Raw genomic sequence first — 57371 nt, forward strand, 5'->3', positions numbered from 1 at the left:
AATGGTACGGCGAGCGTGGATTTGCCCGGAAGGGGGGCGCCAGGGCGAGAATCGAACCCGATAACGCATACAGCATGGACAGAGAGGATGGCCAAGATGACCAAGACGACGGGTAAGGCGCCGGTTGCCACCGCGAAGGCCGCCGCGCCGAAGGCAAAGGTGGCGCCCCCCCCCAAGTCGGCGAAGCCCAAATCAGCGGCCAAGCCCGCCGCCCGCAAGGGCAACGGGGGAAGCCATGTCCCACCGGCCGCCCAGGACGACGCCTATTATCTGAGCGAGGCTGCGATCATGCTCGACCAAGCCCGCAGCGGCAAGAAGCGGGATGCCAAGAAGCTGGCAGCGGCGCTGGAGAACGAACTTGAGGTCTGGACGGCGATTCGGACCGCCGTGCTGCGGTGGAGCGACCAGGAGCGGGAAGTCACCAAGCAGAATGTCTGCCGCTTGTCAGACTTCATTGCCGGAACCATTCTCAGCTCGGGCGTCAACATCTCCGATTCGACTCTGGATACGCTGATCAACATCAACCTTCAGATCGCCGAGGGCCTGCTCGAAGGCCACGTCAACCAGCGTATCCGCGACGAGGCCTACAAGCTGTGGGAAGCCGAGGGTCGGACCGTGGGGCGCGACCAGGAATACTGGTTCCGCGCCGAGGAACTGGTTCGCAACCAGGCCTGACGCAGGTCAGAGGGGCGGGATGTCGCCCCTCGCCTGATCCCTTTCGAAGCCATCGGCGAAAGCGGCCAGCCGCCCTTCGCCGATGGCTTTTCTCATTCCGGCCATCAGGTCCTGGTAGTAGTGCAGGTTGTGCCAGGACAGCAGCGTCAGGCCCAGGATCTCCTTAGCCATGCAAAGATGGTGCAGATAGGCCCGGCTGTAGTTGCGGCAGGCCGGGCAGCCGCAAGCTTCGTCCAACGGCCGCGGATCGTCCTTGTGGCGGGAATTGCGCAGGTTGACCTGGCCCATGCGGGTAAAGGCCTGGCCCGTGCGGCCCGAACGGGTAGGCAGCACACAGTCGAACATGTCGATGCCGCGCCGCACCGCCCCGACCAGGTCGCCCGGCTTGCCCACCCCCATCAGGTAGCGTGGCCGGTCGTCCGGCAGCAGGGCGGCCGTGGAATCCAGGACCTTGAACATGGCCTCCTGCCCCTCGCCCACCGCCAGGCCGCCCAGGGCATAGCCGTCGAAGCCTATGGCCTTCAGCGCCACTGCCGATTCCTCGCGCAGGTCGTCGTGCACGCCACCCTGGTTGATGCCGAACAGGCCGTAGCCCGGCCGTTCGGCGAAGGCCGCCTTCGACCGTTCCGCCCAGCGCATGGACAAGCGCATGGACGCAGCCACCGCCCCCTTGTCGGCCGAAAAGGGCGGGCATTCGTCGAAGGCCATGGCAATGTCGGCATCCAGCATGCGCTGGATCGCGATGGAACTTTCGGCACTCAGCAGGTGGCGGCTACCGTCCAGGTGGGATTGAAAGGCGACGCCTTCTTCGGTGATCTTGCGTAGCGCGGCCAGGGACATCACCTGGAATCCTCCGGAATCGGTGAGGATGGGGCCCGGCCAGTTCATGAAGCGATGCAGGCCGCCCAGGCGTTCCACCCGTTCCGCCCCCGGCCGCAGCATCAGGTGGTAGGTGTTGCCCAGCACGATCTGGGCCCCCGTCTCGGCGACCGCCTCGGGAGTCATGGCCTTGACGGTGGCCGCCGTGCCCACCGGCATGAAGGCCGGGGTATCGAAGGCGCCGTGGGCCGTATGCACGCGCCCCAGGCGCGCCGCACCGTCGGTGGCCAGCAGTTCGTAGCGCAGGGTCACAGGTCCTCCTCTTGCCGCTCCAGCAGGCAGCAATCGCCGTAGGAATAGAAACGATAGCCGGCCCGCTTGGCGTGCTCGTAAGCGGCCTTCATGCGCCGCAGGCCGGCGAAGGCGGAAACCAGCATGAACAGAGTCGAACGCGGCAAATGGAAGTTGGTCAGCAGGACATCGGCAATGCGAAAGCGATAGCCCGGCGTGATGAAGATCGCCGTCTCGGCGGCAAAGGGATGCAGCCGCCCGGCCTCGTCCGCCGCCGATTCCAGCAACCGCAGCGCTGTCGTCCCCACCGCCACCACCCGGCCGCCCGCCGCCTTGGCCGCGTTGACCGCCGCCGCCGCGTCCAAGCCCACCTCGCCCCATTCGGGGTGCATCCGATGGTCGGCCACTTGTTCCGCCTTGACCGGCAGGAAGGTTCCGGCCCCCACGTGCAAGGTCACGGTCGCCCGCCCGATGCCGCGAGCGTCCATCGCGGCCAGCAGGTCCGGCGTGAAGTGCAACCCGGCGGTGGGTGCCGCCACGGCCCCTTCGCGAGCGGCGAACAGGGTCTGGTAGTCGTTCCGGTCCCGCCCGTCCGCCCTGCCGCCCCGGATATAGGGCGGAATGGGCAGGCGGCCGTATGCCTCCAGTGCCGCCACCAGATCGCCGCCTTCCCGGTCGAAGGCGAGCGTCACCTCGCCGGCTTCGCCCTTTTCCGCCACCCTGGCGGAAAAGTCCGGCGCGAACGCGACGGTATCGCCCGGCTTCAGCTTCTTGGCCGGCTTGGCGAAGGCGCGCCAGCGCCCGGGACCGTCTTGACGGTGCAAGGTCAGTTCCACCTTGGCCTCGCCGCGCCGGCCGGACAGGCTGGCGGGGATGACGCGGGTGTCGTTGAGCACCAGAAGATCGCCCGGGCGCAGCAGGCCCGGCAGGTCCCGCACCCCTCGGTCGGCCAAACCCGCCGCCGCCACATGCAACAGCCGCGCGGCATCCCGCGGCTGCGCGGGCCGCTGGGCGATGAATTCGCGGGGCAGATCGAAATCGAAGGCGTCGACTTTCATGACGGCCGGGATGCTACCAGCCCCCGTCGCCCAGCCGAACTGGATTTTCAGATCGCCGGGGAACAACGTCGATACAAGTCCGGCGCGTCGGCGCGCCGCAGCCGTTCCACCTGCCCTTCGCCCATCAGGAAGTGCAGGTGGGCGAGGCTTTCGCCGATGGCGAAAAAAAGCTGATGGTCATCCAGGTCGCGACGGAACAGGCGGCGCAGGATATCGACGGCGGTGCGAGGTTCGGCGCAGGCTTCCAGGGTTTCGGCCAAGCGGGCGTCGTGATGGCGGGCAAGCTGTTCCAGGCGCGTGGACAGGCCGCGGAAAGGCCTGTCGTGGCTGGGCAGCACCAGGGTGTCGCCGGGCAACGTCCGGAAGGATGAAAGGCTGTCCAGGAACAACCGTAGCGGATCGGCTTCCGGCTCCTGCGGCCAGACGCTGATGTTGGGGCTGATGCGCGGCAGTACCTGGTCGCCCGAGATCAGCACTCCCGCCTCCGCGCAGTACAGGGCGGCATGCTCGGGCGAATGGCCGCGGCCGACGATGACCCGCCAAGTCCGGCCGCCGACCGGGACTTCGTCGCCGTCGTTCAGACGACGATAGGCGGCCGGAATGGGATGGACCCGCTCCGGATAGGGGTTGCCGCGCGTCTCCATCACGGCCATGGCCTTGGCATCGAACCCGGCGGCTCCGTAGAAGCGCCGGAAGTCGGGCATGCAGGCGCCATCCGTGTCGAGTGCCAGCATGCGCCCGGTGGCCCATTCGCCCAGGGTCATCCACAATTCCGTCCCGAAGCGCTGGCGCAGCCAGCCGGCGAGGCCCAAATGGTCGGGATGGAAGTGGGTGACGATCATCCGCCGGAGCGGTCGCCCGCCGAACAGGCGCCCGGCAAGTTCCCCCCACGCGGCGCGGCATTCCGACAGGTCGATGCCCGTATCCACGGCGCACCAGCCGTCGCCGTCTTCCAGCAGCCAGAGATTGATGTGATCGAGCTTGAAGGGCAGCGGCTGGCGGTGCCAGAGAATGCCCGGCGCGACCTCGGCGGTTTCGCCCAGCAACGCCGGAGCGGCGGCGATCGTCTCGATATTCAGTGGATATCCTTCCTGACCTTTTCCTGGGTCACGATCCACTTGAGTTCTTCCTTGATGACGTCCAGGTGGCGGCTGGGTTCGGCGCGCAGGACCGCCGAGATGATGGCCAGACGCACCGCCATCGGCATGCGGGTGAAGTTCTCCAGCATCAGGAACTTGATGCTGGGGCGAATGCTTTCCGACAACAACAGCGAGACCACCAGCTTCTTGCGGATTTCGTTGCGCAGATTGCCGGCCTCGGTCAACTCGAAGAACTCGCGCACGAACTGGCGCGGCGCGATGACGCCTTCCATCAGGGCCGTGAGGTTCTGGCGCAGCGCCGTCGAATATTCGGCGCGCGCCGTCATCACCATGCGCGAGGCCTGGCGCCGCACCGCCGAGATGGCGGCGGGGTCGAAGTCGTGTTCGGTAATCAGTTCCACGCACTTGCGCACCGTCGGATGGCGGGTCGCCTCGCCCACCAGGCCGAAGACCCCGCCCAGCAGCTTCTTCCGCCCGCCCAGCGGCCCCATGCGGGCGGCGGCGGCCAGAGCCATGGGCGGTTCCGGGTCGCGAGTCGCCATCACGGCTAGCGGCAAAGGGTCGTCGAACTCCTGCAGGTCCAGGTTGCTGTTGAGCAGAAGTTCCGGGACCAGGATGCGGCTGCGATCGCCGGGCACGCAGATGGGCTCCCCGGTGCGGTATCCTTCCTTGATCTCCAAGGCGAGGCGGATACCGTCCTGGGTGATGCCCAGTTGCGAGACCAGCGAGCTTTCGCTCATGCCACGCCCCGCAGGGTGCCTTCGCGGCCCAGTGCCGTCCGGCGCAGGACCTGGGCGTTGGCCTGCCACCAGGACTGGAACATCTTGACGCCCTGGATGATGGCGGCGGCGGGAAGCTCGGTATTGACCTCTTCCTGCTCCTTGAGGCAGCGCCTCGCTTCCTCAAGGTGTTCGTCCAGCCAAGCGGCGGGACGGCCGGTGGCCTCGTGGGCGCGCTTGAGCTCCTCCAACTCCTCCAGCCAACTCGCCAGCAGCAGAGTCAGGAAGGCCAGGGTCGCCGCCGGCACCCGCGCCCGCCCGGTGCGCCATTTGCTGATGGTCGGCGGCGTGACCCCGATGATGGAGGCCAGCTCCTTGCCCGTCACATGAGACTCTTCGAGTCCATCGAATACCGGAAACGCCATGTCTTTCACCCCCCATGGGATTCGCTCGATTCTTTACTCGTGTTAACCAAACCCGAGTCGCGGGCAAACTGTTTTTTGCGTCGATTCGTCATAGATGCCACAACATATGGGCTAAGTGCTTGAAGAGACTCTTCGATTAACGCGGATATTTCTGCGTCTTGACAAGTCGTTTAAGCCAGGGATTCCGCTGATTAATCTTGTCAACATGAAGAATCGACGGCGAATCGCAGGCCTGTGGTATAAGCCAGGCATGCGGATCGGCATCGACCTGGGTGGCACGAAGATCGAAGGCATCGCGCTGGACGGCGCGGGGCGCGAATTGGCACGCCGACGGATCGCGACCCCCCGGGACGACTACGCGGCCACGGTGGGGGCGGTGTGCGACCTGGTCCTCGGGGTCGAGCGGGAGGCCGGGTGCGTTCCCGGGTCGGCAAGCGTCGGGGTGGGCATTCCCGGTACTGTCTCGCCGGCCACCGGTCTGGTCAAGAACGCCAATTCCACATGGCTGATCGGCAAGCCGCTCGACCGAGACCTCGCGGCGATCCTGGGGCGGCCGGTGCGCTTGGCCAACGATGCCAATTGCTTCGCTGTCTCGGAAGCCGCCGACGGCGCCGGCGCCGGCAAGCCGGTGGTCTTTGGCGTCATCCTGGGCACCGGGGTGGGCGGCGGGGTGGTGGTGGATGGCCGGCCGCTCGTCGGCGCCAACGCCATCGCCGGGGAATGGGGCCACAATCCCCTGCCCTGGCCGCGGGACGAGGAACGGCCCGGCCTGCCCTGCTACTGCGGGCGCAAAGGCTGCATCGAGACATTCCTGTCCGGCCCCGGCCTGGAACGCGACCACGGCGGTGGCCTTTCGGCTGCCGGGATCGCCCGCGCCGGCGACGCGGCGGCAGAGGCGGCACTGGCCCGCTACGAAGACCGCCTGGCCCGCGCGCTGGCGACCGTCATCAACCTCATCGATCCCGACGCCATCGTCCTGGGCGGCGGACTGTCCAACCTGGACCGCCTTTACGAGACGGTGCCCCGGCTCTGGCAGGACTGGGTGTTCTCGGATCGTGCCGACACGCCGCTGCTCAGGAACCTTCACGGGGATTCCAGCGGCGTGCGCGGTGCCGCTTGGCTCTGGCCCGCCTGACCGGAAAAATCTTCACTCCCGACCCGGCAAATTCTTCCCAGGCGGCAAGTTCTTCCTCCTCTCCCTTATGGTTAATATCTTGTTTATCAAGGCTTCCGGCGCTGGCACGGGGGTTGCGCTTGCAATGGGGAGGAAACAGGCCCCCGCTGGGACGAGGGGCCCGGACAGGAAGGACCAATACCGTGAAGCCCGAAACGGAAATCACCCGCTCCCCGCAGTCCGGCGAACCGACCAGCCAGGGCGACCTGGTCGCCAGCGTGACCTTGCTCGCCGAAGGTGCCGCCCGGATGGCCTGGGAGGGCCTCCCCGACGCTCCCCAATTGGCGCAATTGGCCGACCGCGCCTTGGCCTCCGCTGCCGAAGCGGAAGCCCGCTTGGCCGAACAAATGAGCCGCATCGTCGAACTGGAGCGCCTGGCGCTCACGGACGAACTGACCGGCATCTTGAACCGGCGCGGCTTCCAGCGCGAACTCACCCACGCCCTGGCCGCCGCGCGGCGCTACGACGAAAAGGGCGTGCTGGTCTACGTGGACCTGGACGGCTTCAAGCCGATCAACGACACCTACGGCCATGCCGCCGGCGACGAGGTTCTCCGCAGGGTGGCCCGCATCCTGCAAGACAACGTGCGCGACACCGACGCGGTGGGGCGCATGGGCGGCGATGAATTCGCGGTGCTGCTGGCCCGCAGTTCCTGGGAAGACGGGTTGCGGCGAGCCGAGGCCCTCGACCGGGCGCTGAACAATGCCTTCATCGGTTGGGAAGGTCGCATGATCGCCATCCGCGCCAGCCTGGGCATCCAGGTCTACGGCAACCAGGACGAAGACCAGGCGCTCCTCGAGCGCGCCGACGAGGACATGTACAAGTCGAAGCGGCTGCGTTCCGAGATCGGCAACCGGCGGGACGCCGGCCGGGCCCGGAACTGAAGCTGCCCGGGCAGGGGGAGACGCCATGAAGATCGATCGCAACGCCAGCTACCTGGATCTGTTCAGCAGCCACAGCCTGCGGAGCCCGGCAGCCGTCGATCCCTCCCCCGCTCCGCCGCCGGCTCCCCAGCCCGACCTTCCCCCGATCGGCAAATCGCTGGTCAAGCTGGAGGCCGAGGCGGACACCTCGGCCGGCGGGCGTTCGGACCTTCCCGCCGTCACCACCCCACCTCCCCTGCCCATCGCCACCGGAGAGGTGGAAACCGTCCCCAGCCGGGCCGAGGAAGGGCCACTGGCGGATATCCTGCGCGGTGTCAACGTCCGCCGCATGTCGCCCCGCGAGATGGCGAACTTGAGCCAGGATCTTTACGCCGCCGGAGTCTTGAGTTGGGACGAGTATTCCATGCTGGCCTACCAGTCGGAACTGCAACCCGGCTACGACCGCACCGTGGGCGCCCTGACCGGCCAGCCAGCCCAGCCCGACAAGCCGCGCGACTTCATTGCCCTGTGGGAGGACCGCCTAGCCTTCGAGGAACGCCACAACCCGGCCGACAGCCGCCAGATCCAGACCAGCCGCCACATCCTGACGGTGCTCAAGCAGATCGCCTCGCCCACCAACTTCGTGGTCTAAAGTCGATTCGATCCAAACGGCAATTGCTTCAGGCTACCCTGCCGGCTGCATGGTGACCAGCAGGTCCTTGGCGTCGACGGCGTCGCCCGAGGCCACATGAACCCGAACCACCGTCCCGTCGCATTCGGCGCGCACGGCGGTTTCCATCTTCATCGCTTCGACGGCCAGCAGCACGTCGCCGCGCGCCACCGTCTGGCCGACCAGGACGGCCACGCTGACCACCGTTCCGGGCATGGGCGCTCCCACTTCGCAGGGATTGCCCTCGGCCGCCTTGGGGCGGGCATGGCGGGTCGGCGTGCGCGAACGGTCGACGACCCGAACGGAACGCGGCTGGCCGTTCAATTCGAAGAAGACGGTGGCCTCGCCCGCATCGTCGGCCGGGCTTTTGGCCAGGTAGCGGACGATCAGGGTCTTGCCGGCGTCGATATCCAGCATGATCTCCTGTTCCGGCACCATGCCGTGGAAGAAGACCGGGGTCGGCAGGACGCTCACGTCGCCGAAAGACTTCAGGTGCTCGGCGTACTCCAGAAACACCTTGGGATACATCAGCCAGGAGGCGAGATCGTTGTCGTCGATCTGGCGGCCGACCTTGTGTTCCACCTGAGCCTTGACGGCATCCAGATCGACCGGCCTCAGCACCTCGCCGGGCCGCACCGTCAACGGCGTCTCGCCCTTCAAGACCTTCTTCTGCAAGGCCTCGGGGAAGCCGCCCACCGGCTGGCCCATCTCGCCCTTGAAGAACGAGACCACGGATTCCGGGAACGCGATCTCGCGCGCCGGGTCCATGACCATTTCGGGGGTCAGGCTGTTGGTCACCATCATCAGCGCCATGTCGCCCACCACCTTGGATGACGGGGTCACCTTGACGATGTCGCCGAACATCTCGTTGACCTGGGCATAGGCGCGGGCGATGTCGGGCCAGTGCTTTTCCAGACCCAGGGAGCGGGCCTGTTCCTTCAGGTTGGTGAACTGGCCGCCCGGCATCTCGTGCAGGTAGACCTCGGAGGCGCCGGAGTACTGGTGCGCCTCGAAGGCGCCGTAGTTCTTGCGCACTTCCTCCCAGTAGGTGGAGACGGACCGGATGGCTTCCGCCGCCAGGCCGGTATCCCGCGGATGGCCGCGCAGCGCCTCGACGATGGACCCCAGGCAGGGCTGCGAGGTGGTGCCGCTCATGGAATCCATGGCGGCGTCCACCGCGTCGCAGCCCGCTTCCACCGCCGCCAACACGCTGGCGGCGCTAAGGCCGCTGGTGTCATGGGTGTGGAAATGGATGGGGATGCCGATCTCGTCCTTCAGGGCCTTGACCAGCAGGGTGGCGGCATGGGGCTTCAGCAGGCCGGCCATGTCCTTGATGCCCAGGATGTGGGCGCCGGCCTTTTCCAACTCCTTGGCCATGGCGACGTAGTATCCCAGGCTGTACTTGGTGCGCCTGGGGTCCTGGATGTCGCCGGTATAGCAGATGGCGGCCTCGCAAAGCTTGCCGGTCTCGCAGACGGCGTCCATGGCGACACGCATGTTCTCGACCCAGTTGAGCGAGTCGAAGACCCGGAACAGGTCCATGCCGGCTTCCGCCGAACGCTTGACGAAGAACTTCACCACGTTGTCGGGGTAGTTGGTGTAGCCGACGCCGTTGGCCGAACGCAGCAGCATCTGGGTCAGCAGGTTGGGCAGGCGTTCGCGCAGGTTCGCCAAACGCTCCCAGGGGTCCTCCTTGAGGAAGCGCATGGCCACGTCGAAGGTCGCGCCCCCCCAGCATTCCAGGGACAGCAGTTCCGGCAGCAGCCGCGCGTAGGCGGGCGCCACGGCCAGCATGTCGTGGCTGCGCATGCGGGTGGCGAGCAGGGACTGATGGGCGTCGCGCATGGTGGTGTCGGTGACGAAGACCCGCCGCCCGGCTTCTTCCAGCATCCACTTCGAAAAGCCTTGGGCGCCCAGTTCGTCCAGCTTCTGGCGCGTGCCGGCTTCCCAGCCTTCGGCCAGGGGGCCGGGCAGGGTGGGGGCGACGAAGGCGTCGGGGGCCTTGCGGCCCTTCACCTCGGGATTGCCGTTGACCATCACCTCGCCGATGAAATTCAACAGGCGGGTGGCGCGGTCGCGGCGCTTGGGGATGTGGAACAGCTCCGGCGTGTCGTCGATGAAGGTGGTGATGTAGTCGCCTTCGACGAAGCGCGGATGGTTCACCACGTTTTCCAGGAAACGCAGGTTGGTCTTCACCCCGCGCACCCGGAATTCGCGGAGCGCGCGATCCATGCGGAAGACGGCATCCTGGGCGTCCTGAGCCCAGGCGGTCACCTTGACCAACAGGCTGTCGTAGGACCGGGTGATGCGCGCACCCGTGTAGGCGGTGCCGGCGTCCAGGCGGATGCCGAAGCCGGCCGGGCTGCGATAGGCGGTGATCTGGCCGTAGTCGGGGGCGAAGTCGGACTCCGGGTCCTCGGCGGTGACGCGGCACTGCAGGGCATGTCCCATCAAGGGGATGTCCTTTTGCGCCGGCAGGCCGCTGCCGGCCTCGCCGATCTTCTTGCCTTCGGCGACCAGGATCTGGGACCGGATCAGGTCGTAGCCGGTGACGCATTCGGAAACCGTGTGTTCCACCTGGATGCGCGGATTGACTTCGATGAAGTAGAAGGCCCCGGTGTCGGCGTCCTGCAGGAATTCCACCGTACCGGCGTTGCGATAGTCGGCGGCGCGGGCCAGCTTCAGGGCGTAGGCCGTCAACTCGTCGCGCTGGCTCGCAGTCAAATAGGGGGCGGGGGCGCGCTCCACCACCTTCTGATGGCGGCGCTGGACCGTACAGTCGCGCTCGTGGAAATGAACCACGTTGCCATGGGCGTCGCCCAGGATCTGCACTTCCACGTGGCGGGCACGGCGCACCAGCTTTTCCAGGTAGACCTCGTCGTTGCCGAAGGCCGCCTTGGCCTCGCGCCGGGCAGCCGCCACGCTGTCCAGCAGGGAATCCGCGCCTTCGACCACGCGCATGCCCCGCCCGCCACCGCCCCAACTCGCCTTAATCATCACCGGATAGCCGACCTTTCCGGCCACCGCCAATATCTCCTTGCCGTCGGCGGGCAGCGGATCGGTGGCCGGCATGACCGGGATACCGGCCTTGATCGCCATCTCGCGGGCCAGCACCTTGTTGCCAAGCGCCCGCATGGTCTCGGGCGTCGGGCCAACGAAGATCAGCCCGCCGGCCGCGCAGGCCTCGGCGAAGTCGGGGTTCTCGGCCAGGAAGCCGTAGCCGGGATGGATGGCCTGGGCCTTGGCTTCGTGGGCGATGCGGATGATGTCGGGGATGTCCAGATAGGCCTCGACCGGCTTCTTGCCTTTGCCCACCATGTAGCTTTCGTCCGCCTTGTAGCGGTGCAGGGCGAAGCGGTCTTCCTGGGAATAGATGGCGACCGTCTGGATGCCCAGTTCGGTGGCGGCGCGCATGACGCGAATGGCGATCTCACCCCGGTTGGCGACCAGGATCTTCCGGATTCCGCCCTGACGGTGCCTCATGACGACTCCTGCGGCCCTGCGGCCGTCCCACGGGTTGGGGCTTTTGTGCAAGTGCGAAATATGCTTCGAGATGAAGCCTCGCGCAACAGGAATCAGGCGGCCGGCAGAGTAAGGAAGAAGGTACTGCCCTCCCCTTCCCGGCTTTCCACCCAGATGCGGCCCCCGTGGCGGTCGACGATGCGGCGGCAGACCGCCAGGCCGATGCCGGTGCCCGGATAGGCCGACCGGGCATGCAACCGCTGGAAGATTTGGAATATCCGGTCATAGGCGTCGGCGGGAATGCCGATACCGTTGTCGCGAATGGCAACACGCCAGAACCGGCCGTCGCGCACGGCTTCGATCCGCACCACCGGCGGCCGGTCGAGAGCCCGGTACTTCACCGCGTTGCCGATCAGGTTCTGCAGCAAGCGGACAAGCAAGGGCCCGTATCCGATCACCTCGGGCAGGGGATCGTGCACAACCCGGGCCCCCGCCTCTTTGATGGCGACGGTAAGGTTGACCAGGGCTTCTTCCAGGGCTTCCTCCAGAGCGACCGGAACGAAGGTCACCTGGGCGCGGTCGACGCGGGAATATTCCAACAGATCGTTTATCATGGCCTGCAACCGGGTGGCGCCGTCCATCAGGTAGCCCATGAACTCCTTGCCGTCGGCGTCGAGTTGGCCGCCCAGTCGCTTTTCCAACAGGGCGGCGTAGCTGGAGATCATACGCAACGGCTCGCGCAGGTCGTGGGAGGCCACGTAGGCGAAATGCTCCAGTTCCTGGTTGGAGCGACGTAGTTCGGCGGTACGGGCCGCCACGATGGCTTCCTGTTCGGCCTTGGCGGCGGACAGCGCCAGCCAGTGGCGCCGCTGGCGCCACACGAAGAGCGCCGTCCCCAGGGAAGCGAGCAGGAACATGGCAAGATGAAGGACCATGGTTTGTTGCCGTTGGGCCTCCATGGGCTTGAGAATGGAGGCGGCGGGAATGGTGACGCTGATCCCGCCACGCACGTCGCCCACCTTGTAGCCCTGCTTGGCATGGCATTTCAGGCAAGGTTCGCGTACCGGCAAGGCGGCCATGTAGCGAAAGACCGGCGGCTGTTCGGACAGATATTCCAGGACTTCCCGTTCCCCGGCATCGAAGCGCCGCAAAGCCTGGGTTTCCCAGGAATCGGCCTGATTGGCCGGACGGATCGGGTTCAGGCTGGTGATGTGGAAGGTAACGTCCTGGCGCTTCTGCACCAGTTCGGCGATCTGGCGCGTCATGTAGGCCGGGTTCAACAGCGTGAACCGCCGTCCCAACGCCTCGAAGTCGCGATCCGGCACGTCCAGGTAAGGATTGGGCGGCGTCTCGTCGGTCGCCACAGCGTAGACTCCGCCGTGGCGCGCGTTCCACAGGCGCGTCGTTTCGATCATGTCGAACAGCATGCGCGACCGGTTGCCCGCGGTTTCCATGGCCTGCCGCCGCAGGATGCCGAAGTCGTGCAACAAGGAAACGCCGACCACCAAGGCCCAGGCGAGAGACGTCGCCAGGTAGATGAACAGTGGCCTCTGGACCCACCACATGGGACGGTTCACCCAAGAACTCGCCCCCCCGAAAGGGACCATACCTTCACGGGACGACCCAAGCAATGGTTTGTCATTCGAACCAATCGCGATTACAATGCGGCGGGAAGAAGGAGAGAAGGAATCCGCGCGATGTCCTCCTTCGATGGGGTAAGCGCCTTTACGGGCTATGTGTCCGGCACCTATATGACCGTGTCCGAATTCCAACCGGTGCCGAGTTGGGAAGGGCAGGCTGTACCCGTTGCTTCCAAGCGCGTCATCGAGGATACCGTCACCTTGAGCGACAAGGCCCAGTCCTACCTGGAGCAGAAGGCACGTGCCGGAACGGCGGAAGGCAAAGCCACGCCCTTTCGCAATCCCGACCCGGCGAACTTGGTGGGCGCCGATATGTCGGGCAAGGATTTCTCGGGCGTCGATTTGACGCGGGCTTTCCTATATCGGGCGAACCTAGCCAATGCGGATTTCTCCAAGGCGACACTCAAGGACGCCTGGATATCCGAATCCGATGTGGCGGGAGCCAATTTCGAGGGCGCCGACCTGCGGGGAGCGAATCTGGCCAAGACCAAGAACCTGACCCGCGACCAGCTCAAGGATGCCCTGGTCGACCTTTCCACCATCCTGCCCTTCGCCCTGCGCCTGGAACGCTGAAGGCTAATCCTCCCGCGAGGCGCCGGCCCGGCCCAGGCTATGGCGATCGATAGCGACCGCCTTGACCAGGGCATGCACCGCCATGCCTTCCTTCAGGTCCAGGTCGACCAGGGATCTGCGGGTGATGCGGGCGATCAGCGGCGCGCCGATGTCGAGCAGCACGTCCACCTGGGGCGCCTGGCTGTCCTCGATCCGTGCCACGCGGCCGGGAAAGACGTTGAGCACGCTGGTGCGCACCGGCCGCTCCATGGCGATGGTCACGTCACGGGCCCGTATCCGCACCCTGAGGCTCCGTCCCTCTTCCAAATCCAGGCGCGCGACCCGCAGGATGTGCGGGCCGAAAGCCAGCGCGGTGAGGCCGAACTCGGCGTCGTGGGCGACCACCCGGGCGGAGATCACCGCCCCGGCCTCGTGGCGGCCGGTGACCGGATGAAGGTCGAGGCGGCACATCAATTCCTCCACTCCGCCCACCGCCGCCACCCTGCCCTCCGACAGAAGCACCAGGGTATCGGCCAAGCGGATGACCTCCTCGATGGCATGGCTGACATAAAGAATGGGGATGCCCGCCTCGTCTCGCAGGCGCTCGACGAGCGGCAGGATTTCCGCCTTGCGCGGCGCGTCGAGGGAGGCCAGGGGTTCGTCCATCAGCAGGAGGCGCGGATGGGCCAGCACCGCCCGCCCGATGGCCACCCGTTGCGCCTCACCGCCCGACAAACGGTCCGGATGGCGCTCCAACATGGAGCCCAACCCCAGGATATCGACCACCTTGTCGAAGCCGATGCCCGGCGCTGCGGCGCGGCGGCGGGTCCCGTAGGTCAGGTTGGCCCTGACCGTAAGGTGGGGAAACAGACTGGGCTCCTGGAACACGTAGCCCACGGGCCGGCGATGGGGAGGCAGGAAGGTGGTTTCGTCCTGCCAGACATCGCCGTCCACCACCAGACGGCTCCCCGGCAGGCGCACCAAGCCGGCCAGGCAGCGCAGTACCGTGGTCTTGCCGCTTCCCGAGGCGCCGAACAGGGCGGTGACGGCACGCACCGAAGCATCGAAGGCCACGTCGAGGGTAAAGGTTCCAAGGGTACCGGAAAGGTGAACGGAAAGGCGGCTCATGGCTTCCACCGCCGCATCCGCTTCTCGGCCAGCATCATGGAGAGGATGACCAGGAAGGAGAAGACCACCATGCCGCCCGCCAGCACGTGGGCCTGGGCCCATTCCAAGGATTCGACGTGGTCGTAGATGGCGACCGACAGCACCTTGGTCTCGCCGGGGATATTGCCGCCGATCATCAGCACCACGCCGAACTCGCCCACCGTATGGGCGAAACCCAGGATGGCGCCGGTCAGAAATCCCGGCCGGGCCAACGGCAGGGCTACGGTGACGAAGGCGTCAAGGGGCCGGGCGCCCAGGGTGGCGGCCACTTCCAAAGGCCGTTCCCCAAGGGCTTCGAAGGCGTTGCGGATCGGCTGCACCACGAAAGGCAGGGAATAGATCACCGAACCCACCACCAATCCTTCGAAAGTGAAGGGCAGAGACCGGCCACCCAGCGCCTTGATCAGGCCATCGAGGGGTCCGGCCGGTCCCAGCGCGAGCAGCAGGTAGAATCCGAGAACGGTGGGCGGCAGAACCAGCGGCAAGGCTACGACCGCCGCCGCCCCCTCCTTCCACCAGGCGCGCGAACGGGCCAGCCACCAAGCCAGCGGCGTCCCCAGAACCAGCAGGATGACCGTGGTCGCCGCTGCCAGCTTCAGGGTCAGCCAAACCGGTTCCCACAAGGCCTTGTTCCTTCCGCCCGTTCTATTCGGCAGCGTAGCCGAACTTGCTGACGATCGCCAAGGCCTCGGGGGTCTTGAGGAAGGCGAGCAAGGCCTTGGCCGCGGGATTGGCTGCGCCGGGCCTGAGCATGACGGCCTGCTGGACGATGGGGCGGTAAAGGTGGTCCGGGACCGGCCATCGGGACCCCGAACCGTCCAGCACCACCTGGGCCAGGGCGACGAATCCCAGGTCGGCGGCGCCGGTGGCCACGAACTGGTGGGCCTGGGCGATGCTGTCGCCATAGACCAGTTTGGCCTCGATGCCCGGCATCAGACCCAGGTTGCCGAGTACGTCCAACGCTGCCGCCCCGTAGGGCGCGGTCTTCGGGTTGGCGATGGATAGCTTGTTGAATCCGCCGCCGCGCAGCACCTCGCCCCTGCCATCGACCAAGCCGGGCTTGGCGCTCCACAGGACCAATTTGCCCACCGCATAGGTGAAGCGGGTTCCGGCGATGGCCAAGCCCTCCGCCTCCGCCCTGGCCGGATGTTCGGCATCGGCGGCCAGGAAGACCTCGAAGGGCGCCCCGTTCGCCAGTTGGACGTAGAACTTGCCGGTGGACCCGAAGCTGAGGCTCGCCTTGTGCCCGCTGGCACGTTCGAAGGCGATGGCGATCTCCTTCATCGGGGCGGTGAAGTTGGCGGCGACGGCCGCCTTGACCTCGGCGGCGCGGGCGGGCACGACGGCTAGGCCCAAGGCAACCGCGGACAAGAAAAGAATCTTCACGGCGATACCCTCCCGGCTGACTTATGTCCGATGGAACTTAAGTGTATTTGGATATAAGTCAAGACGGGAACGATCAGCCATTCTCTTCGCGCCAGTCGGAGCGCCAGCGGGCCTTGCCATGGACGCGCTCGGCCTCGCCGGACCGGTCTTCCAGGTCCGGAGCGAGAAGGTCGCCCAGAGCCGTCAGTTCGACAGCCACCAGGGCTTCGGTCTTGGCAAGGATCTCCCGATAGACGTCGACTATCCGCTGTCCGGTAGGAGTCAGACGGGCCCCCCCGCCTCTGGCACCGCCGAACTGGGTATCGGCCACCGGCAGGGCGAACGCACGGTTCATCTCGTCGACCAGCATCCAGGCGCGGCGATAGGACATACCGGATCGCTTCGCCGCCTTGGAGATCGATCCCGTTTCCCCAATCCCTTCCAGCAACTCGATCTTCCCCGGCCCCAGGGCGGAGAAAGAACAGAGCTTGATGCGCAACTTCACCGACCGGCCGGGTCCTTTCTTGCGGGTCATCGTTCCTCGCCTATCATCGGGGAATCATACCGTCGCAGGCCGGAGATGCAAGCCGGCAAGGGGTTGTTAACGATCTTCTGGCAGGCTGGCGGGTAACCTGAGGAAAGACCGCCCCATGAAAAGCCAGATCGTCTACAAGGACCACCGCCGCAAGGACATGCGAATCCCGACGCCGGAACTGGCCCTGCTGGTCGACGGGCGGATCTGGCGCACGTTGGACTGGAGTCTCGGCGGCTTCCTGCTGCGCCACTACCGTGGCCACCTGAAGGCCGGCGACCGCTTCGAAGTGCGAGGCATCGGGGGCATCGGCGGCGCTCTGGCCCCCGTCTTCCTGCGCGCCCGGGTCGTGCGGGTGGAACGGGGCGGCCGCTTGGCGGCCCAGTTCCTCGGACTATCCGAGGCTGGGTTCGAGACCTTGGAAAGCCTGATGATCCACCGCGCGACGCTACACCACCAACCCGCCCATCACGCCATTCCATAGGCAGGCCGGGAAAGCGCCGGCTGCGACGGGAATCCGGCGCTGGGGTGCCTTAGGAAGCCGATCCGTGGTTGCAGTCGTTGGCTTTGCGGCAGCCGTCGCAAATGCGGGCCACTTCGTCGATATCGGGTGCCAGAGGACAAGGCAATTTGGTCAAGCGCCAAATCCTGACCTCCGAGTCCTCGGCGATATCCTTGCTTGCATAAGGAACCTTTTCGCCCCCGATATCGCAGGCGCGAAGGTCCTTGGCGAGTTCGTGATAGGCATTGCCCGACATCTGGATGATTCCGGCCTTGGCGGAATCGGACAGGCGGCAGGCCTCCACCACCCCGCGGCCGACGACAATGGGATTTTGCGTATGGTCGAGCCGCCAGTGGGCATCGGCGACGGAAATTCCGACGCCAGCCCCGAAGTCGGCGCGGTCATGATGGAGAAACTCCCGCAGATCCTTCAGCAGGCACTCGACCGCCGCGATCAGGGCGCCGGCGCAGCGGACCGCCACCGTCACCGGGCTCTCCTTCTTGAGTTCCCTGACTTCCTCGTCCAGGAAATGGACGATGATGCCGTCCCCGGTGAACTTGTCGAACACCCCAAGGTTCTGCCGGACGATGGTCGACAGGACCGTCAGCAACACATCCATCCAGCAGGCGAAATGCTTGGGACTGTCGGCTTCCCGCATGGCGAAGGTCGATTTGCGCAGGTCGAGGGTCAGAGTGACGGTGCGGCGGCGCCCGTTCCAGGGCGGCAACAGGCGCCGTATCCCTTCCCGAGCCTTGCCGACATGGAGACTTTCGGAATCCCAATACCTGCGGGAAATCTCCGGCGCGAACCCCCGATAGACGTTGCAGCGCTGGCGCATGGCCTCGATCAGAATCTCGGCGATGGTTACCCATTCCTGATAGTCGGTCTTGCTAAATGCTGCAGCCAAATCCAGTTCAGGAGCGCTCGTCGAAGGCAATTCATCGTATTTTGTGCCTTTCAACATAAACACCACGAATGCCTTGTCAGCGCGGCTACTCTGTGGCCACACGACAACCATCTTGACACCGGAACCGCACGCCGAGCTTGTTATTGCCCGAATTTCATGGACATCCGTCTGCGGTACATTTTGCGAGGCGACTCGAACCGCAGCATCAAATATAGAAACAATTTTGTCCTTATATTTAATGCGAAACGCAGAGCGCAACGATATGAAGCTGTAACTCCACCATGGCAACCAAACTGAGATTCCGTCTACATTGAAGGTTCCTAGGATGCTCCTGATGGCGCGAGACAGATTAATGTCGACATCTGTTGTGTGCCCAATCTGTCCCGTAAGCGTAGACACAATAACAGGTACGGTCTTCAGGCAATTATTTTGGTTAATGCGTGTCATATTTTCACACAAGACACTATGAAATCTATAGAATTGGCAATTCTTGCAACAAAGCTAACGATATTCACGGGTTTATGAAAAATATTGTCGCTTTTTATTTCTTGAACAACCACATCAGGGAGATCTTGAGGATATGCCGTCAGAAAGAAAATTTGATGCGTTGGTCGATCCTTAATTCCCTGCAAGACATTGATGCCAACCGGCTCCATGCCATTTTCTGTCTGACGGAACAGGTCCAGGATGATCAGCGCCGGCGCCCCATCGAGCTTCTCCACCTCCATGGTAAAGTTCTCAGTCTTTTCGAGAATCCGGTAACCGATTCGAATCTTCTGGCCGTAGCGTTCGAGCGTCAGGTCGGCGCTCAGGTCATCATCGGCTTCCCGAAGGGCATCGTCGTCATCCAGCAAGGACGGATCTTCCGCACAGTAATGGTCATAAAGGGCAGCGGGGATCCAGGAGACGACCTCCGGCTCGTCCTCGTAATGCAACACCATGACTTGGATCGGGGAAGGGGAGGTTTCGGTCATAGGTATCTCGGCGCCTTGGGAAGGAAGATGGTGAAGACGGTCAACGCACCGTCGGTTCCGGTACGGCCACGCAGGGTCGACTGGATCTCGATCCGGGCCTGGGAATCGTGGGCTTGCAGGATCTTCCGGGCGACCGCCACCCCCAATCCCGTTCCCGGACGCCGGGCGTCGGGATTGGCGGCATGGAGGCGCCGAAAGGGTTCGAAAATGGCCTCCCGCTGCTCTTCCGGGATGTGATCGCCCACGTTGGACACGGCAATGGCCCAGCCGCCGGCCCGATACGGCTTGACGTCGATCTGTACGATCTGATCCCGATAGGAATACTTGACCGCGTTTTCGATGATGTTGAACAGCAGGATGTAGACGAGATCGCGATCCATCTTGCCGGTTCGCGAAGGCTTGGGCAGCATATGACCATTGACGATGATGTCGAGCCCCCGCCGCTCCGCCTCCGGCCGCAGGCAGAGGGTGACCTCGGCAATCAGGTCGAGGATGTCGCAGTCGATCACCTTCAGCGACTCCGGCGCGATGCGGTCCAGGATGAAGCGGGATTCGTCGACCAGGATGCGCGTCTTCTCGGCGAACAGGCGGGCCCGCGCCAGGCTTTTATGGAACCGGGCACTATCGACCAGGCGCCGGAAAGCCAGCGAGGGGTCCCGGTCCTTGAAATTCCGCCACCTAGTGTTGGCCACGGTCATATGGCCGATCATTCCCTGCAGCCCCGAGCGGACATTGTGGCGAATTTGAATCAGGTCCTCGACCTTGCTTTTCATGTGGTGCTTGTCGGACAGGAAGCGGGCGACTTCCCGGCAGAGGTAGCGGACGATGTCCCGCTTGTACCCCGGCAGCCAGGGGTCCATGATGCCGACCGCCATGACCGCCTTCCGATTGTCGATATCGAAAAGCTTCTGAATCAGAACGGCCTGGCCGTTCGGCAGATTCGCCACCCCGTCGGGCCAATGGACGGTGCGGCGCAGGTCGTCTTCCAGGGTCTGGAACCGAGCGTCGCTCAGCGTGACCTGCCCGTCCGCATCCACGATGGCGCTGAACTGGGTTTCCGGAATGGTTTCCGCCAACAGGTCGAAGGCCACCCTGGGCTCGAAGTTGTCGGAAGTCCCGATTTCCGCCAGTCGCCGCGCAATGCCCTGCAGCGCCCCTTGCAGGGTCGCCACGGGAACGATGTTCGACAAGGCTTCGGCGATCTTCTCCACCATTTTCTGATCGGTCTCGCTGAAGGCCGTGTAGACGCGGCTGAGGGGATTCTTCTTGAACGCCTGAATCAGGCAGATCACGCCCTTTTCCGACTTGTCCGGCTCCAGCCCCACCGCATCCACCAGGACCGGCACACACATCCAGGACAGGCGATGTCCGGGGCGCAGTACACTCTGGAATCCGGAGGGCGTGGGCCCGAACAGGGTCTCCATCTCGGCGACGTCCAACCGATCCCGCACCCGCACCGATTTCCTGTTCTGCCAAACCTGGCGGAGAAACGGGTTGTTTTCGATGGGGGGAACCCGAAGCTTGGGCGGATGTGGCGCCGAATACGCGACAACCCCGGACGCCTGGGAGATGTGGGGATAGGATATCGTGCAAAGCGCAGCCCGCGTATCGCGCCGCACGATGGCGGCCGCCGCTTTCAGCGTCGCATCGATGTCGCCGCGACCGCCTTCCAGGGAGTTCAGTTCCGAAAGCGCGTTCCAGATGCGATGGTTGCGGCTGTTCTCGATCTTGCCGGCGATGGCCGTGACCAGGGCGCGGCAGGCCTCCGGCAGGCTCTCGCTACGGTGGGGCATGACGATCTGGATCACCCCCAGCGGCTTCCCCGCCTTTTCGGGATCGTGGCTTTCCAGCGGCAGGAATTCTTCGGCAAGGGCCGTAACATCGGCGCCCTTCCCCGCCAACCATCCCCCGATAACCGCGTTGCCCCGGAAGGACAACCGGCCATGAAGCTTGTCCATGTCCGCGGCGTCGGCATCTCCTAGGCACAGGTGGCATCCTTCCAGCCCGCGAGCCACGACCCCGATGGACGCGCCGCCCTTGTCCAATTCCTTGGCGTAGACCTGATCCAGGCGGATTTCCGGCCCGGAAGCGCCGCTGTCGAACAGCCACTGGAAAAGAAACACCCGAGGCGTTTCCAGGAGATCGGCCATGAATCTCAGGAGTTCAAGGCGTTCCTCGGTCAACGAGACGCTGGAAAACGGCTGGCTGATCAGTGAAACCAACTTATCGAGGTTAAGCGTCGCACCGCCGCTTTTTCTCGGGGACAATGAAAACATCCCACACCCCATGCCGCATGCCGCACCACTATTGACTATAACAATTTCGCAATAAAATTCCAGAGGTTAGTTCATGTGCGATTTTACGCCCTTTTGGCTTGCATTCGCAGCCAAGGAAAGGAGGCCGGGCGACAGGCCGACGCGCGCGCTTCAGACACGAATAGGGGAGGAGCACCGGCCCCTCCCCTTCGCAAAGCAGGTCCGAAGACCCTATTACTTCTTCAGCCCGGCGTAGTAGGCCTGCAGGACCTTGACCACTTCGGGGCGGCTGAATTCGGGCGGGATGTCCTCGCCCTTGGACAGCATCTCGCGCTGCTTGGTGCCGGAGATGTTGACCTGGTCTTCCTTGCCGTGCGGGCAGGTCTTGGCGGTGGCCATGCCGTAGCACTTCTTGCAATAGAACGTGATGTCGATCTTCAGCGGCTTGGTGTCCATGGCGCCCGGCCACAGGGTGTCGAAGATGTGCTGGGCATCGAACGGGCCATAGTAGTCGCCGACGCCGGCATGGTCGCGCCCGACGATCAGGTGCGAACAGCCGAAGTTCTGGCGGATCACCGCGTGGATCAGGGCCTCGCGCGGGCCGGCGTAGCGCATCTCGATCGGATAGCCGGCCTGGATCACCGTGCCCTTGACGAAGTAGTTGTCGATCATCGTCTGGATGGCGACGGTACGGGTCTCGGCCGGAATATCGCCTTCCTTCAGCTTGCCCAGCACCTGGTGGATGAACACGCCGTCGGTGACTTCGACCGCGATCTTCGCCAGGTGCTCGTGGGAACGGTGCATCGGGTTGCGGGTCTGGAAGGCGGCCACGGTGGACCAGCCCTTTTCCGCGAACATGGCGCGGCTTTCGGCCGGGCGGAAGTAGAGCCCCTTGTACTTGGTGGGATACTCGCCTTCGGACAGCGCCATCACGCGCCCGCCCAGGTTGACGGCCTTCTGACCCATGACCTTCTGCACGCCGGGGTGCGCCATGTCGGCGGTGCGGAAGACGTGCTCGCACTCGAACTTCTTGTCGGCGTCCGAAAGCTCGTACTTCTCGGTCACCGTCATGACGCCCATGATCTCGCCGTTTTCCTCGTCGACCAGGGCGACTTCCTCGCCGTCGCCGATGGAATCGGCCAGGGCCTTGTCCGCCGAAAGCGTGATGGGGATCGGCCAGAACAGGCCACCCGCCATCTTCATGTCGGCGCAAACGCCCTTCCAGTCGGCCTTGCCCATGAAGCCGTCGAGCGGCGTGTAGGCGCCCATGGCGAACATGATGACGTCGGATGTCTCGCGGCTGGTCATCGGAACCTTCTTCAGGTTCTGAGCCCGCTTGATTTCCTCGGCGCGCTGGACTTCCGGATAAATGAGAGGCTTCAACTCACCGCCGCCGTGCGGCGCAACCAGCTTGGACATGATGTCTCCCCTAGCGAATTGGTAGCGTCTGAATTCCCAAACTTGACCCGCCCGCCACCGCGATTCGCGGCCTCCTCCGGCGGTCGGCAGGACGGTTTTACCAGAACCCTCCGCCCCCGACCACCGTTAAATTACCAATTGCTAATAAACAGGAAGACGGTCAGACGCACTTGCGGATATAGGGCTTGTTGATCTCCCAGAGTTCGTCCAGCAGGGCGGCGGCGGCGGTGGTGGAATTGATGACGGGATCGACCAGCAAGGCCTGGAGCGCCAAGTCCTTGTCGGCATGCACGGCGGCCTCGACGGCCAATTGCTGTACGCTGGCCTGCTGCAGGAGCAGCTTGGCGATGGGATCGGGCAAAGGGCCAAGGGAGACCGGATGAACACCGCCCGCGTCGACCACGACCGGCACCTCGACGGCCAAGTCGGCGGGCAGGTTGGGGATGGCGCCCTGGTTGTAGACGATGGCCGATTCGACGACCCGGTGCCGGTTGTTGAGGATACCCTCGATCACGTGGACGCCCCGTTCTCCCGACGAGGTCAGCCAGTCGCCCGGCAGGGGCTCGTCGCGGTCCAGCACGCCATCGAGGGCCTTCTTCAGGCTGGCGCGGTTGCCTTCGTCCCAGGTGAAGTCGTAGCCGTGCTCGCCCCCCTCCCAGCCGAAGGCCACGTACTCGCCCATGTGGTCGTCGCTGCAGGTCGGCCAGTGGCCGAAGGCCTTGAGCAGTCGGCGCGACAGAGGCATGTGCTTGGGATCGTGGGATTTCTCCTTCTCGCGCAGCAGGGGATAGAGATCCTCGCCGGTCGCCTTGTCGCGCAGTTGCAGCACCCACTGGAAATGGTTCAGCCCGGCCGCCCAGACGTCCAGGCTGAAGAAGTCGCGCCCCAGCACGTAGGCGATGTCGCCGGTGGACATGAAGATGCCGTGGCAGAGCCCGATGGTCTTGACCTTGGTGTATTTGTTGAGGGCCAGAACGATGCGGCTTTCCGGGTTGGAGAAGTTGATGAACTGGGCGTCGGGGCAGAGTTCCTCGATGTCGCGGGCGAAGTCGAAGACCAAAGGCAGGGTGCGCAGGGTGAAGAACAGTCCGCCCGGCCCGCCGTTCTCGCCCAGGGTATGGCGGATGCCGTGCTTCTTGGGGATGGCGAAGTCCTGCTTCCACAGCCGGTTGCGGTCGATGGCCACCGAACTCATCACGAACCCGGCCCCGTCCAGGGCGGCGCGGCGGTCGGCGGTCTTTTCGATCTTCATCCCGGTGCCGGAGCGAGCGTTCATGATCTCCGCCAGCCGGGTCATGCGATCCAGGGCTTCCGGATTGCTGTCGACCAGGGTCAACGTGCTGCCGGCCAGGTCCCTGCACAGGAACAGGTCGCGGAACATGCTGAGCCCGAAGGACATGCTGCCGGCGCCGATGAAGACGATCTTGGTGGTGTTGGCCATGGTTCGCCTCGCGGACTGGAAGGGGAAAAGTCCCCTTCCAGTCATCTCCTATTTCGTATCGCCATTTCAAGGGCGAGCTTCGCCGGGGCAGGGCGAACCCGATTACCCTGGACGGGAGATGGGGTTGTCTTTATATTAGAAATCCGGGATATAAAAGGGAATGCGCATCGCCTACGGGAACGGGCGCGGCCGGAGAGGCGGGGAGTCGCGAATGTACAGAAGAGTCAACAACAGCCGCTATGTGGTCTTTGGCATCGGCGGCATCGTCCTGGTGATGAGCGTCTTCACCTGGGTGATGTACGGCATGGCCCAGCGCGTGGTCACCATGACCGAGGTGATGCTGCAAATGGGCAACAACGTGCAGATCATGACCGACGTCCAGAAGCAGATGGCCGCGGACATCAACGGCATGAATGTCTCGATGATCCACATCGACGAGAAGATGGGCCGCATGGACGCCTCGATAAAGCGCATGACCCAGGACGTCACCGTGATGGCGGCGAACACCAGCAACATCACCGCCAACATGGCCCGCATGTCCTGGGACCTGGGGCGGACCACCCATATGTTCTCCTCGCCGATGAACTACATGATGGGCATGGTGCCGTAGTCCGCTACGGCATCAGCATCTCCGTCGCCTCGACATAGTCGCCCATCAGCCCCAGCCCTTCGGCTACCGGGCGACAGGTTAGCTTTCCCCGCGCCACGTTGAGTCCGGCCGCCAGGTGCCGGTCTTCCTTCAGCGCCCGCCGCCAGCCCTTGCCCGCCAAGGCGAGAACGAAGGGCAGGGTGGCGTTGTTGAGCGCGTAGGACGAGGTGTGGGGCACCGCGCCCGGCATGTTGGTCACGCAGTAGTGCACCACGCCTTCTTCCAGGTAGGTCGGATCGGCGTGGGTGGTGGGGCGCGAGGTCTCGGCGCAGCCGCCCTGGTCGATGCTGACGTCGACGAAGGCCGATCCCGGCTTCATGCGCCCCATCAGGGCGCGCGGGATCAGCTTCGGCGCCTCGGCCCCCGGCACCAGCACGGCGCCGATGACCAGATCGGCGTCGACGACGTAGGATTCCACCGTCTCGACGTTGGAATGCACGCACTTGAGCCGGCCCTCGAAGCGTTCCGCCAGATGGCGGAGCCGGTCGGTGTCGCGATCCAGCACCGTGACGTCGGCGCCCATGCCGACGGCGATCAGGGCGGCGTTGGCGCCCACCACGCCGCCACCCAGGATGGACACCTTGGCCGGGGCCACGCCGGGTACGCCGCCGGGAAGGATGCCTCGCCCACCCTGTTCCTTTTCCAGGCAACGGGCGCCGGCCTGGAGCGCCATGCGTCCCGCCACCTCGGACATGGGGGCCAGCAGCGGCAGGCCGCCTTTGGACGATGTCACGGTCTCGTAAGCGATGCAGACGGCGCCGCCGGCCATCAGGTCGCTGGTCTGGGCCGGATCGGGGGCGAGATGCAGGTAGGCGAAGAGGACTTGCCCTTCCCTCAGGCGGCGCCGCTCGTGGGGCTGGGGCTCCTTGACCTTGACGATAAGATCGGCGCGGGCGAAAACCTCCTCGGCCGTGTCGACCACCTCCGCCCCGATGGCCAGGTATTCGGCGTCCGGGTGGCCGATGCCGCCGGCGGCGCCGGCTTCGACGATCACCCGGTGGCCTGCCGCCACCGCCTCGCGCGCGCTGGCCGGCAGCAGGCCGACCCGGTACTCGTGGACCTTGATCTCCTTGGGGACGCCGATCAACATGGGGAACCTCCTGTCCCATGATTGGCCTTGACGGGCCTTCGTTCAAGGCCCTACGGAAAAGACATGAGCAGCAACAGCCTTGCCGAACACTGGATGCCCTACACGGCCAACCGCGACTTCAAGGCCGCGCCGCGCCTGTTCGTCAAGGCGGATGGCGTCTGGTACACCGACCACGCGGGCCGCCGGGTGCTCGACGGCTGTTCGGGCCTGTTCTGCGTTCCGGCCGGCCACGCCCGCCGCGAGATCGCCCAGGCCATCCACGACCAGGTGCTGGAGATCGACTACATCTCCCATTACCAGATCGGCGCGCCGCCCGCCTTCGAACTGGCCCGCCGCCTGGCCGCGCTCACGCCCGGCGATCTGAACCGGCTGTTCTTCACCTCCTCGGGCTCGGACGCGGTGGACACGGCGCTGAAGATCGCACTCGCCTACCACCGGGCGCGGGGCGAAGGGCGGCGGCTCAAGGTGGTGGCGCGCGAGCGGGCCTTTCACGGCGCCACCCTGGCCGGTACCACCCTGGGCGGTCTGGTCAACAACCGGCGCGCCTTCGGCATCGAGATTCCCGGTGTTCTGCACATGCGCCACACCGGCCTGCCCGCCAACGCCTTTTGCCGCGGCCAACCGGAGGAAGGGGGCGACCTCGCCGACGACCTCAAGCGCTTCATCGACCACCATGGCGCGGAAACCATCGCCGCCTGCATCGTCGAGCCCATCGCCGGTTCCACCGGCGCCCTGGTGGCGCCCCGGGGCTACCTGGAACGCCTGCGGAGCCTTTGCGACGAACACGGCATCCTGCTGATCTTCGACGAGGTCATCACCGGCTTCGGCCGAACCGGTTCCGCCTTCGCCGCCCAGGAATTCGGCGTCGTCCCCGACATCGTGACGATGGCCAAGGCGCTGACCAACGGCTGCATGCCCATGGGCGCCGTGGCAGTGCGGGAGGGCATCCACGACGCTATTGTCGATTCCGCACCGGCGGGCGCCATCGAGTTCTTCCACGGCCATACGGCTTCCGGCCACCCGGTGGCCGCCGCCGCCGCCTTGGCGACGTTGGGAATCTATGAAAATGAAGGCCTGTTCGCCCGCGCCGTCCGTCTGTCCCCGATCTTTCTGGACGCGGTTTTCGGGCTGCGGGACCTGCCGGCGGTCAAGGGATTGCGGGGCCAAGGGATGATGGCCGCCTTCGATCTGGCGCCTGGGCGGGGCGTCGGGGCCATGAAGGCCCTGTTCGACGCCGGCCTGCACGTCAAGTTCACCGGCGATACCGGCATTCTCGCCCCGCCCTTCGTCATCGACGAGGACGGCTTGGCGCGGATGGCCCACATCCTGCGGGACGTCCTGGAAAAAACCGAGGCCTGAGCGCCTTCCCCGTGTCCGGCGTCGTCCGGACCCGCCATGTGGTTTCGCCTCCAAAAAAACCAACCGGTCGGGTTCTTTGCGTGACGTCTTGGCTGCATGTATATATCGTGTGAAAATGTTGTATACGCATACAACATATTGATTTCGTGTGCAGGTGCGAGCCTCGTTCGATTCGGTCGGTCGCGGGGGGCATGTTTTCCCTGGGAATTCTTCTGCGGCGGCGGCATTCTGGGGGCATGAGTGAAACATCGGCTCCGCGCCTTGCCCAACTGGGCGCCAGGATCGACCTGCCGGCCTCGCCCGAGGCGGCGGTGCTGGAATGCGTGCCCAATCCCCATCCCGGCGAAACCTATCTGGTGCGCTTCACGGCGCCTGAGTTCACCTCGCTCTGTCCCGTGACCGGACAACCGGATTTCGCCCATCTGGTGCTGGACTACGTACCGGCCGGGAAGCTGGTGGAAAGCAAGTCGCTGAAGCTCTACCTGGGAAGCTTCCGCAACCACGGCGGCTTTCACGAGGACTGCACCCTCGCCATCGCCAAGAAGGTCCGTGTGGCCGCGGGGCCGCTGTGGCTGCGCATCGGCGGCTACTGGTATCCGCGCGGCGGGATTCCCATCGACGTGTTCTGGCAGTCGGGGCCGCCGCCCGCCGGGCTGTGGCTGCCCGACCAGGGCGTGCCGGGCTACCGGGGGCGCGGGTAAGGGCGGGACCATGTGGACCGACGCGGTCGACTTGCGGGACTTCTACGCCACCAGCCTGGGGCGGGTGGCGGGGCGGGTCATCGCCAACCAAGTGCGCCAGATATGGCCCGACGTCAAAGGGATGAACGTCCTGGGCCTGGGCTTCGCCACGCCCTTCCTCAACCCCTTCCGCAACGAGGCGGCGCGGCTGCTGGCGGCCATGCCGGCCCAGCAGGGCGTGCTGCCCTGGCCGACGGAGGGGCGCAACCTGACGACCCTTGTGGACGAAGCCGACCTGCCGTTTCCCGACCTGTCCATGGACCGGGTATTGCTCGTCCACGGCCTGGAATGCGCCGAACCTCTGCGTCCCATGATGCGCGAGATCTGGCGGGTGCTGGCCGGCGGAGGCCGGCTATTGGTGGTGGTGCCCAACCGGCGCGGGCTCTGGGCCCGTTTCGAGCGCAGCCCATTCGGCCACGGCCGGCCCTATTCATCGGGCCAGCTTTCCCGCGCCTTGCGCGATTGCCTGTTCACCCCGGCCCAGTCCTACCCGGCATTGTTCGTCCCGCCCTTGCGCTCGCGCACGGTTCTGAGTACGGCCCGCGCATGGGAAACCCTGGGTCAGCGCTGGTTCCCGGCGTTCGGTGGGGTAGTGATGATCGAGGCCACCAAACAGATCTACGCCGGCCACCTCGCCACCCCCCTGCCCAAACGCGCCAAGGGCTACCTCCCTTTAGCGCAAAGACGCACGACACCGCAGGCGAGGGGGTAGGCGAGGCGATTCGTAATCAGCCGTTGATTGCTGATGACACATATAATATACCATGCGATGGAGTTTAGGGTATGTATGAAAGATAACTAAGAATTATCGAAGATGGAAGGTCACATTTACAGTCCTCAGGACCTACTGGATATGCGGTGGGACCGTTTTGAGACGCTGGTCGTTGATACGATCCGTCAATTATACGGCCAATACCAGATTTCGACCGAGCAAACGTCGCTTAGCCATGATGGCGGCCGGGATGCAGAGTCCCATCATGTGCTGGCGATCGGACTTGGCGAAGACCTTTCTGTGAGCGTAAGAGTATTTCTCGAGGTAAAGAAAAGATCGACCGAAAATGTTGGCAAAGGTGATATTGGATCTCATCTTATAGACGCCTTCGCCAACAAAGTAACGAAGATCATTTTCGTCACTAATAGTGATTTTTCAGAAAATTTACCTTTGTGGATTGGCGCGTTTTGCGCACCGCTTAATATTCAGTTCAGCTTGATTAATGGCGTACGCCTTATTAAACTGTTAAACAACGAGATTGGAAATCCACAGGTTCCAGATAGGACAGTCGATGATCAGATCATCGGCAAGGTAACCTTCTCGCTTTCTCCAACCGATGCGCTTCCGAGCAGCGCCAAATGCATGGTACGGCCTGATCGGCCAGTTTTTGCCATCATTGATGTCGCCATCGGTGAAGACGTGGCGCCGTTCTATGCCAAATTATCCATGAGGCTGATCGATGAGGACGCGGCCTCGATATTCGGCATAAATGACACGCAGTCACAGCCAATTCTCCTGTCTCCGGGCACACGCCGGCGCTGGGTTTTCGCCATTTGGCCTGGCCTGGCCGGACACTGGGACGGCTGTGATTTCAACATCGACCAGGAAGGTTTCCCGAGCCCGTTACGGCTGTCGGTCATCAATTCCTTCCAGGTCTCTGAAATCGGCCTTCAGCCGATGATGGTCGGTGGTCAGAAGACCGCCTACAAGCAGATCCAATCCGCATTGAATACTTGGCGCAACACTGGTGGAAGCGCCCTTCGCATATTGCTTTCCCCCGGCGGTTTAGGCAAATCGTTTCTGATCGGATGCCTTAGGCGGGATATCCAGTCATGGGGTATCAGGACGTTGATGCTTGATGGGGAAGCCATCGAGTCGGATACGGCACTGATAACGGCTAGCTTCACCACCTTGTTTCCGTTTGCACGCAACTCTTTCGAGCCGGGGCTGAAACCAGCCCTGCTCCGCTGGCTGGAATGCTTGGATCTGTCGCCGCAGCTACGCCGGCTCGTTGCCGATGATCTGTGTGATTCCGGCAGGTTACGGGCCGATAATTACAATCCGGCTATTCGGGCTCAATTATTGGCGGCCCTTCTCGCCGAGGCCGGAGCGGCACGGGGCCTGGTATTCATTTTCGAAGACCTTCACAAGGTTCCTCCCTCTGTTTTGTCCCTGCTGGCGGACACGCTGCGCCAACTCCGCTCGACCGGAATGGGCAACATCTTCCTTTTGCTGACATCGCGTCCGTTCTCTGACAGCGGCACCCACGATCTTGCTCGCGACTGGCTGCAGCGGCTTCAGAAAATCTCGGCGCTGGCCGAGGATGCGCTGCTGCATTTGCGCCCCCTTCAAGACGATGAAGCCCGGCAGCTTCTGCGCAGCACGGTGCCCACTCTGTCGGAGGCGCAGACTGAAAGCATTATCCAGCAAGTGGGAACATCGCCGTTCAATCTTCGAGAAGCGGTTCTTTATCTGAAGCTGTTGGGGCTTTTGGGATATGTCGGAACCGGGCAGACCCCGGTTCTTTTACGGCCGGACAAGTTAAACGCGCTGCTTGGTCATGACGGGTTGAAAACCACCACGCAGAAAAGACTGCAGGTGTTCTTTAAGAACCAACCCTCATGGCTGCAAAAGATGGTTGAGGCAGGCGCCTGTTATGGTCGTCAGTTTCCATTCCGGGAGACCGCCGCCGTCGCCCTCATGCCGGACAGCGAAGACGCACTGGACGCTTTGGATGAATGCGCTCGTTGGAGCATCGTCCTTCCGGTGCCTGGCTGCGCTGAGTTGATCGAATTCGACCATGATCTGGTGCGCGCGGCCCTGCTGAGCGGATTGGCTCCGCACAAGCATCAAAGACTGGCCAGTGGATTGCTGGCCGAGCTGGAAGCTGACGCCGACGCTTTGCTGCTGTCGTCGCTTGCTTATCAGGCAGGCCAGGCGGAAAAGGCCTTCACCTTCGCCCGAACGGCTGCCAAGGCTGGCAGCGAACGGGGGCGTCCTGCGGATGCATTGCGCGCCAACTACATTGCATTACTGACACTCGATCCGGCATGGGCGAGCCAGAATGAGGGGGATGACAGCTGGATTGATCTCGCGATTCAGGTCGCAGCTCCGGCTCGCCGCGACTTCGACAATTGGCAGGCACGCGACCGTGAGGCGCTGGCAATCCTGCTGGATAATCTTCAAAGCCTGGGAAGCGTCTCGTCGGGAAGTGGACGATTGAGCGATGCCATCCTCAGCGAAGCGAGAATGGTCGCCGAACGGCTGCAAGACCATGGATGCATTGCCGCTCTCACGGCCATGCAGGGGCGAATGCTGTTCGAGCAAAATGACGTCGCCAAGGCCTTGGCTCACCATGAAGAGGCCGAGCGGATTTTCAACGAACAGGGGCTGATGCGAAATATTGAGCGTGCTGAAAATCTGATCCGATTGGCGATCTGCCTTCGACAGAACGGGCGCACGGAGGATTCCTTGAACGCCCTTGGCCAGGCAATCAGTCATCGGCCGAAAGCCGCCTGGTCACTGCTGAACAAGGTCCGCTCGAACCTGGGAGCCATTTATCTGCGATCAGACTGGACCGTCGTACGCTATCACTGGGAACGGCAGCTCCGCTCTGCCAGGGTCCACGGCCTGCTGTCGCGCCAGGCTCATGCCCTTGCCAGCCTATCCTTTATCAACCTGTTTGACGGGCGTTTAGCCGAAGGCCGCCGGCAGGCAGAGGAAAGTCTTCTGATCGCCCGCCGACACGAGATGGAAAACACCGCGCTGCGGTGTGATCTCAACCTTTCCGTTGCCTGGCTGATGGAGGGCAATGCCGAAGCGGCACTGCAATGCTTGGGCGAAGCGGAAGCCATTGCTTTGCGGCATAATGTCGGCCGCCGTCTCTGGCGGGTATATGCCAATCTCGCCACCACCTGGGAGATACTGGGTGATGACGCCAAGGCGGTCGCGCATGACATCCAGACACTGACCTGCCTGGATGCGACCAATTGGGAAGCGGACAGGATTGCCCGTCATGGGCGCGAGCTTCTGCCATTGATCAATCTTGCGTCACGCACTCTGGCGAATCCAGACACTTATGGGGCTGCATTGGCGCTGATGAATCCCGCATGCCGTGACGGGTTGCTTCTGCTGGCGCAAAACCTGGAAGATGGTCAGGCCACCGTCTTATCCCCCGTCAATCTGAAATATCGTGTCCCGATCTATGGGCGTCACCGTTTCCTCATCACCGAATGACGACTTTGCAGAAAGCCTCTTGGTAGCTGGCGAGCAGTTGCATATCCCATGACCGGATACGCCAATCCCCGCGGGCAAACCGCCATTGAGCGTTGAACAAGGGAAAAATCGCCATCCACAGAGCGCCCAGGAACAGGTCCTCATCGCTTTTCGCCAATTCGGCCAAGCGGCAAAGCATGGCATAGGGGGATGGGGATGACTGGTGGGCATGCTGGTCGTGGAACCAATGCGCAAGATCGTGCGGCCCCGCATAGAAACCGGCATGATCAAGATCGCAAACAGCCGGACTGCCATCAAGACGACGCATAAGATGTTCGCGTTTCATGCTGCCGTGCTGGAGACGCGGCAAGACACGCGACAATGGCCGACAATGGGCAAGAAAGCGCACAAGCCCCTTCGCGCGCAGGGCGAACTCGGGCGGAAACGACCACGCATCTCGCTTCAACGTTTCCTCAAGGCGGAATAATTCCACCTGCGGATGGCATTTGCGCAAGCGCAGCCGCCCCCCTTTTAAGCATTGAGCACTTAACTGTGCGGCTGCCCGGTCGAACTGCTGCACGGCTTCCTGCATATCGCTGGCCACCGACATGCCGTCCAGGGCGGACAGATAAGCCGTTGCCCCATCATCCTTCACCACGAACAGAGTCTGGAACTGCCGGGAAGCGGCCATCATGAGTTCCTCAGCTACAGCCGGCTCGGCTTCATGATCTTCCAGCAGTTTCTCCTGGACCAGCAAACCTGCTTCCTCGTCCGCCGCGACAACACGTGGGGCAACCGGCACTGCCGTCAGAAGGCAAGCCATCTTCACCCGCTCCGGGGCGATGGGGGGGGCATCCATCTCAAGCGGGCTGGGCACCAGACAGGTCAAGGAGGGAGGGCGCTCTTGATGAATCTTGAGGAAGAATTCGCCTTTCTGCGATGAGATAAGGAAGCTGGGCGTCGGACTGGACGAGACATCTTTCCAGCTGTCGATCCGCCCTCCCAACAACCTCTCCACCAAAGGCCGGCGAGCCTCTATCAGGTTATCATTGATGGATAAGGTTGCCCCGGGAAGCGAGGGATCGCTGTTCGACGGCGCCAGAAGTTCCCCGTAAAGCCCGAGATAGCGTTCCGCCACCGCATCGAGTGAAAAACGATCCCGACTCCACAGCGCGGCGTTGTTTCCCATCCAGCGGCCCAAACGGTCGTTTCTGACAAACTGCGCCAGGGCGGCAGCAAGTCCTGGCGCATTCAGCCGATCCACCAAGTAACCGTTCACGTCATGGGCAATGATGTCCTGAAGCCCTCCCGTCCTGGTGGCGACCACGGGCGTTCCGCACATCATCGCCTCAACGGCGACCATTCCAAACTGTTCGCGCAAGGAGGGGAGACAGACGACGGTACTGCGGCTGTAGATTTCGGGCAGGGAATAACCATCGACCCGGCTCCATATCTCAAATCGGCCGGCTTCGATGGCATGACGTATATTTTCCGTAGCACGCAGCAAGGTGTTCTCAAGATCGGCCGCCTCTTCTGCCGTTCCGCCGACAATGCGCACGCGGAATGGCGGAAGATCCACCGATAGCAAAAGCTCCACCGCATCAATGAAAACAGCCAAGCCCTTACGGGAATCGACCAGTCGTCCGACGTATGAAATCGTCGGCACTTTCCGGGCGACGGCTAAATATCTGGGAGTCGATTCCATAGGGGATGATTGAAACTGATTGTGGTCTGACATCAGGATACAGCCTCTCTAACGCATCTTTCTCGTTACGGCTCACGCATATGAGGGTGTCGGCCTCGTTGAAAACACGCCGCTCCCAAACATCCCTGACGCCATCGAAACAAGAGGCTTCCTCTCCCAGCTCGATGCGGGTCCGCCCCAGTGAAAGCAAGTGGTGGACATGGCGTCGAGCAATAACGGGGACCAGTCCGATGCCAACGGCACCAGACAGCCAGTTGCTGGTTTGAACGATATCGAAGGTCTTCCCTGAAAGCAGACCGGCAAGCGCATCGGCAAGTTCGTCCCGCAAACTTCCCATTGAATGGTGGTCCATTTCCGTCGGGCTGCCCACTTCCAGCCGATATAGACGGCAAAGGGGGCCTAGCTCCTGTATCCGCGGCTTACACGAGCTATTCAACCGAGTGACAATGGTCAGGTCATGGCCACGACGCACGAATTGTCGAGATAGGTCGAAAAAGAAGGCATGTGAGCCCCCGAATCGCCCTGCGCCTGGTGGGTCGAAAGGGTCATCAGTAAGGGTAAGCAGCAAAATATCCATCTTCGATAATTCTTAGTTATCACTCCCCCCTCTCCTCCTCACGGCCCCCTCCATCACCTCGCGGAGGCTGGTGTCGCTGACGTGGGTGTAGATTTCGGTGGTGGCCAGGTTGGCGTGGCCCAGGAGTTTCTGGACGAAGCGGATGTCCACTCCCGCCTCGATCAGGTGGGTGGCCGCGGTGTGGCGGAGCATGTGGGGCGTGATGCGGCGGGTAAGGCCGGCGTCCTCGGCCGCGCGGCGCAGCAGGATGCGCACCGTCTGCGGCGTGGCGGTGGCGCCGCCGGAGGTGAGGAACAGGCGCTCGCCCAAGGGGCCCGTGGCCGGGCGTGCGGCCACATAGGCCCGCAGCAGGCGCCGGGTGGGTTCCTCCACCAGAAATGCCCGGCGCTCGCGGTTGCCCTTGCCGATGATCCGGATGGTGCCGTCCTCCAGGTCGATGTCGCTCAGATGCAGTGCCGTCAATTCCCCCACCCGCATTCCGGTCGCGTAGAGCATCTCCACGGCCAGCCAGGCGGTCAGGCGTTCGAATCCGCCGGGCGAAAGGCGGGCCGGCCGGCCGGGAGGAGGAAGGGGCAGACGCAGCGTCCGGAACAGGGCCGCCATCTCGCCACGCGTCAGCCCGCGCGGCAGCCGGCGGGGCAGGCGGACCTGAAGGTCCAGGCGGTGGAAAGGGCTGGCCGGAATCTCGTCCTCCAACTCCAACCAGCGGTACATGGCCTTCAGGCAGGCGATACGGCGCTTGGCGCTGGCCGGCTTGAGGCCGCGCCGGTCTTGCAGATGTTCCAGATAACCGCGCAGATGCTCGCGGTCGCAAGCCGCCAATGGCCGGTCGGGCCCCGCGTAGGCCCGGTATTCCTCCAGGTCCTGGGCGTAGGCCCGTAGCGTGTTGGCCGACAGGCCCTTGGCCACGCGGCAATGGCGCAGGAAGGCCGCGCAGGCCTCCGCCACCGTCTCTGTCATCGGTCCCCCCCCTCAAGGAGTTTTGGGAGACGCTACACCATTCGCGGGAGGAATGTTACCTATGTGCAAGTGAATTTGCGCGGGCCTCGGCAAGAGCCACGGGCGCCCGGACCGGTGGGCGGAGGTATGGAAGGCCAGGGGGCCGGCGAGGCAACCATGGCGGCCCGCCTTGGCGTTTCCCGGCGGAGCCCGTGGCATGCTATGGTGGGCCATGCGCCTCCTTCTCGTTCTTGGTTTCCTGGGCCTGACCCTTCCCGCGCTCGCCGAGCCGATTGCCGTCGACGCCGAGGCGATTCCTCTCGATCCCCGCGATCCGGCGGTGACGACGGTCGGGGCGCTCCATTACCGGGGCGGCCTGGTCCTGAGGGCTCCCGGTCGGAAATTCGGCGGTCTTTCCGATTTGACGGTGAGCCTCGACGGGCGCGACCTGACCGCCATCTCCGATGCCGGACGGCGCCTGTCGCTAGGGCTACGTTACGACGTGACCGGCCGGCTGACGGGAATCGGCGAGGCCGATCTGTCGCCCTTGCCGGGGCTCGACGGGCGGCCGTTGCGCGACGACAAAAAGGAGGGCGACGCGGAAGGGCTGGCTCCGGCGCCCGACGGCGGTTTCGTCGTTTCCTTCGAGCATCGCCACCGGCTCTGGCACTATCCGGCCGGTTGGGAGACGCCGCGCGAATTGATTCCGCCCCGCGAACTGGCCCTGGCACCGCGCAACAGCGGCATCGAAGCCCTGGCGCGCCTGGCGGACGGCCGTCTGTTGGCCCTGACCGAAAGTTTCATGACCCAACGCGGCGTGGTCGGCTGGGTCGGCAACGAGGAAACCGGCGACTGGGCGACCCTGACCTACGAGACCGTGGGGGCTTTCTATCCCACCGGCGCCACGGTCCTGCCCAACGGCGATGTCCTCGTACTGGAACGCCGCTATACCTTGATCGGCGGGCCGGCGGCGCGCCTGGTCCGCGTCGGCCGCACCGCCTTCCAGCCGGGGATCAGCATCAAGGGCGACGAAGTGGCACTCCTGGCCCCGCCGCTTGCGGTCGACAACATGGAAGGACTTGCCATGCGCCGGACCCCGGCGGGCGGGGTTCTGCTCTATCTGCTCTCCGACGACAATTTCCAGGGTTCGCAACGGACCCTGCTTCTGCTTTTCGAATACCGTCCATAGTCCTGGTGCCGGATGGTCAAGACGGTACATCCCGTATATGATGACCGTCTAAAATACGCCCCCGAGGTTGCGGCACGAGGACAAGGAACGCGACGCGATGACCACCGATCAATACCGGATCGCCAAGAAACCCTACTACCTGCCGGTGAGCGACGAAGTCGCCTTGTTCGAGGCGGCCTATGCCGCGCGGCTGCCGGTGATGCTCAAAGGGCCGACGGGCTGCGGCAAGTCGCGCTTCGTCGAATACATGGCATGGAAACTGAAGACGCCGCTGGTCACCGTGGCTTGCAACGAGGACATGACCGCCTCCGACCTGGTCGGGCGCTTTCTGTTGGATGCCTCGGGCACGCGATGGCAGGACGGGCCCTTGACGGTGGCCGCGCGCATCGGCGCCATCTGCTATCTGGATGAGGTGGTCGAGGCTCGCCAGGACACCACCGTGGTCATCCATCCCTTGACCGACCATCGCCGCATGCTGCCGCTCGACAAGAAGGGCGAGGTCATCCAGGCCCACGACGACTTCCACTTGGTGATTTCCTACAACCCCGGCTACCAGAGCCTGATGAAGGACCTCAAGCAGTCGACCAAGCAGCGCTTCGCGGCGCTCGATTTCGACTACCCGGACGCCAAGCGGGAGGCCGAGATCGTTGGCCGCGAGACCGGGCTCGACAAGGCTCTCTGCGCCAGGCTGGTCAAGATCGCCCACAACGCCCGGGCGCTCAAGGGCCACGGCCTGGACGAGGGCATCTCGACCCGCCTTCTGGTCCATGCCGGCAAGCTGATCGGGGCGGGGATCGATCCCGTCGCGGCCTGCGACATGGCCTTGGTACGCCCCCTGACCGACGACGCCGACCTGCGCGCCGTGCTTTCCAGCGCCGTGAGGATGGTCCTTGGCTGATCCCGCCGCCCTGCGCCCGCGCCTACGCTGCAATGTCGCCAAGATCGACGACATCTTTCCCGGCTGCCTGAAGGAGGCCGAGGGAGTCCTGTCGCCGGCCGGAATCGAGGCTTGGCTGGACGGCGCGGCCAAGGTCTGCGGCCTGGGCCGCGGTACCGAACTGGTGCTCTATTTCCTGGAAGAGATGCCGGGCGTCGTTCGCTTGACCGACGAAAGCGTCGTGGCGCGCGTCGCCGACACCGCCGAGATGCTGTCGGACGAACTTTGCGGTACGGCGATCAATCCTTTTCTCGCCACCCTGCCGGCGGTGGCCCGCCGCCTGGCCAGCGCCGCCCTGCTGGAACATTGGCTGGAGGCGGTGGCCCGGATGGCCCGCGAGGCCAAGGACGGCTTGGTACCCCTGTTCGGCCACGTGGGGCCCATGCTGGATCAACTGTCGGTGGCGGGGCTCGGCAACTGGATCGATTACGGCATCCGCGCCTACCGCGACCAGCCCTACATGATGGGCGAGTTCTTCGGCCTGAAGACCGCCGATTCCTTGGCTGTCTTGCAGCGCGAGCGCCATGGAACCCTGTTCGCCGACCATGCGCGGGAGATGGAACTCTGGCTCCGCGCCCTCTGGGGGCTGGAGGATGCCTTCAAGCCCTATTCCCTCGCCCTGGACGAGAAGCGCAAACCCGTTCCCCACCTGGACAAGCAGGGCTTCCACCTGCCCGACGTCTACGATCCGCTGGACGGTATAACCGGCATCGACCGCTACCGGGCGCAGGCGGCCCATCTGGCCGCGCACCGACTATGGTCGGAACCCTATCTGGGCGACAACTTCAGCGCCTTCCAGCACCTGCCCATCGAATGCTTCGAGGATGCCCGCGTCGAGGCCCTGGCCATGCGGCGCTATCCCGGCCTGCGGCAGCTCTGGCAGGCGCTGCACCCCGCCCCGCGGGAAGGCGCCTGCCCGCCCGGCTGGTCCTGCATCCGCCACAAGCTGACGCTGCTGTCGCGCGCCATTCTCGATCCGGACCATCCCTACAGCGACCCCATGGTGCACGAGTACGCCAAGCGCTTCCACCAAGCCTTCGCCGCCGATCCCCATGACCGGTCCCTGAGCACCCGCCTGGGGGTGGAATGGCTGACCGACAACTACCAGCACGATTTCCGCAAGTCCCAGGTCTGGTTCGCCGACACCTTCGTGTCGTATCGCGACGACAACCGGTATCTCTGGCTGTTCCTGGAAGACGCCAAGAACGAAGACGAGTTCCATTCCGACCACGGCGCCCGCGACCCCTGGGAGAAGGATGAGCGGGAACAGGACGTCCTGCCCCCCAGTCACTATCCGGAATGGGATTACCGGGCCCAGGCCTACCGTCCCGATTGGGCGACCGTTTACGAGGCCATCCAGCCGCCCGGCGCGGCCGCCGACATCGATGCCCTGCTGGAGCGCGATCAACTGGTCGCCAAGCGGCTCAGGAAGGCGGTGGACCAGTTGAAGCCCCACCAACGCACCCGCCTGCGCTACCAGAAGGAAGGCGACGAACTGGACCTGGAGATGTTGATCCGTGCCGTCACCGATCACCGCTCGGGCGCGGAGGCCGATACCCGCATCCACGTCCGCCACGTGCCGGGCGGGCGCAGCATCGCGCTGCTGCTGCTGCTCGACCTGTCGGAATCGGTGAAGGATACTCCGCCGGGCCTGGACCGCAGTATCCTCACCCTGGCCCAGGAGTCGGTCTCGCTGCTGGCCTGGACGGTGGAGGAACTGGGCGACAGCTTCGCCATCGGCGGCTTCGCCTCCAACACCCGCCATGATGTGCGCTATACCCATTTCAAGGGCTTCGGCGAGGACTGGGGCCACGAGTCCAAGGCCCGCCTGGCGGCCATGCAAGCCGGGTTGTCGACCCGCATGGGGGCGGCGTTGCGCCACGCCGGGCGCTATCTGGAACGGCGGCGCGAGGAAAAGAAGATCCTGCTGGTGCTCAGCGATGGCGAACCCTCCGACGTGGACGTCGTCGACGACCGCTACCTGAAGGCCGACACCCATGCCGCGGTGGCGGAACTGAAGCGCAAGGGCGTCGATACCTATTGCATCACCCTGGACCCGCGCGCCGACGACTATGTCGGCGAGATCTTCGGCCGGGCCCGCTACACGGTCATCGACCGCCTGGACCGGCTGCCCGAAAAGCTGTCGCGCCTGTTCATGAGCCTGACTCGATAGGGGCGGTCAATGGCCTTGGATATTACGCGGATGTTGTGTATTGTTGATGCCGGGTCCGGTGCAAGGTCGGATCGTCGCAACGAAACGATATCTTTCCCGCGGGGACAGTCATGGCTCGTATCGTGGTGCTCGGCGCCGGCGTCGGCGGCGTTTCGATGGCCTATGAGATGCAGGAGAAGCTGGGCAGGAACGACCGCCTGACCGTCATCTCCAACAGCGATTTCTTCCAGTTCGTCCCTTCCAACCCCTGGGTCGCCGTCAACTGGCGCACCAAGGAGGACGTGGTCGTCCCCCTGGCCCAGCCTATGGCGCGCAAGGGCATCGAGTTCGTCGCCAAGGGGGCCAGGAAGGTCCATCCCGACCGCAACCGGGTGGAACTGTCCGACGGCACCGAAGTCGACTACGACTACCTGATCGTCGCCACCGGCCCGCAACTGGCCTTCCACGAGATCGAAGGCTTCGGGCCCGAGCACCATACCCATTCCATTTGCAGCGTCGACCATGCGGTGGCCGCCGGCCAGGCCTGGGAGGACTTCTGCAAGGACCCCGGCCATCTGGTGATCGGGGCCGTCCAGGGCGCGTCCTGCTTCGGGCCGGCCTACGAATTCGCCATGATCGTCGACACCGACCTGCGCCGCCGCAAGATCCGCAACAAGGTACCCATCACCTTCGTCACCTCGGAACCCTACATCGGGCACCTGGGCCTGGGCGGGGTGGGCGACACCAAGGGCATGATCGAAGCCGAGCTGCGCAACCGCCACATCAAGTGGATCTGCAACGCCAAGGTAGACAAGTTCGAGGCCGGCCGGGTGTTCGTCAGCGAGTGCGACCTGGAAGGCAAGCCGGCCAAAACCCACGAACTGTCCCACAAGTACTGCATGATGCTGCCGGCCTTCCGTGGCATCGGCGCGGTGGCGGGGATCGAGGGGCTGGGCAACCCGCGCGACTTCATCCTGGTCGACCGGCACCAGCGCAATCCCAAGTACCGCAACGTCTTCTCGGTGGGGGTCTGCATCGCCATCCCGCCGGTGGAAGCGACACCGGTGCCGACCGGCTGTCCGAAGACCGGCTTCATGATCGAAAGCATGGTCACGGCGGCGGCGGAAAACATCCGCGAGATCCTGGACGGCAAGGAGCCGACTCACGAAGGCTCCTGGAGCGCCGCCTGCCTGGCCGACTTCGGCGACGGGGGGGCGGCCTTCGTCGCCATCCCGCAGATTCCGCCACGCAACGTCAACTGGTCGTCCAAGGGCAAGTGGGTGCACCTGGCCAAGATCGCCTTCGAGAAGTACTTCATCCGCAAGGTCCGCAAGGGCCTGGGCGAGCCGGGCTACGAAAAGCACATGATCAAGCTGATGGGCCTGCACCGCCTCAAGTAGGCAAGGCGGCGGCGCCCATCTTCACCTATGGTCTGTTTCGACAACGACCATTTTGGCGCATCGCGACGACGGTAAGCTCACCGTTGCGGGTGCGGCCAAGCTCGCGGATGCGCACACCCGGTAAGGGCCAAGATGAAGAGCCAAAGCCATTGTCCCGTTGGCATATGGCCTGCGACTACCGCTCCGCCGACAGGATGACCATGGCATGCGCCATAGGAAATTCGTCGGTCAACGACAGATCGATGTGCGGCCGCCAGCCGGGCGGAGTCAGAGCCTCCAGGCGCGCCAGCGCTCCGCCGGACAGTTTGAGGAAGGGCTGGCCCGAAGGGTGGTTGGCGACCTCGATGTCCTTGAAGAACACGCCGTCGCGAAAGCCGGTGCCCAGAGCCTTGGCCAGGGCCTCCTTGGCGGCGAAGCGCTGGGCGTAGGCGGCGGCGGGATTGGGTTTGCGTTCGGCCCGGGCCCGCTCGCCCTCGGTGAACAGGCGTTCGACGAAGCGGTCCCCGAACTGGTCCAGCGACTTCTCGATGCGCCGGATGTCGCAAAGGTCGGTGCCGACGCCCAGGATCATGGGGCCCCGCGCGCCTCGTCCATCAGGCGGCGCATCTCGCGGATGCTGTCCTCCAGGCCGACGAAGATGGCCTCGCCGACAAGGAAGTGGCCGATGTTGAGTTCGACGATGGACGGAATGGCCGCCACCGGTCCCACGCTGTCGTAGCCCAGGCCGTGGCCGGCGTGGCATTCCAGGCCCAGGGCCTGGGCGTGGGCGGCCGCCTTGACGATGCGTTCCAGTTCCCGCTCACGGGCCTTGCCGTGGGCCTCGCAATAGGCGCCAGTGTGGAGTTCGACCACCGGCGCGCCGATCTCGCGGGCGGCGTCGAGTTGACGAGGATCGGGCTCGACGAACAACGAGACCCGGATGCCGGCCGCCACCATCTCGCGCACGTAGCGTTCCAGGCCCTGGCGGTTGCCCGCGACTTCCAGGCCGCCCTCGGTAGTGCGTTCCTCGCGCCGTTCGGGCACCACGCAGGCGGCGTGAGGCTTGTGGCGCAGCGCCACCGCCAGCATCTCGTCGGTGGCCGCCATTTCCAGGTTGAGCGGCAGGTCGATCTCGCGGGCCAGCCGGTTGATGTCGTGGTCCGAGATGTGGCGCCGGTCCTCGCGCAGGTGCGCCGTGATGCCGTCCGCCCCCGCCCTCGCGGCCAGCAATGCCGCACGCAAGGGATCGGGATGGGCGCCGCCGCGGGCGTTGCGGATGGTCGCCACGTGGTCGATGTTGACGCCTAGGCGCAAAGGCTCGTTCGCCATGGTCCGTCCTATCCCCTTGCCCTTTCGATGGCGTTGATGACCGGCGTGGCGCGGAGGGCCGCGATGATGTCGGTCAGATGCTTGACGTCGCGCACCTCGATGTCGACCAGCAGGTCGAAGACCTCGCTGCTGCGGGTGGTGATCTTCAGGTTGGAGATGTTTCCTTCGTTCTTGGCGATCACCGTCGACAGGCTGCCCAGGCTGCCCGGTTCGTTCAGCACGCTGAGATGCACCCGGCCGACGTGGCCGCGGTCCTTGGCCGTTCCGTTGCCCTGTTCCCAGGACACGTCCAACCAGCGTTCCGGCTGTTCGGCGTAGGTCTCCAGCATTTCGCAGTCGATGGTATGGATGGTCACCCCCTTGCCCGTGGTGACGATGCCGACGATCCGATCGCCGGGCAGCGGATGGCAGCAGCCGGCGAAATGCATGGCCATGCCCGGAATCAGACCCTTGATCGGAATTCCCCCGTCGCGGCGGGCGCTACCGCCGGCGGGGTGGGGGGCGTGGCCGTGGTGCTGGGCTTCCTTCCTTTCCCGCATGCGGGCCAGCGGCACCACGTTGGCCGCCTCCCGCTTCTTCCTGATGCCGGGGAAGACCGCTTCCAGCACTTCGCGCGCCGTGTGGTGGCCGGCCCCCACGGCGGTACAGATGTCTTCGACGCCATGGGCCTTGAAGACCGTCAACGCCCCTTCCAGGGACTTGGGGGCGAATTCATAGCCTTCCTCGGCAAAGGCCTTCTGCAGGATGGCCTTGCCCAGGTGAAGGTACTGCTCCCGCTCCGCCTGGCGGACGAAGCGGCGGATATGGGACCGCGCCTTACCCGTCACCACGAAGCGTTCCCAGTTGGGCGACGGGGTCTGGACCTTGGAAGTCAGGATGTCCACCTGATCGCCGTTCTGCAACTGGGTGCGCAATTGGACGATGGCGCCGTTGATCTTGGCGCCCACGCAGTGGTCGCCCACCTCGGAATGGACCGCGTAGGCGAAGTCGACCGGCGTCGCGCCCTGCGGCAGGGTAATCAGATCGCCCTTGGGGGTGAAGCAGAAGACCTGGTCCTGGAACATCTCCAGCTTTGTATGTTCGAGGAACTCGTCGGGGCTGGACGCGTTCTCCAGTATCTCCAGCAATTCGCGCAGCCAGCGATACTGGCGGCCGTCCACCTGCTCGCGGGCGACGCCCTGCTTGTATTGCCAGTGGGCGGCGACGCCGCGGTCGGCGACTTCGTGCATCTCGCGGGTGCGGATCTGAACCTCGATACGATGCTTCTCCGGCCCCAGCACGCTGGTATGCAGCGAGCGGTAGCCATTGGGCTTGGGGGTGGAGATGTAGTCCTTGAATCGGCTCGGTATCACCGGGTAGCGGCTATGGATGATGCCCAGGGCCTGGTAGCAGTCGCCCAGGTCGTCCACCACGATGCGGAAGGCCATGATGTCGCAGAGCTGTTCGAAGCTGATGTTCTGGCGTTGCATCTTGCGCCAGATGGAATAGGGCGTCTTTTCGCGGCCGTTGATGGTGCATTCCAGGCCGCCGTCGGCCATCGTGCGCTTCAGTTCGGCGATGATGCGCGGAATCAACCCGCCGCCCTGTTCGCGCAGGAAATGCAGACGGGCGAGAATGGAATCGCGGGCATCGCCGTTCAGTTCGGCGAAGGCCAAGTCCTCCAGTTCGTGCTTGATCTCCTGCATGCCGATGCGCTCGGCCAAGGGCGCGTATATATCCATGGTCTCCAGCGCGATGCGGCGCCGGCTTTCCGGCTTCTGCACGAAGCCCAGGGTGCGCATGTTGTGCAGGCGGTCGGCCAGCTTGACCAGCAGCACCCGGATATCTTCCGACATGGCGAGCAAAAGCTTGCGGAAGTTTTCCGCCTGCTTGTTGTCCGACTGCAGTTCGATGCGGGTCAGCTTGGTAACGCCGTCGACCAGGCGGGCGACCTCGGCGCCGAAGTGCTTTTCGATCTCGTCGTAGGTGGCGTGGGTGTCCTCGATGACGTCGTGCAGCAGGGCCGTGACGATGGAGGCGGTATCCAGGCGGTAGTTGAGCAGGATACCCGCCACTTCGAGGGGATGGGAGAAGTAGGGATCGCCCGAGGCCCGCACCTGGGACCCATGCGCCTTCATTGCGAAGACATAGGCGCGGTTCAACAGATCCTCGTCCGCGTCCGGATCGTAGGCCTTGATGCGTTCGACGAGTTCGAACTGGCGGATCATGGCGCCCCCCGTCCATCTGCGGGGGTCCGGCCCGCGCGGCCGCCGCATGACTTATCCATGCAGGACCGGCTGGCCGTCATGGACTACTCCTCGGTGTCGGCGGCCTCAGCCTCGGCACCCATGTCGCCCATGCTGTCGGCGTCCTCGCCGTCCTCGCCGTCCAGCATCTCGGCGGCCTTGGCGGCGGCGCTTTGGGCGTCGGCCATTTCCTGCTTGATCTGCTCCTGGAAGGCCTGCATGTCCATTTCCTCCTCGACCGGTTCGTCGCGCTCGACGAACTTTTGCAGGCCGCGGATGATGCCATTTTCCAGGTCCTTGAGATCGACCGTGCAATCGGCGATCTCGCGTAGCGCCACGACCGGGTTCTTGTCGTTGTCGCGCTCGACGGTCAGCGAATTGCCGGCCGAAATGTTACGAGCCCGCTGAGCGGCGATCATCACCAACTCGAAGCGGTTCGGGATCCTGACGACGCAATCTTCAACCGTGACTCGGGCCATTCGAAAAACTCCAACACACCATAGACGTGGGGGCTCGGAAGGGCCGAGACTATAGGCACCCCGGCCATCTTACGCAAGATGGCATCCTGGACGGGCAGGCCCGGCGCGTCAAGACCCCGCCAAAGCCAGGACCGCCCCGGCCGCCTCGACGTCGGTCCGCAGGCGGACGCGGCGGGCCAGGGCTTCGAAATCGTCGCCCCAGAGCTCGGCCTGGAAGCGTTCGTCCACCAGGGCCGTTTCGAAGGCGGAGGCCGCATCGAGCCGCCCGGCCGCCAGGGCCAGGGCCACCACCAGGGAGCCGGTGGCCGCAGCGGCGCTGGCCACCGCCGCCAGTTCCAGATCGGTCAGGCCTTCGACCGCCCGGCGCAGGGCCGCCAGGGACTCGGGTGGCTGGGCGACGGCCAGGATGCCTTCGGTCACCCGCAATCGCGCTCCCAACGCCTCGGCGGCCCAATCCAGCAACGGGTCCCAGCGGGCCGCTTGGCGGGCTGCCAGTTCGGCGGGGTGGCCGGCTCGGTGGCAGAGCAGATCGGTTTCAACCATCGCCATCAGATGGCCGATCGCCGCATCCCGTTCCACCGGGACGCGGTCCAGCGCCGTGGCGGCCAGCTGGGTGATCGGCATGGTGTGGGGCCGGAGGATTCCCGCCTGGGCCGCCCACTCGCGGGCCACAGCCGCGGCCAGGGCGGCCGTGGGCAGGTGGAGGGACCTTCCGGCCGGAGTCTTGAGACCCCGGCCGTCGAGCCGAACGACGAAGGCGTCCCCGTCGGGGGACGCCTCCGCCTGGCGATAGAAGCGCCGTCGCTTGTCCCAGGACATCGGACCTACTTGCCGAACAGGCCCTTGACGCCCTTGGTCAGCCCTTCCAAGGGCTTGTCGGCCGCCTTGCCGCCAGGGGTGGCCGGCTTGTCGCCGCCCAGACCGGGCAGGGAACCCAGAAGCCCCTTGTCGCCGCCGCCGGCCGACTTGCTTTCCTTCGGCTTTTCGGGAGTCACCACCTTGCCGGCCAGGGCCGGGGTGCAATAGTCGGTCTCATCGACCTTGCCGCCGCCGGTCGCGGCACCGGCCAGCTTCTGGCCGACCACCGACAGGCCGCCGGTGGCCACCGCCGCGCCCACCTGGGTCGCCGCGCCAAGGGCCGCCTTGCCGGCTTCCAGGGCGTCCGGCTTGATGTCCGGATTGGCCATGGTGCCGCCGACCAGCATGGGCACCTCGGCCAAGCTGGCGACGCTGGTCTTCTTGGCGCGCGGCTCGATGCGCAGGTTGAGCCCTTCGGTCGCCAAGTTGATATCGCCCGTGCCGACCACCGATAGGCCGCCGGTCTCGAAGACGATGGCGCGTTGCTTGGCCATGCCCTTGCCGATGTCGAAGTTCAGCACGCCGCACTTGATGTCCTTGTCACCCTCGCTCTTGACGAAGGGCAGGATGGCCGCCACGTCGCCCGACACGATGTTGAGCGCGTTGGAAGCGATCTTGCCGCCCTGGGTGGTCACCCGGGCCTGTCCGTCCAGGCCGGCCATCAGGGCCCGCACCGACTTGCCGGTGCCGCGGACGTCGAGCGCCACGTCGAGCTTGCCGTTCTGCACCAGATCATTGCCCTGCACCTGCTTGAGCACCGCGCTGTAGTCCAGTTGCGCCACGTCCAGCTTGAGCGCCAGGGCCGGCGTCGCGGCCCCGCCGTCCAGGCTGAGGTTGCCGCCCACCTTGCCGCCGAAGGTGGTCAGGCCGAAGGGGCTGACGGTCAGCTTGCCGTTGGTCAGGGTCAGGTCGACGGCGATGTCGGTCAGGGTGTAGCCCTGGGCGACGATCTTCTTGCCCTTGAACTTGACCTTGGCGTCGGCCGCCTTCAGGCCGTCCAGGGGCAGCGGATCGTCCGGGAACACCCGGCCGCCCTTGGCCCCCGCGCCGCCGCCCTTGGCCCCCTCGCCGGCCGGCGCGGCCTTGCCGCCGTCCTTCTGCGGAGGGAGCAGTTGGTCGAGATCGAACAGGTTGGAGGCCAAGTCGGCGTCGACCGCCGGCCGAGCCCCCCCGAGGGCCACGGCAAGCTTGCCGGTCAGATCGCTGCCGCCCAGGGTGAGCTTCATGTCGCCCACCGCGTAGCCGTTCTGCGTATCGGCCAACCTGCCGGAAAAGGCCAGCGGAACCGCCGGGACCGGCCCGGCGTCCTTGAGACCGGGGGCCAGGGCGGCGGCCGCCTTGACGGTCTCGCCCAGCTTGGGCACGTCGATCTTCAGCCCCAGGTCGAGCCCTTTGCCTTCCAGCGGCCGGTCGATCTTGCCGTCCACCGCCGCCGCGACGCCCAGCAGGTCGGCCTTCAGGGTCAGCGGCATGGGCTTGCCGGCCAGCAGGTCGGGCACCGAGCCCAGCTTGCCCGCCACTTTGTAAGCCACGGCGTTCATGGTGCCGGCCAGGTTGAGCGCCAGGGGGGCGCTGGGGTTGTCGGCCTCCACGTCCAGGCTGTCCAGCCCGACGTTGAAGGTCTGGCCGCTCTTGCCGTCCTTGTAGGCGATCTTGATGTCCTTCAGGCGGACCATCTTGACCACCGGCATTTCGCCAGGTGCGCCGGCGTCCTTGGGCGCCTCGCCCGGCTTGGCCTCGCTTTTGGCGGCGGCGAATTCCCAGTTGCCCTTGCCCTGCCGGTCGGTCTCGGCCAGCAGGTCCAGGCCCTCGAGGACCAGGCGGTTGACCTGGACCTTCTTGCTCAGCAGGGGCATGAGGGCCACTTCGACATCCAGACGCTTCAGCTTGGCCATCTCGGGCCGCGAACCCCAACCCGCGTTGGAGAAGCTGACGCCTTCCACCGATAGCGACGGCGTCATCGAAACCTGGACCTTGATGTCGCCGGCGAACTTCAGGTCGCGGCCGGTAGCCGCCTTGGCCTGTTCGGCGATCGCGCCCTTGTACTGGTTGAAGTCCATGGATTTCAGGTAGGTGAAGCCGCCGACCAACGCCAGGACCACCAGCCCAATGACGCCACCTAGGATCATTCCAAGCTTTTTCATGATGCAGCCCCCATGACTGACAGGATGGTGGCGGGGATGTCGGGAAACGCATCGGCGATCCGATGGGCCCCCGCCGCCGTCAATTCGGAGCGCTCATGGTATCCCCAAGCGGCCCCGACCGCAAACGTTCCGGCGGCCCGGGCCATCTCCATATCGTAGGTGGTATCCCCTATGACAACAGAGCAGGTGGCCTCCACCCCCGTCTCCGCGAGCGCCTGGAGCATCATGTCGGGATGGGGCTTGCCGCGCACCCGGTCGGCGGTCTGCAAAGTGACGAAGCGGCCCTCCAGCCCGTGGGTCTTCAAGGTGTTGACCAGCCCCCGGTACGACTTGCCGGTCGCCACGCCCAGCAGCCAGCCTTCGGCGTCCAGACGAGCCAAGACATCTTCCACGCCGGGAAACAGGGGTTCGTGCACGACGTCGCGGGTCCGGAGGTCGGAAAAAGCCTCCTTGTAGCGTTCGGTAAGGATGGCGCAGGCCCCGTGGTCGCCGTCGGGCAGCAGGCGGAAGATGGCGTCGTAGAGCGGCAGCCCCACCACCCGGCGCACCGCGTGGGGCTCGGGGGCCGCGCGGCCTTCCCCCAGGAAAGCCGCATGCATGGCGGCGACGATGGAAGCCTGGCTGTCCACCAGGGTCCCGTCGCAATCGAAGACGGCAAGGCGCGGCTGACGTTCGAGGATGGTCGGCAAAAGGATGGCTCCATGTTCCCCCCTACCCTGCCCCGCCGGCCGCCGTTTGTCGACGGGAAGAATGGCCGGTTGATTCCCCCGCCCGCTTGCCGCGACAATGCCCCAGGCAGAAAGGCAGGTCCGTCATGACGGCGAAACCCAGGGATATCGAGATCGTCGAGGTGGAAACACCCTTTCGCGGCTATTTCCGCATCGACCGCTACAAGCTGCGCCACGAACTGTTCGAAGGGGGCATGAGCGGCGTCATGAGCCGCGAGGTCTTCGAACGCGGCCATGCGGCGACCATCCTTCTTTACGATCCCGACCGCGAGAAGCTGGTGTTCGTCGAACAGTTCCGCATCGGCGCCTACGCCGCCGCCCGCAACTCGCCCTGGTTCGCCGAAGATTTTTCCCCCTGGCTGATCGAGACCGTGGCCGGCATCATCGATGCCGGCGAAACGCCCGAACAGGTGGTGCGCCGCGAGGCCGGCGAGGAAGCCGACTGCCTGGTGCTGGACGTCATCCCGGTCATGCACTACCTGGTCAGCCCCGGCGGCACGACGGAATCCCTGTTCGTCTTCGTCGGACGTGTCGATTCCACCCAGGCCGGCGGCATCTTCGGTCTCCGGGAGGAACACGAAAACATCCGCGTCCTGGTGGCCGGGGTGGACGAAGCCTTCGCTTGGCTGGACGAAGGCCGCATCGTCAATTCCATGACCCTGATCCCCCTGATGTGGTTCCGCCACCACCGGGAGTCGGTACGACGGCGTTTCTTGGAAGGCGTCACGCCGTCCGCGTGAAGACGCCGTAGGCGATGTGGTAGGTCAGGGCCAGTTCGCCCTGGGCGTCCAGGTGGCGCAACAGGCGGCGCAGGGTGCCCGCCGGCAGGGGCCGGTAGCCGGGCGCCGGGACCTGCGCCCCGGTCTCGCGCAAGGCCTCCAGGAAGGCCAGGGCATTCGGATAGCTCCTGATTAACCGTTCTTCGGTGAATTTCAGATTGCCGTTGTCGGGCCACGCCATGGCGATGCGATCCGCACCGGGCAGGCGCGGGACGCCGCAATCGATGCCCAGGTCGGCATGGGCGCGGCGCCATTCGACGGCGCTGTCCTCGGCCAGGGTGGAAACCGCCAGGTAGCCGCCGGCCGCCAGCCGTTCCGACAGGCGGGCCAGGCCGGCTCCCAGGTCGTCGAACCACTGCACCGCCAGGTTGGAAACGATCAGGTCGAAGGGGCCGTCCACGTCCGGGGCCTCACCGTCCATGACGCGGAACTCCAGGCCCGGCCGCCCGGCCAGGGTCTGGCGGCACCGGTCCAGCATGCCCTCCGCGATATCAGTCACCACCCAGGAGCAGCCCGCCGGCAGATGGTCGATCAGCAGGCGGGTCAGGATGCCGGTTCCCGCCCCCACCTCAAGGACCCGGTAGTTTTCGCGCAACGGCAGCTTGATCGCCATGGCCGCCAGATGTTCGGCCGCGTGGCGTTGCAGATGGGCAGCCGCGTCGTAGGTGGCGGCGGCCTGGCCGAAGGACCGGGCGATGCGTTGCTTGCGGGCGCCTGGGATCATGCCCCGAGAACCTCCTTGATGACGGCGGCGCACCACTCGGGCCGGGTGCGGGGCAGCAGATGCCCGCCGGTCTCGCTCCAGCGCGCCTTGCCTTCGGGGAAGCCCAGGGCGGCCGGCGGCACCAGCGGATCGTCGCGGGCCGCGAGGAATAACGCCGGAGCCGGGTCGTTGTCGAGAGCCCGCCGCGCATCCCGGTCCCGCAGCCAGTGCAAGCCTTCCCCGAGACGGGGGACGTCGAGACGCATCGGCCGGTCGGTGCAGCCGCAAAGGGCCAGGAAGTCCCCCACCACCCGGAAGGCATCGTCCTCCAGGCGGCGACCCATGCGCTCCAGCACCCGCGGCGCCACGGCGTCCGTGAAGCGCCCGAAGGCGTTGATGCCGACGAAGGCGTCCCAGCGGAAGGGCCGTTCGGTCAGCAGCCACAAGGCCCCCAGGGAATGGCCCATGGCCACCACCCGGCGGCCGTCCGAAGGCAGGTCCGGGACCAGCGGCGCGCCGCGGAAACCCAGGTCGATACAGTGGAATTCCGCTTCCGGAAGAGCATGAACCAGGGGCAGCCAGAAGCCGGCCCCGAAGGCCCAGCCGTGCACGGCGACGACGACGGCGTCCTTCACGACCGGAACCCGGCCAGGCCGGGAACGGCATCGAGCAGCAGTCCCAGTTCCGCCTCCCCGTGGGCGGCGCTCATGGCCAGGCGGATACGGCTGGTACCCTGGGGCACGGTGGGCGGTCGGATGGCGATGCCCAGCACCCCCCGGTCCTCCAGGTAGCGGCTGGCCTCCAGGGCCTTTTCCGGAGACCCGATCACCGCCGGTACGATCTGGCTGTCGGAAGCCAGGGTGTCGAGTCCCGCCGCCCCGAGGGCCTGGCGCGCCCGTTCGGCGTGGGAACGCAGAAGGAAGCGTTCGGCTTCCAGGTCCGGCACCAGGTCGAGGGCGGCGTCGATGGCGCCCAGGACGGCGGGCGGCAGGGCGGTGGCGTAGATGAACCCGGCCGAGCGGTTGACCAGCCAGTCGCAGAGCTTCCGCGACCCCGCCACGTAGGCGCCGAAGCTGCCCATGCCCTTGCTGAAGGTGCCCATGGCGATCTCCACCCGGCCCGGATACAGCCCGGACAGCCCCATCCCCTTGGGCCCCAGAACACCCGTGGCATGGGCCTCGTCCAGATAGAGCACGGCGCCATGGTGTTCGGCCAGGCCCACCAGGGCGCGCAGATCGGGCCGGTCGCCGTCCATGCTGAACACCGATTCGGTGACGATGAAGCGCACCCCCGGCTTGCCGGCATTGGCCCTGAGCAGGCTTTCCAGGTGATCCATGTCATTGTGATGGAAGCGGATTTGGCGGACCTGGGCCAGGCCGGCATGCAGGCTGGCATGGATCAGGCGGTCGGCGAAGACCAGGGGCTCGGCCCCCAGCATGTCGCGATCCAGCAGGGCGGGCAGGATCGCCGCGTTGGCCTGGTATCCGGAATTGAAGATCAGGGCCGCTTGCGTGCCCTTCAGACGGGCCAGCTTGGCCTCGACGGCGGCATGGATTTCCAGGGTCCCGGTGACCAGGCGCGAGGCCCTGGCCCCGGCGCCCCATTCTTCGGCCCACCGGGCGGCGCGGCCGATCACCTCGGGATGGCGGGCGAGGCCCAGGTAGTCGTTGGAGGAAAAATCCACCAGCCGGCGGTCGCCGCGGACCACAATGCCGCCGGGTTGGGGCCGGCAGGGCCGGAGTTCCCGCCAGGCGCCGGCCCGGCGGATGCCAGCCAGGGCTTGTTCGAGACGGTCGTCCAACTGGCCCATGGGATCACCCGTCCAGGCCGGGGAACAGGCCCTTGAGGCCCACCGCCATGATCTGCACCGCGACGGCGGCCAGGATCAAACCGATCAGGCGGTTCAGGATGTTGATGCCGGTGACGCCCAGGCGCTGGCCGATGGGTACCGCCAGGCGCAACGCCAGCCAGATCGCCAGGCAGACCAGGGCGATGCAGGCGATCACCATGCCCAGGTTGCCCGGCGTGGGATCGCGCTGGACCTGGATGATGGTGGTACTGATGGCGCCCGGCCCGGCCAGCAAGGGGATGCCCAGCGGCACCACGCCGACGCCCTGCTTGAGCCCGGCCTCGGCCGCCTCTTCCGGCTTGTGACGCAGGGGGCCGACCTCGGCCTGCAGCATGGAAACGGCCATCAGCAGGAGAACGATGCCCCCCCCCACCCGGAAGGCGTCCAGGCTGGTGCCCAGCAGGAACAGCACCAGGTCGCCCGACAAGGCGGCGACCGCCAGCACGACGAAGACCGTCGATACCGTGGCCCGCGCCGTGCGGCGCTTTTCCGGGACGCTCTGGCCCTCGGTCAAGGTAAGGAAGATGGGAATGGCCGAAAAGGGATCGAGGATGGCCAGCATGGCCACTACGTACCGGCTGTAGTCGCCGAAGGTTTCCATGGCGGGCGGCCTATTTGGCCGCCACCTTGTCGATGACCGCGTTCAGCCCGGCCAGCAGCTTCTCGCCCAAGGGGCCGCCGTCGCCCTTGAGGTTCTGGGCGATGACCAGCTTCAGCGAATCGACGTGGACCTTGATGACGTCCACATGCTTGGGGCTCGGGTCCGGCTCCCTTTCGATAAAGCGGCAGAGACTGTTGCCGATCACGGTCATCAGGTTGTAGCCGAAGCTGCCGCCCTGGCCCTTGATGTCATGGGCGACCTGGAAAACCCGGTCGGCGGCGGCCTTGCGTTCGGCCTCGGGAGCGGCAGCCAGGGCATCGTAGGCGGTCTGGATCTTGACCAGATCTTCCTGCACCCACTGCAAATAGCTGTCGGTCAGGTTGGCGATCACCGCCTCCGCACGCTCCAGCGCCGCCAGATCGACGGCACCGGGTCCGCCCTCGCGGACCTTGGACTTCAAGGTGTCGGGCGGACGGATGACGCTGACTTCGTTTTCGTCGTCGGCCATAGAAAACGATCCCTCTCAGAGACTCCGCGTCACCCTATATGCGCCACCACCCAGACGCAAGCCGAAAGCCCCGGCCCGACATCGGCCCTTGACCCGGCCGGCCTCGCCCCGCGACATTAGGGGCATGAAACACGGCAACTCTTCCGGTTCCGGGGTCGAGGTCCGCGTCTGGGACCTGCCGACCCGCCTTTTCCATTGGGCCCTCGTGGCGCTGGTGGCCGACGCCTTCCTGAGCGCCAAGTTCGGCGACGTGACCATGACCTGGCACAAATGGAACGGTTACGCCATCCTGACCTTGCTGGCTTTCCGCCTGATCTGGGGCATGATCGGAAGTTCCACCGCCCGTTTCGCCGATTTCGTCCGCGGGCCCCGCGCCATTGCCGCCTACCTGCGCGGGGAAATCCATCCTTACGGCCACAACCCTCTAGGCGCCCTGATGGTGCTGGCGTTGCTGGCGATGCTGGCTTTCCAGGGCACGATGGGCCTGTTCGCCACCGACGACATCCTAGTCAGCGGCCCTCTCAAGCATACGGTTTCCGCCGCCACCGCCAAGCGCTTCACCGGCCTCCACAAGATCGGCTACTGGGCGATCCTGGGCTTGGTGGCGGTCCACGTGGGGGCGGTGTTGGCCTACCTGCTGGTGCGGAAGGAAAATCTGACCCGCCCCATGATCACCGGCTACAAGAGCGCCGCAGGCCACGCGGGCGAGCCCTTCCCGACCCTGGAACCGCTATGGCGGGCCGGCCTGGCCTTGGCCCTGGCGGCGTCGATCGTCTGGGGCGGAGTGAACGGCTGGCCGCTGCTGGCCCACTAGACCCGAACTTCCCGGGGGGCGACCTTGCCCAGGTCGAGCAGACGGGCGGCCCGCTTCAGCAGGGTATCGCGGCTGTCCTTGCTGGACGAGCGGAAGAAGAAGGAACCGTCCGGCGTCTTGAATTCCAAGGTATGGTAGCCGAGCACCGAGCGGTACTCGATCTCGTAGATCCGGGCCAACGGCATCTCCTCGCAGACCTCGCGGAACAGGAAGCTCGAAAGAAAGACCAAGCGCCGGTCGGTGAGGATCAGCATGCCGTCGCCGCCCGGACGGACACCGTCCTCCAGCGGATTGCCGATCTGGCCGTCGCCATAGGCGAGAATCTCCTCGCCCGGCTGCTGGCGCGTCGCTCGGAAGCGATCAAGATGGCGCTGCTTCATGGCCTCGCCCCTTCTGGACGCAATCGACCTGGACCTTGGCCGGGGAATCACCAAAGATTGTCCGCATATTATCGCAATTCCGCAATCGGTCTTATCGCATAGGCGGGTCGATGGATATGCCCTGGGGGGTGGAAGGCCCCGGCCAATCGTGTAGAATGCGCCCCGTCAACCGATCGGGGCAGGAGCGGCAGATGGACATCCGGATCATTCCCACCACACCCTTCGATGGCCAGAAGCCGGGCACCTCGGGGTTGCGCAAGAAGGTCGCCGTGTTCCGCCAGCCCCGCTACCTGGAGAACTTCGTCCAGTCGGTGTTCGACGTGCTGGAGGGCTACAAGGGTGAGACCCTGGTGCTGGGCGGCGACGGCCGCTACTGGAACCGCGAGGCCGCGCAGACGATTCTCAAGATGGCCGCCGCCGCCGGATTCGGCCGAGTTCTGGTGGGCCGGGGCGCCATCCTGTCCACCCCCGCCGTTTCCTGCGTCATCCGCAAGCACAAGGCTTTCGGCGGCTTCGTGCTGTCGGCGTCCCACAACCCCGGCGGGCCGGAAGGCGATTTCGGGGTCAAGTACAACGTCACCAACGGCGGGCCGGCACCCGAGAAGGTGACCGAAGCGGTCTTCGCCCGCACCGGGAACATTCGCGAATATCGCATTCTGGACGTCCCCGACGTGGACCTGGAGCATCCGGGTTCGGTCAAATTGGGCGACATGGCGGTCGATGTGATCGATCCGGTGGCCGATTACGCCGAACTGATGGAAAGCCTGTTCGATTTCGATTCCCTGCGCACCCTGTTCAAGTCGGGCTTTCGCATGCGCTTCGACGCCATGCACGCGGTGACCGGGCCTTATGCCAAGGAGATTCTGGAAAGGCGCCTGGGCGCTTCGGCCGGTACCGTCATCAACGGCGTGCCGCTGGAGGACTTCGGCGGCGGCCATCCGGACCCCAACCTGGTCCATGCCCACGAACTGGTCGAAGAAATGTTCGGGTCCCGGGCCCCCGACTTCGGCGCCGCCTCCGATGGCGATGGCGACCGCAACATGGTGCTGGGCGCCAACTTCTTCGTGACGCCGTCGGACAGCCTGGCGGTGCTGGCGGCCAATGCCGCCTGCGCGCCCGCCTATGCCAAGGGCATCGCCGGCGTGGCCCGTTCCATGCCGACCAGCGAGGCCGCCGACCGGGTGGCGGCGGCCCTGGGCCTGCCCTGCTTCGAGACCCCCACGGGGTGGAAGTTCTTCGGCAACCTGCTGGACGCCGGCAAGGCCACCTTCTGCGGCGAGGAAAGCTTCGGCACCTCGTCCGACCACGTGCGGGAAAAGGACGGCCTGTGGGCCGTGCTGATGTGGCTGCAGGTTTTGGCCGTCCGCCGCCAATCGGTCGCCGAAGTCGTGCGGGAGCACTGGGGCCGCTTCGGGCGCAACTACTATTCCCGCCACGACTACGAGGGCGTCGACAGCAAGGCCGCCGACGGGCTGGTGGAGCATCTGCGCGGTCTCTGCGGCTCCCTGCCCGGCCGCAAGTTTGGCGCGCTGACGGTCGCGGCGGCCGACGACTTCGCCTACACCGATCCGGTGGACGGCAGCGTCAGCGCCAAGCAGGGCGTCCGGGTGATGTTCCAGGGCGGCTCGCGCATCGTCTACCGCCTGTCGGGCACCGGCACGGAAGGCGCCACGCTCCGCGTCTACATCGAACGCTACGAGCCCGATCCGGCCAGGCACGGCCAGGAAACCCAGACGGCACTGGCCGACCTGATCGCCATCGCCCGCGACCTGGCGGAAATCGAAGCCCGCACCGGCCGCCCCGAGCCGACGGTGATTACCTGATGGACTACCGCAACCTGCATCCGTCCATCCTCCGGGCCTACGACATCCGGGGCATCGTCGGCGATACCTTTTCGGCGGCCGACACCTATGCCGTCGGCCGGGCCTTCGGCACCGTGGTGCGGGAAGGCGGCGGGCGCAGCGTGGCGGTGGGCCGCGACGGCCGCCTCAGTTCCCCGGAACTGGAAGCAGCCCTGGTAGACGGCCTCGCCAAGGCCGGCCTGAAGATCTACCGGATCGGTGTCGGGCCCTCGCCCATGCTCTATTTCGCCGACCGGCTGCTGGAAACCGACGGGGCGTTGATGATAACGGGCTCGCACAATCCGTCCCATTACAACGGCGTCAAGATGGTGCTGAAGCACAAGCCCTTCTTCGGCGAGGCCATCTTGCGCCTGGGCGCCATCGCGGCGGGCGGCGGCTACGATACCGCCCCCGGCGCCCTGGTGATCGACCGCCCCGTGATGGACGAATACATCGCCCGCCTGCTCGAAGACTGGCGCGGCCACCGCAGCCTGCGCGTGGCCTGGGACCCGGGCAACGGCGCGGCCGGCGAGGCCGTGCAGCGCTTGGTCAAGGAGTTGCCGGGCCACCACGTCCTCATCAACGAGGCCATCGACGGCACCTTCCCCGCCCATCATCCCGACCCCACGGTGGAAGCCAACCTGGCCCAATTGAAGGACCTGGTGGCCCGCGAGTCCTGCGACCTGGGGCTCGCCTTCGACGGCGACGGCGACCGCATCGGCGTGGTGGACGGCATGGGCCGGGTGCTGTGGGGCGACCAGCTGCTGGTGGTCCTGGCCGGCGAGGTGCTGGCGGAACGGCCGGGCGCCCCCATCATCGCCGACGTGAAGGCCAGCCGCGTCTTCGTCGACGAGATCGCCCGCTTGGGCGGCAAGCCCCTGCTGTGGAAGACCGGCCATTCCCTCATCAAGTCCAAGATGGCGGAAGACGACGTGCCCTTGGCCGGCGAGATGAGCGGCCACATCTTCTTCGCCGACCGCTGGTACGGGTTCGACGACGCGCTCTATGCCGCGCTCCGCCTGCTGTCCATCCTGGCCCGCACGGACGTCAGCCTGGCCGAGATGCGCGACGCCCTGCCCGCCCTGGTCAATACGCCGGAACTGCGCTTCGACTGCCCGGAAGACCGCAAGTTCGAAGTGGTGGAAGCGGTGCGCGCCGCCCTCGCCCGCCGGCCGGGCATCCGCATCAATTCCATCGACG

52 protein-coding genes (1 of these 52 running past the window's edge) are annotated in these 57371 nt (G+C 65.2%); 19 read left to right on the forward strand and 33 right to left on the reverse strand.

Annotated elements, in window-relative coordinates; all coding sequences use genetic code 11:
• Positions 1-96: 96 nt before the first annotated feature.
• On the forward strand, positions 97-675 hold the full coding sequence (locus H7841_03360) for a DUF2934 domain-containing protein (GenBank protein MEO5335921.1): 579 nt from the start codon (positions 97-99) through the stop codon (positions 673-675).
• 6 nt (positions 676-681) lie between these two features.
• On the opposite strand, the gene tgt is transcribed toward H7841_03360, so the two are convergent.
• Genes tgt through H7841_03385 form a run of 5 tightly spaced genes read right to left on the reverse strand, consistent with a single transcriptional unit; the run spans position 682 to position 5087 of the window.
• Positions 682-1806: a tRNA guanosine(34) transglycosylase Tgt gene (tgt, locus tag H7841_03365; protein MEO5335922.1), complete on the reverse strand. Its 1125-nt coding sequence runs from the start codon at positions 1804-1806 to the stop codon at positions 682-684.
• Complete coding sequence (gene queA / locus H7841_03370; GenBank protein MEO5335923.1) at positions 1803-2843, reverse strand: tRNA preQ1(34) S-adenosylmethionine ribosyltransferase-isomerase QueA; 1041 nt, start codon at positions 2841-2843, stop codon at positions 1803-1805. The genes tgt and queA overlap by 4 nt, the downstream gene beginning before the upstream one ends.
• Before the next feature lie 47 nt (positions 2844-2890).
• Positions 2891-3961 carry an MBL fold metallo-hydrolase gene (locus H7841_03375; GenBank protein MEO5335924.1) on the reverse strand — a complete coding sequence of 357 codons (1071 nt, stop codon included), beginning with the start codon at positions 3959-3961 and terminating at the stop codon, positions 2891-2893.
• Entirely contained in the window at positions 3919-4683 is a 765-nt protein-coding gene (locus tag H7841_03380; protein MEO5335925.1) for a hypothetical protein, read from the reverse strand. Before H7841_03380 ends, H7841_03375 begins: the two co-directional genes overlap by 43 nt.
• Positions 4680-5087, reverse strand: a complete 408-nt coding sequence (locus tag H7841_03385; protein MEO5335926.1) for a helix-turn-helix domain-containing protein — start codon at positions 5085-5087, stop codon at positions 4680-4682. Before H7841_03385 ends, H7841_03380 begins: the two co-directional genes overlap by 4 nt.
• A gap of 250 nt (positions 5088-5337) precedes the next feature.
• On the opposite strand from H7841_03385, the gene H7841_03390 reads away from it, so the two are divergent.
• From H7841_03390 to H7841_03400, 3 genes are all read left to right on the forward strand, one after another.
• On the forward strand, positions 5338-6222 hold the full coding sequence (locus tag H7841_03390; GenBank protein MEO5335927.1) for an ROK family protein: 885 nt from the start codon (positions 5338-5340) through the stop codon (positions 6220-6222).
• Positions 6223-6404: 182 nt separating this feature from the next.
• On the forward strand, positions 6405-7145 hold the full coding sequence (locus tag H7841_03395; GenBank protein MEO5335928.1) for a GGDEF domain-containing protein: 741 nt from the start codon (positions 6405-6407) through the stop codon (positions 7143-7145).
• 25 nt (positions 7146-7170) lie between these two features.
• Positions 7171-7776: a hypothetical protein gene (locus tag H7841_03400; GenBank protein MEO5335929.1), complete on the forward strand. Its 606-nt coding sequence runs from the start codon at positions 7171-7173 to the stop codon at positions 7774-7776.
• A 33-nt stretch (positions 7777-7809) separates the two neighbouring features.
• Here the strand turns inward: H7841_03400 and pyc are convergent, their stop codons facing one another.
• A complete protein-coding gene (pyc, locus tag H7841_03405; GenBank protein ID MEO5335930.1) occupies positions 7810-11277 on the reverse strand; it encodes a pyruvate carboxylase in 3468 nt (1155 codons plus the stop codon).
• 92 nt (positions 11278-11369) lie between these two features.
• Entirely contained in the window at positions 11370-12833 is a 1464-nt protein-coding gene (locus H7841_03410; protein ID MEO5335931.1) for a DUF3365 domain-containing protein, read from the reverse strand.
• 120 nt (positions 12834-12953) lie between these two features.
• Between H7841_03410 and H7841_03415 the strand changes: the two genes are divergently transcribed.
• A complete protein-coding gene (locus H7841_03415) occupies positions 12954-13469 on the forward strand; it encodes a pentapeptide repeat-containing protein (GenBank protein ID MEO5335932.1) in 516 nt (171 codons plus the stop codon).
• A gap of 3 nt (positions 13470-13472) precedes the next feature.
• Here the strand turns inward: H7841_03415 and modC are convergent, their stop codons facing one another.
• The 4 genes from modC to H7841_03435 form a co-directional block, all read right to left on the reverse strand.
• Complete coding sequence (gene modC, locus H7841_03420; GenBank protein MEO5335933.1) at positions 13473-14576, reverse strand: molybdenum ABC transporter ATP-binding protein; 1104 nt, start codon at positions 14574-14576, stop codon at positions 13473-13475.
• Positions 14573-15238 (reverse strand): molybdate ABC transporter permease subunit, encoded by a 666-nt coding sequence (gene modB, locus H7841_03425; GenBank protein ID MEO5335934.1) that lies wholly within the window; start codon positions 15236-15238, stop codon positions 14573-14575. The genes modC and modB overlap by 4 nt, the downstream gene beginning before the upstream one ends.
• 22 nt (positions 15239-15260) lie before the next feature.
• Positions 15261-16001 carry a molybdate ABC transporter substrate-binding protein gene (gene modA / locus H7841_03430; GenBank protein ID MEO5335935.1) on the reverse strand — a complete coding sequence of 247 codons (741 nt, stop codon included), beginning with the start codon at positions 15999-16001 and terminating at the stop codon, positions 15261-15263.
• 73 nt (positions 16002-16074) lie between these two features.
• A complete protein-coding gene (locus H7841_03435; protein MEO5335936.1) occupies positions 16075-16515 on the reverse strand; it encodes a LysR family transcriptional regulator in 441 nt (146 codons plus the stop codon).
• A 115-nt stretch (positions 16516-16630) separates the two neighbouring features.
• Between H7841_03435 and H7841_03440 the strand changes: the two genes are divergently transcribed.
• Positions 16631-16996, forward strand: coding sequence for a PilZ domain-containing protein (locus H7841_03440; protein MEO5335937.1), 366 nt, complete (start codon positions 16631-16633; stop codon positions 16994-16996).
• A gap of 49 nt (positions 16997-17045) precedes the next feature.
• On the opposite strand, the gene H7841_03445 is transcribed toward H7841_03440, so the two are convergent.
• The 5 genes from H7841_03445 to H7841_03465 all read right to left on the reverse strand — a co-directional run bounded on the left by H7841_03445 (position 17046) and on the right by H7841_03465 (position 24010).
• The gene (locus tag H7841_03445; protein MEO5335938.1) at positions 17046-17921 is read right to left on the reverse strand and encodes a hypothetical protein; all 876 of its coding nucleotides are present in this window, start codon (positions 17919-17921) and stop codon (positions 17046-17048) included.
• Between the two features lie 443 nt (positions 17922-18364).
• Entirely contained in the window at positions 18365-18895 is a 531-nt protein-coding gene (locus tag H7841_03450) for a hypothetical protein (protein MEO5335939.1), read from the reverse strand.
• A complete protein-coding gene (locus tag H7841_03455; GenBank protein ID MEO5335940.1) occupies positions 18892-21117 on the reverse strand; it encodes a GAF domain-containing sensor histidine kinase in 2226 nt (741 codons plus the stop codon). Before H7841_03455 ends, H7841_03450 begins: the two co-directional genes overlap by 4 nt.
• A gap of 267 nt (positions 21118-21384) precedes the next feature.
• On the reverse strand, positions 21385-22569 hold the full coding sequence (gene sat / locus H7841_03460) for a sulfate adenylyltransferase (protein MEO5335941.1): 1185 nt from the start codon (positions 22567-22569) through the stop codon (positions 21385-21387).
• Positions 22570-22729: 160 nt separating this feature from the next.
• Positions 22730-24010, reverse strand: coding sequence for an alpha-glucosidase/alpha-galactosidase (locus tag H7841_03465; protein ID MEO5335942.1), 1281 nt, complete (start codon positions 24008-24010; stop codon positions 22730-22732).
• Between the two features lie 211 nt (positions 24011-24221).
• Between H7841_03465 and H7841_03470 the strand changes: the two genes are divergently transcribed.
• Complete coding sequence (locus tag H7841_03470; protein ID MEO5335943.1) at positions 24222-24620, forward strand: hypothetical protein; 399 nt, start codon at positions 24222-24224, stop codon at positions 24618-24620.
• 4 nt (positions 24621-24624) lie between these two features.
• Here the strand turns inward: H7841_03470 and ald are convergent, their stop codons facing one another.
• On the reverse strand, positions 24625-25749 hold the full coding sequence (gene ald, locus H7841_03475) for an alanine dehydrogenase (protein MEO5335944.1): 1125 nt from the start codon (positions 25747-25749) through the stop codon (positions 24625-24627).
• Between the two features lie 63 nt (positions 25750-25812).
• On the opposite strand from ald, the gene H7841_03480 reads away from it, so the two are divergent.
• From H7841_03480 to H7841_03495, 4 genes are all read left to right on the forward strand, one after another.
• A complete protein-coding gene (locus H7841_03480; protein MEO5335945.1) occupies positions 25813-27108 on the forward strand; it encodes an aminotransferase class III-fold pyridoxal phosphate-dependent enzyme in 1296 nt (431 codons plus the stop codon).
• Positions 27109-27344: 236 nt separating this feature from the next.
• On the forward strand, positions 27345-27809 hold the full coding sequence (gene queF, locus H7841_03485) for a preQ(1) synthase (GenBank protein MEO5335946.1): 465 nt from the start codon (positions 27345-27347) through the stop codon (positions 27807-27809).
• Between the two features lie 10 nt (positions 27810-27819).
• Complete coding sequence (locus H7841_03490; protein ID MEO5335947.1) at positions 27820-28560, forward strand: class I SAM-dependent methyltransferase; 741 nt, start codon at positions 27820-27822, stop codon at positions 28558-28560.
• A 102-nt stretch (positions 28561-28662) separates the two neighbouring features.
• Complete coding sequence (locus H7841_03495; GenBank protein ID MEO5335948.1) at positions 28663-32076, forward strand: restriction endonuclease; 3414 nt, start codon at positions 28663-28665, stop codon at positions 32074-32076.
• Here the strand turns inward: H7841_03495 and H7841_03500 are convergent.
• The 3 genes from H7841_03500 to H7841_03510 are packed head-to-tail and all read right to left on the reverse strand — an operon-like array spanning position 32066 to position 35297.
• Positions 32066-33673, reverse strand: coding sequence for a glycosyltransferase family 4 protein (locus H7841_03500; GenBank protein ID MEO5335949.1), 1608 nt, complete (start codon positions 33671-33673; stop codon positions 32066-32068). The two genes, H7841_03495 and H7841_03500, sit on opposite strands and share 11 nt — an antisense overlap.
• Positions 33674-33677: 4 nt before the next feature.
• Positions 33678-34337 carry a glycosyltransferase gene (locus H7841_03505; GenBank protein ID MEO5335950.1) on the reverse strand — a complete coding sequence of 220 codons (660 nt, stop codon included), beginning with the start codon at positions 34335-34337 and terminating at the stop codon, positions 33678-33680.
• Positions 34338-34349: 12 nt separating this feature from the next.
• Positions 34350-35297 (reverse strand): tyrosine-type recombinase/integrase, encoded by a 948-nt coding sequence (locus H7841_03510; protein MEO5335951.1) that lies wholly within the window; start codon positions 35295-35297, stop codon positions 34350-34352.
• 211 nt (positions 35298-35508) lie between these two features.
• Between H7841_03510 and H7841_03515 the strand changes: the two genes are divergently transcribed.
• The 4 genes from H7841_03515 (at position 35509) to H7841_03530 (ending at position 40954) form a co-directional block, all read left to right on the forward strand.
• Positions 35509-36465: an esterase-like activity of phytase family protein gene (locus H7841_03515; GenBank protein MEO5335952.1), complete on the forward strand. Its 957-nt coding sequence runs from the start codon at positions 35509-35511 to the stop codon at positions 36463-36465.
• A gap of 97 nt (positions 36466-36562) precedes the next feature.
• Positions 36563-37363: a CbbQ/NirQ/NorQ/GpvN family protein gene (locus H7841_03520; protein MEO5335953.1), complete on the forward strand. Its 801-nt coding sequence runs from the start codon at positions 36563-36565 to the stop codon at positions 37361-37363.
• The gene (locus H7841_03525; protein MEO5335954.1) at positions 37356-39575 is read left to right on the forward strand and encodes a VWA domain-containing protein; all 2220 of its coding nucleotides are present in this window, start codon (positions 37356-37358) and stop codon (positions 39573-39575) included. The genes H7841_03520 and H7841_03525 overlap by 8 nt, the downstream gene beginning before the upstream one ends.
• A 110-nt stretch (positions 39576-39685) precedes the next feature.
• Positions 39686-40954 carry an FAD-dependent oxidoreductase gene (locus H7841_03530; GenBank protein MEO5335955.1) on the forward strand — a complete coding sequence of 423 codons (1269 nt, stop codon included), beginning with the start codon at positions 39686-39688 and terminating at the stop codon, positions 40952-40954.
• A gap of 175 nt (positions 40955-41129) precedes the next feature.
• Here H7841_03530 and acpS read toward each other — a convergent pair whose 3' ends face one another.
• From acpS to H7841_03565, 7 genes are all read right to left on the reverse strand, one after another.
• On the reverse strand, positions 41130-41525 hold the full coding sequence (gene acpS / locus H7841_03535; GenBank protein ID MEO5335956.1) for a holo-ACP synthase: 396 nt from the start codon (positions 41523-41525) through the stop codon (positions 41130-41132).
• Entirely contained in the window at positions 41522-42262 is a 741-nt protein-coding gene (locus tag H7841_03540; protein ID MEO5335957.1) for a pyridoxine 5'-phosphate synthase, read from the reverse strand. Before H7841_03540 ends, acpS begins: the two co-directional genes overlap by 4 nt.
• A gap of 8 nt (positions 42263-42270) precedes the next feature.
• Positions 42271-44469, reverse strand: a complete 2199-nt coding sequence (locus H7841_03545; GenBank protein MEO5335958.1) for a bifunctional (p)ppGpp synthetase/guanosine-3',5'-bis(diphosphate) 3'-pyrophosphohydrolase — start codon at positions 44467-44469, stop codon at positions 42271-42273.
• Positions 44470-44552: 83 nt separating this feature from the next.
• The gene (gene rpoZ / locus H7841_03550; GenBank protein ID MEO5335959.1) at positions 44553-44966 is read right to left on the reverse strand and encodes a DNA-directed RNA polymerase subunit omega; all 414 of its coding nucleotides are present in this window, start codon (positions 44964-44966) and stop codon (positions 44553-44555) included.
• A gap of 108 nt (positions 44967-45074) precedes the next feature.
• A complete protein-coding gene (locus tag H7841_03555; GenBank protein MEO5335960.1) occupies positions 45075-45785 on the reverse strand; it encodes an ATPase in 711 nt (236 codons plus the stop codon).
• Between the two features lie 5 nt (positions 45786-45790).
• Entirely contained in the window at positions 45791-47968 is a 2178-nt protein-coding gene (locus H7841_03560; GenBank protein ID MEO5335961.1) for an AsmA family protein, read from the reverse strand.
• Complete coding sequence (locus H7841_03565) at positions 47965-48657, reverse strand: HAD-IA family hydrolase (GenBank protein ID MEO5335962.1); 693 nt, start codon at positions 48655-48657, stop codon at positions 47965-47967. Before H7841_03565 ends, H7841_03560 begins: the two co-directional genes overlap by 4 nt.
• A 125-nt stretch (positions 48658-48782) precedes the next feature.
• On the opposite strand from H7841_03565, the gene H7841_03570 reads away from it, so the two are divergent.
• Positions 48783-49436 (forward strand): NUDIX domain-containing protein, encoded by a 654-nt coding sequence (locus tag H7841_03570; protein MEO5335963.1) that lies wholly within the window; start codon positions 48783-48785, stop codon positions 49434-49436.
• Here the strand turns inward: H7841_03570 and H7841_03575 are convergent.
• The 5 genes from H7841_03575 to H7841_03595 are packed head-to-tail and all read right to left on the reverse strand — an operon-like array spanning position 49420 to position 53136.
• Complete coding sequence (locus H7841_03575) at positions 49420-50199, reverse strand: methyltransferase domain-containing protein (GenBank protein MEO5335964.1); 780 nt, start codon at positions 50197-50199, stop codon at positions 49420-49422. The genes H7841_03570 and H7841_03575 overlap by 17 nt on opposite strands.
• A complete protein-coding gene (locus tag H7841_03580) occupies positions 50196-50813 on the reverse strand; it encodes an alpha/beta hydrolase (protein ID MEO5335965.1) in 618 nt (205 codons plus the stop codon). The genes H7841_03575 and H7841_03580 overlap by 4 nt, the downstream gene beginning before the upstream one ends.
• On the reverse strand, positions 50810-51988 hold the full coding sequence (locus H7841_03585; GenBank protein ID MEO5335966.1) for an 8-amino-7-oxononanoate synthase: 1179 nt from the start codon (positions 51986-51988) through the stop codon (positions 50810-50812). The genes H7841_03580 and H7841_03585 overlap by 4 nt, the downstream gene beginning before the upstream one ends.
• A gap of 4 nt (positions 51989-51992) precedes the next feature.
• The gene (locus H7841_03590) at positions 51993-52628 is read right to left on the reverse strand and encodes an NAAT family transporter (GenBank protein MEO5335967.1); all 636 of its coding nucleotides are present in this window, start codon (positions 52626-52628) and stop codon (positions 51993-51995) included.
• Between the two features lie 10 nt (positions 52629-52638).
• Positions 52639-53136 (reverse strand): Hpt domain-containing protein, encoded by a 498-nt coding sequence (locus H7841_03595; GenBank protein MEO5335968.1) that lies wholly within the window; start codon positions 53134-53136, stop codon positions 52639-52641.
• 124 nt (positions 53137-53260) lie between these two features.
• On the opposite strand from H7841_03595, the gene H7841_03600 reads away from it, so the two are divergent.
• The gene (locus H7841_03600) at positions 53261-53950 is read left to right on the forward strand and encodes a cytochrome b/b6 domain-containing protein (protein ID MEO5335969.1); all 690 of its coding nucleotides are present in this window, start codon (positions 53261-53263) and stop codon (positions 53948-53950) included.
• Here the strand turns inward: H7841_03600 and H7841_03605 are convergent.
• Positions 53947-54330: a PH domain-containing protein gene (locus H7841_03605; protein ID MEO5335970.1), complete on the reverse strand. Its 384-nt coding sequence runs from the start codon at positions 54328-54330 to the stop codon at positions 53947-53949. The two genes, H7841_03600 and H7841_03605, sit on opposite strands and share 4 nt — an antisense overlap.
• Positions 54331-54521: 191 nt before the next feature.
• Here H7841_03605 and H7841_03610 point away from each other — a divergent pair, with 191 nt between their 5' ends.
• Together H7841_03610 and H7841_03615 are read left to right on the forward strand one after the other, a co-directional pair.
• Positions 54522-56153 carry an alpha-D-glucose phosphate-specific phosphoglucomutase gene (locus H7841_03610; GenBank protein ID MEO5335971.1) on the forward strand — a complete coding sequence of 544 codons (1632 nt, stop codon included), beginning with the start codon at positions 54522-54524 and terminating at the stop codon, positions 56151-56153.
• A protein-coding gene (locus H7841_03615; protein MEO5335972.1) for a phosphomannomutase/phosphoglucomutase crosses the window boundary here: on the forward strand, positions 56153-57371 show its 5' portion. 191 nt of this gene lie beyond the right edge of the window; 1219 of the gene's 1410 nt are visible here — the first part of the coding sequence; its start codon is at positions 56153-56155; its stop codon lies off the right edge, out of view. Before H7841_03610 ends, H7841_03615 begins: the two co-directional genes overlap by 1 nt.

Source organism: Magnetospirillum sp. WYHS-4 (genome assembly GCA_039908345.1).
Taxonomy (GTDB): Bacteria; Pseudomonadota; Alphaproteobacteria; order Rhodospirillales; family GLO-3; genus JAMOBD01.

Coding starts and splice junctions, on each gene's coding strand:
- H7841_03590 (MEO5335967.1), bottom strand. CDS start 52,628: ATGGAAACCTTCGGCGACTACAGCCGGTACGTAGTGGCCATGCTGGCC.
- H7841_03390 (MEO5335927.1), top strand. CDS start 5,338: ATGCGGATCGGCATCGACCTGGGTGGCACGAAGATCGAAGGCATCGCG.
- H7841_03465 (MEO5335942.1), bottom strand. CDS start 24,010: ATGGCCAACACCACCAAGATCGTCTTCATCGGCGCCGGCAGCATGTCC.
- pyc (MEO5335930.1), bottom strand. CDS start 11,277: ATGAGGCACCGTCAGGGCGGAATCCGGAAGATCCTGGTCGCCAACCGG.
- H7841_03570 (MEO5335963.1), top strand. CDS start 48,783: ATGACGGCGAAACCCAGGGATATCGAGATCGTCGAGGTGGAAACACCC.
- ald (MEO5335944.1), bottom strand. CDS start 25,749: ATGTTGATCGGCGTCCCCAAGGAGATCAAGGTCCACGAGTACCGGGTC.
- queF (MEO5335946.1), top strand. CDS start 27,345: ATGAGTGAAACATCGGCTCCGCGCCTTGCCCAACTGGGCGCCAGGATC.
- sat (MEO5335941.1), bottom strand. CDS start 22,569: ATGTCCAAGCTGGTTGCGCCGCACGGCGGCGGTGAGTTGAAGCCTCTC.
- H7841_03400 (MEO5335929.1), top strand. CDS start 7,171: ATGAAGATCGATCGCAACGCCAGCTACCTGGATCTGTTCAGCAGCCAC.
- H7841_03515 (MEO5335952.1), top strand. CDS start 35,509: ATGCGCCTCCTTCTCGTTCTTGGTTTCCTGGGCCTGACCCTTCCCGCG.
- H7841_03530 (MEO5335955.1), top strand. CDS start 39,686: ATGGCTCGTATCGTGGTGCTCGGCGCCGGCGTCGGCGGCGTTTCGATG.
- H7841_03610 (MEO5335971.1), top strand. CDS start 54,522: ATGGACATCCGGATCATTCCCACCACACCCTTCGATGGCCAGAAGCCG.
- H7841_03560 (MEO5335961.1), bottom strand. CDS start 47,968: ATGAAAAAGCTTGGAATGATCCTAGGTGGCGTCATTGGGCTGGTGGTC.
- H7841_03520 (MEO5335953.1), top strand. CDS start 36,563: ATGACCACCGATCAATACCGGATCGCCAAGAAACCCTACTACCTGCCG.
- H7841_03545 (MEO5335958.1), bottom strand. CDS start 44,469: ATGATCCGCCAGTTCGAACTCGTCGAACGCATCAAGGCCTACGATCCG.
- H7841_03510 (MEO5335951.1), bottom strand. CDS start 35,297: ATGACAGAGACGGTGGCGGAGGCCTGCGCGGCCTTCCTGCGCCATTGC.
- H7841_03575 (MEO5335964.1), bottom strand. CDS start 50,199: ATGATCCCAGGCGCCCGCAAGCAACGCATCGCCCGGTCCTTCGGCCAG.
- H7841_03440 (MEO5335937.1), top strand. CDS start 16,631: ATGAAAAGCCAGATCGTCTACAAGGACCACCGCCGCAAGGACATGCGA.
- H7841_03600 (MEO5335969.1), top strand. CDS start 53,261: ATGAAACACGGCAACTCTTCCGGTTCCGGGGTCGAGGTCCGCGTCTGG.
- H7841_03585 (MEO5335966.1), bottom strand. CDS start 51,988: ATGGGCCAGTTGGACGACCGTCTCGAACAAGCCCTGGCTGGCATCCGC.
- H7841_03540 (MEO5335957.1), bottom strand. CDS start 42,262: ATGGCGAACGAGCCTTTGCGCCTAGGCGTCAACATCGACCACGTGGCG.
- H7841_03380 (MEO5335925.1), bottom strand. CDS start 4,683: ATGAGCGAAAGCTCGCTGGTCTCGCAACTGGGCATCACCCAGGACGGT.
- H7841_03595 (MEO5335968.1), bottom strand. CDS start 53,136: ATGGCCGACGACGAAAACGAAGTCAGCGTCATCCGTCCGCCCGACACC.
- H7841_03505 (MEO5335950.1), bottom strand. CDS start 34,337: ATGGATATTTTGCTGCTTACCCTTACTGATGACCCTTTCGACCCACCA.
- modC (MEO5335933.1), bottom strand. CDS start 14,576: ATGAGCCGCCTTTCCGTTCACCTTTCCGGTACCCTTGGAACCTTTACC.
- H7841_03435 (MEO5335936.1), bottom strand. CDS start 16,515: ATGACCCGCAAGAAAGGACCCGGCCGGTCGGTGAAGTTGCGCATCAAG.
- H7841_03360 (MEO5335921.1), top strand. CDS start 97: ATGACCAAGACGACGGGTAAGGCGCCGGTTGCCACCGCGAAGGCCGCC.
- H7841_03605 (MEO5335970.1), bottom strand. CDS start 54,330: ATGAAGCAGCGCCATCTTGATCGCTTCCGAGCGACGCGCCAGCAGCCG.
- H7841_03480 (MEO5335945.1), top strand. CDS start 25,813: ATGAGCAGCAACAGCCTTGCCGAACACTGGATGCCCTACACGGCCAAC.
- rpoZ (MEO5335959.1), bottom strand. CDS start 44,966: ATGGCCCGAGTCACGGTTGAAGATTGCGTCGTCAGGATCCCGAACCGC.
- H7841_03470 (MEO5335943.1), top strand. CDS start 24,222: ATGTACAGAAGAGTCAACAACAGCCGCTATGTGGTCTTTGGCATCGGC.
- H7841_03385 (MEO5335926.1), bottom strand. CDS start 5,087: ATGGCGTTTCCGGTATTCGATGGACTCGAAGAGTCTCATGTGACGGGC.
- H7841_03490 (MEO5335947.1), top strand. CDS start 27,820: ATGTGGACCGACGCGGTCGACTTGCGGGACTTCTACGCCACCAGCCTG.
- H7841_03415 (MEO5335932.1), top strand. CDS start 12,954: ATGTCCTCCTTCGATGGGGTAAGCGCCTTTACGGGCTATGTGTCCGGC.
- H7841_03450 (MEO5335939.1), bottom strand. CDS start 18,895: ATGACCGAAACCTCCCCTTCCCCGATCCAAGTCATGGTGTTGCATTAC.
- queA (MEO5335923.1), bottom strand. CDS start 2,843: ATGAAAGTCGACGCCTTCGATTTCGATCTGCCCCGCGAATTCATCGCC.
- acpS (MEO5335956.1), bottom strand. CDS start 41,525: ATGATCCTGGGCGTCGGCACCGACCTTTGCGACATCCGGCGCATCGAG.
- H7841_03495 (MEO5335948.1), top strand. CDS start 28,663: ATGGAAGGTCACATTTACAGTCCTCAGGACCTACTGGATATGCGGTGG.
- H7841_03555 (MEO5335960.1), bottom strand. CDS start 45,785: ATGTCCTGGGACAAGCGACGGCGCTTCTATCGCCAGGCGGAGGCGTCC.